Source organism: Tenacibaculum sp. SSH1-16 (genome assembly GCF_040104435.1).
GTDB lineage: Bacteria > Bacteroidota > Bacteroidia > Flavobacteriales > Flavobacteriaceae > Polaribacter > Polaribacter mesophilus.
The window spans coordinates 57,672-107,391 of the sequence record NZ_JBECOV010000012.1 but is presented as its reverse complement, the minus strand read 5'-3'; the positions used below and the strand labels follow the sequence as shown (position 1 = coordinate 107,391).

Genomic DNA, 49,720 nt, shown 5'->3' with positions numbered 1-49,720 from the left:
CACGGTAACCTTAGTAATCAATGGAAACAACTACACCGGTACCGTAGATGCCAGTGGAAACTACAGCATCAATGTACCAGGGTCAGACTTAGCCGCTGACACAGACACGACAGTAGAAGCAAGTGTAAGTTCAATTGATAGTGATGGGAATAGAGGATCTGCTTTGAATACTCATAAATACTATTTACAAGACACGGATAATGATGGCATATCAGATGTTGTAGATGTAGATGATGATAATGATGGGATTCCAGATGTTGAAGAGGGAGATGGTTTAGTAGATACTGATGGTGATGGAATTCCAGATTCATTAGATCTAGATTCTGATAATGATGGTATTAATGATGTAATAGAAGGAGGAAATGGAGATTTAGATACCAACGAAGACGGTGTTATAGACTCTGGCGATTCAGGGTATACAGATGCTAATGGAGATGGACAAGCTGATGATTCTGTAGATGATGATGAAGAGCCAGATACGGATGGCGACGGTACTCCAGATTATCAAGATTTAGATAGTGATAATGACGGTATTAATGATGTTATTGAGGGAGGAAATGAAAGTTCCGATACTAATGGTAATGGAGTTATAGATTCTAATGATATGGGAGGTTCAGATTCTGATGAAGATGGAATTTCTGATAGTGTTGATGGAGATATAAATAATTTTGGTGAGGGAGGTAATGGAGATGATACTCCAGTAGATACAGATGGAGATGGTGTTCCTAACTATCAAGATTTAGATAGCGATAATGATGGAGTAAATGATGTTGTGGAAGGAGGGAATTTAGATGAAGATGGAGATGGACAAGTGGAAAACCCTTTAGATGATTCAGACGGAGATGGAATTTCTGATAGTGTTGATGGTTTAGATGGTTTTGGAGATGCTAATAATCCAGATAATAACTCTAGCCCTACAGATCCAAACGATGGAGGTAACGGAGTGATAGATGGAGAAGATACAGATGGAGATGGAATACCTGACATTATAGATGGTTTTGATGGGTTTGGGGATGCAATCAATGATGACACTTGTGTGAAAGTAAACAACTTAATGAGTCCTAATGGAGATGAAGCAAACAGTTACTTACACATTGATTGTATTGAAAATTTCCCAAATAATACTCTTGAAATTTTTAATAGATGGGGTAATACAGTATATAAAACTGAAGGATATAACAATAGCAGTGTTGTGTTTAGAGGAATTTCCGAAGGAAGAGCTAATATAAATGTAGGCGATAAATTGCCAGTTGGAACATACTTCTATATTTTAGATCTTGGAAATGGAAGTAAAGTTAAAAAAGGCTGGATTTACATTAATAGATAATCTAGATTTATAAAAAAGACTGATGAATAAAAGTATTAATCAAATGAAATTATATTTAAGTTTAATCATAATATGTACAATGAGTATTTGTATAACCACAAATATTCATGCACAACAAGATCCTCAGTACACACAGTATATGTACAATACAATGAATGTAAACCCTGCTTATGCAGGGTCTAGAGGGCATACAGTAATTACTGCATTAGGCAGAATGCAGTGGGTAGGTTTTGAAGGAGCCCCTAATACTCAAAACTTATCATACGATACTCCTTTAGGATATTCTGGTTTAGGATTAGGAGTCAACTTAATGAATGACCAAATAGGTCCTTCCAGTGAAATATATTTAGACGCTAATGTGTCTTACAATATACAAACAGGTGCAGAAGGTAATTTAGCCTTTGGTTTACGTTTAGGAGGAAGGTTATTAAATATAGATTGGTCAAAAGGAACACAAACAGATCAAAATGACCCTTCATTTGCTCCAGTAAATAATAAATTCTTACCAACTGTTGGAGCAGGTATTTATTATCATCAACCACAATGGTATATTGGATTATCGGTACCTAATATTTTAAGAATGGAACATTACGATGCTGAAACTCCAGGAGAAGTAGCAGTAGAAAGAATGCACTTTTTCTTAATCGCAGGATATGTTTTCGATATAAATGAAGACTTAAAGTTTAAACCAGCAGCTTTGTTAAAAGGAGTTTCAGGGGCACCTCTATCATTAGATATTTCAGCTAATTTACTATTTAATGAGAAGTTTAGAGTTGGAGCTTCTTGGAGATGGGATGATTCTGTAAGTGCACTTTTAGGTTTTCAAGCTACAGACTCTTTACTTATAGGGTATTCATATGATTTAACAACATCGAACTATAATGTAACAAATTCTGGGACACACGAAATTATGCTACAGTATGAAATCTTTAAGGATATTAGATATAGGTCACCGAGATTCTTTTAAAAAGAGAGAAATGAAATTAAAAAAGATACTAACATTAACAATATTGTTAATGCTTACTGCAGTTGGATTTAGCCAAAGTAGAAAAGTAGCAGATCGTTATTTTGAAGAATTCTCTTATGTCCAATCGGCCAAATTATATAAAGATTTAGTATTAATTAAAGGAGATAGCTCTCAACATGTGTTAACTAGGTTAGCTGAGTCTTACTATAATAATTCAAATACAGAAGAAGCAGAAATATGGTATCAAAAACTTATTTCAAATTTTAATGAAAAAGTAGAAGAAAAACATTTGTTTAAATATGCTCAAGCTTTGAGGAGTAATGGAAAGTATAAAAAATCAGATTCTATATTTTTAAGATTAACTCAAGCTCAAAAAAGTAGTTTAAATAAGGAACTTAAAAAAGAAAACTATTTGTTAGACTACACTAATAAAGAGAAAAGAATAGGAGTAAGGAACTTAGCAATAAATACACCCTATTCAGAATTTGGAGGGTTTTTATTGAATGGAAAAGCATATTTCTCATCATCTGTAGCTAATGATTCAAAAAAACAAAAATTATATAAGTGGAATAATCAACCATTTTTAAATATTTATAAGGCAGAAGAAAGTATACAAACATTAGAAGGTAGTAAGCAAGACACTATCTTAGTTTTAGGAAACGTTCAAAAGCTAGGAGAGCCAATAGCTTCTGAATTACATGAGTCGACCCCTGTTTTTACAAAAGATGGAAAAACCATTTACTTTACAAGAAATAATTCTGAAGGAAAGAAAGTAAAGAGAAGTAAGAACAACATATCTAATTTAAAAATTTATAAAGCCAGTTATATTAATGGTTATTGGGTTAACGTTAAAGAGCTACCATTTAATAAAGATGAATATTCAACAGGTCATCCAGCTTTAAGTCCAGATGAAAAAACATTATACTTTGTTTCTAATATGCCAGGAGGATATGGGCAGTCTGACATTTATAAAGTAGAAATAAAAGGAAATGATGAGTATGGAGAACCAGTAAATTTAGGAAGTGACATAAATACATCAGAGAAAGAAGTCTTTCCGTATGTAGGAAATGATAATGTATTATATTTTTCATCTAACGGGCATTTAGGTTTAGGACTGCTTGATATTTTTCAAGCAAAGATTAAAGAGGATGGTACATTTTTATCACCTGAAAACTTAGGGTATCCATTCAATAGTAAAAAAGACGACTTTTCATTTTTTATAAGTGAAAATGGAAAAAGAGGTTTCTTTTCGTCAAATAGAGAAAAAGGAAAAGGAGATGATGATATTTATAGCTTCTTTATCTATACGGACTCACCAGTTTGTACACAAATTGTTAAAGGAGTAATAGAAAACAATAAAACAAATACTCCGGTAGATGCGGTTGTAGTAAAACTAATTAATAAAGAAAAAGAAGTTATAGCAGAAACAATTTCTGATAGTTCAGGTAACTATACTTTCAAAGATGTGCCATGTAATAATACCTATACAGTTACAGCAACTAAATTAGATCATAGATCAAATAGAAGTATAGTTCGAACTAATAATAAGAGAAATAAAGAAATTATAGCAAACTTAAAGTTAACACCATTAATAATAGGAAACCAAATAGTTATAAAACCTATTTATTTTGATTATGATAAGTATGATATTAGGGAGGATGCAGAGTATGAGTTAGAAAATATTGTAACAGTAATGACTAATCATCCTGAGTTAGTGATAAAAATAGAGTCACATACAGATAGTCGAGGTAGAAGAGATTACAATAGGTTTTTGTCAGATAAAAGAGCAAAATCTACGAGAGATTACATATTATCAAGAGGAATTGCAAGTAATAGAATTGAAAGCGCTATAGGTTATGGTGAAGACAACCCTTTAAATGATTGTGTAGACGGAAAAAAGTGTACTGAAGAAGAATATCAATTAAACAGACGTTCATATTTTTATATAGTAGAAGGGAGTGAATCTATAGAAATAAGACAGGAACAAGAAAAGAAAAGGATCAATAGAAGATTTACGACAAGAAAAAGTAATTTTTTAGAGTTTTTAAGCAAAAACTTTAAAAAAACTGATAGAAGCTTAAGACCAGAGGATAATAAATGTTTTAAAGAAAAAGATAGTGATTGTCAAAAGTTAAACAAAAACGTAAAATTAAACTATAAAAAATAAAATTTTATTTATACTGACATAATAATATATCGAAAATTAAGTTATAGAGTTACATTAACTTATTATCATTTATTATTAATTATGAAAAAATTATTTATTCCTTTAGCGGTATTGGCTTTAACAATGTCGTCTTGTGTATCAAAAAAGAAGTATGTAGAACTTGAACAAAAGTATAATGATACTAGAGGAAATTTACAAAAGACAACTCTAGAAAAAGAGCAATTAGAAGCTAAGTTTGCTAAAATAGAAAAGAGAGTTGATGATTACAATGAAAAAATTAACTCATTAAAGAGTGTAAACGAAACACTTCATGAAGAAAATAACATTAAGCTAGATATGGTTGGAAAATCAGCTGTAATCTCAAACTCTGTAAAAGAAAAAATGAGAGAAACGCTTAAAAATGTTGATCCAGCTGAGTTAGCTAATGTTAAAACGTTAAAAGACTCCATGAATGTAGCTATTGCTCATAACTTAAAAAAATCTATCAATACTTCAGAGTTAGAAAATGATGAAGATGTAAATATTGACATTGATCAAACAGTTGTGATGATTTCTGTTTCAGACAAAATGTTATTTAATACAGCTAGTTATAGAGTTAAAAAAAATGCACATAAATTAATAAAAAAATTAGCTGATGTGATTAACTCTGAACCAAGCATGGATGTTATGATAGAAGGTCATACAGACTCAAGACCTATTAGTAATGCAGTTGTACAAGATAACTGGGATTTAAGTGTTAAAAGAGCAACATCTATCGTTAGGCTTTTAGAGAAAAAATACAACGTTGATCCAAGTAGATTAATAGCTTCTGGTAGAGGTAGTTCTGTGCCACTTGTTGAAAATAACTCGGCTAGCAATAGAGCTAGAAATAGAAGAACTAGAATTGTAATTTTACCAAACTTAGATAAGTTTTTTGGTTTGTTAGCAACAGAAGAAAACATTAAGCTTTAATAAGAAAAAAAGACAAAAAAGTAAGCCAGCATTATTGCTGGCTTTTTTTATGCTCATTACTTTAATAACTTACCTAATTTAAGTTCTATTTTGATATTGTTTAGATAATCAGAGAAAGTATGAAAACCTTCATTTATGCTTTAAAACAGGTAAAAGAAAAAAGGTGTATATAAAGTAATTTTCTAATAAAGGATTAAAAGAGGAAAACTCTACCTTAATATGAGTAAAGGTATATAGGTGTTATAGTGAGATAAAAAATTAAAAGAGGAGAAGTATTCTAGTAAATTTAAAAATTTTAAAAGAAATAAAACTAAAAAAAGCTTCTAATTATATAATTAGAAGCTTTTTTAAACACTTTTAAGAGTTATTTTATACCTTATTCATGAAGTTTAAAGTTAACAGGAATGTAGTACTCAACATTAGCTGTTTTTCCATTATGTTCTCCAGGAACGAATTTAGGTAACTTAGAAACCATTCTCTTAGCTTCTTGTTCTAATAAGTGACCATCTTTAGGTCCTTTCATTTTTATGTTAGTTACCTCTCCTTTTTTATCTATGATAAAGCGAACCCATACTCTACCTTCAATATTTTGTTCTGCAGCTGCTGCAGGGTAGTTAAAGTTTCTTTGAATATGACTAACCATTCTTTCATTGAAACAGGTTAATTTTTGCATATCAGGAACTTTTGTACAAGCTTTGAATTGAGGAATACTTTGTACCTCTACAAATTTTACAAAATCAGTAATAGTTTTTTCTTTTACTACATTAGAACTTTTTTTAGCTACGACTTTACTTGTTGTACTAGATGAAGAATTATTTGATGCTCCTGGAGCCTTGAAAGTGATAGGAACTCCGTACTTTACTTTAACAGTCCTACCATTATGTTTACCAGGAATAAAGTTTGGAAGGTTATTAATTATTCTTTCAGCTTCTTTTTCTAAAGACTCTCCACCTTTTGGCCCACGTAGTAAGATATCTTCAACATTTCCTTGCTCATTGATTGTAAATTGAACTAAAACTCTTCCTTGTATACCAGCTTCAATGGCGTCTTGAGGGTAGTTGAAATTTTTAATAATATGTTTAGTCATGTTTGTTTCAAAACACTTTGCTTGCTTTATTAAAGGAACATTGTTACACTTACTAAACAATGGAATTTCTTCAACTAAATTAAAAGGTACTTTTTCAATAGTTGAAGAATTATCTTCTAACTCAAGTTTACCAATTAACAAAGACTTCTTTTTAATATCAGCTACTTTTTGTGAAGAATTAATACCTCCACCTATAGCAGAAACAGCCTCTTTGTTCTTACGAACAACACGTCTTCTGGTTGAGACTTCAATAGAAAGTTGTTTTTTTGCACCACTCTCGGTGTCTTCAATTGCACATTTTGTGATACTGTTTGGATCAGCGATTTGTTCATCTGGAGTAGTACATACTTCTTGTCCTACAGCCGCTAAAGAAAGTAGCATAGCAGCTACTACTAAGGGGAATTTTTTAATCATGTGTGCTCTATTTTTAAGTGTTTGGTTTAGTTATTAACACGTTAACTAACGCTGTAAATATAAGTAAAAAATAGAATATAGCAAATTATTTTATAATCTTGACCAAAACATAGTTCAGTTCCTTTAAAAAGAAAATATAAAGTTATGGAACTTTAAAAATTATAGGTAAAGCATATTTTACATTAACCGAGCTACCTTTATGACTTCCAGGAATAAATTTAGGGAGCAGTGAAATTAATCTTTCTGCTTCTTTTTTTAGAAGTGCACTGTTTTTAGGTCCTTTCTTTTTTATGTCAATTACTTTTCCTTGCTTATCAATAGTAAATTGAACTAAAATTTTACCTTCAATTTTTTTTCGCAAGGCCTCTTTTGGATAATCAAAATTTCTAACAATATGTTTAATCATTTCTTTTTCAAAACACTTAGATTGTTGTAGAATTGGAGTCTTTTTACACTCATTAAACAAAGGAATTTGTTCAACTAGATGAAAAGGAATTTTATCTAAAGAAGTTAAAATATCTTCTTTTAAGTTTAGTTTTTCTACAAGAGAATTTTTACTTTTTATTTCTTCTACTTTATTTGATTTTGCTGAAATAGTATTTGTTTTTCTAAGTTTACGATGTCTTTTTCTTGTCGAAATTTCTTTAGTTTTTTCAGTTTCTAGAGCTTCTTTTACATCTTCTATAGAGCACTTAGTAATACTAATGGTATTTAAATCTTGGATATTTTCATTTGGGGTTTCACATTTTTCTTGAGCATAAGAAAATGATATTGAAAATAAAAAAAAGGTAAAGATATGTTTCATTTGTGTGTGTTAAAGAGGAATTTTTAAGGAGCACGAAAATAAAATTATCTGAAAATCTAGATAAATGTTTTATATTAATTTAAGATTAAATTTATAGGAAAAGAGTATGTAACATCAACAGGAATTCCTTTTTCCTTACCTGATTCTAACTGAGGTAACTTGTTAATAATTCGGTTGATTTCGTTGGTAATAATATCACTTGGTTTAGAGCTTACTACTTGAATGTTTTTTGGTAATCCATATATATCTATTGTGAATTGAATCAAAATTCTGCCACGTATACCTTCTTCTGAAAAGACTTCAGGATAATAATTTTTAGAAAAATGTTTTTGCATATTGTCTTTAAAACATTTTTTTGCATTTTCGTTAGAACTATTTTTACACTTAGGAAATAAAGGAACTTGCTCAACAACAGAAAATAAAATTTCTTTAGTTTGAGATTTTAAAGAATTTTGTATTGATAAGTCATTGTTTGTAGTAATAATAGAAACTTTTGAAGAAGCATTTAAGCTTGATTGATTTTTTTGAGTAATCTTTCTTACTTTTTTTATTCTGTTTCTAGCAGTTAGTGTTTGAGTTGTTTTTTTTCTAGGAATTTGATTTTCTTTACCAATTTCACATTTATCCATACTAATAATATTTAAATCAATAGTATTATCTTCAGGCGTAGTACATACTTCTTGAGCTTCGAGTGTAATTGAGATGAAAAGAAAAAATGTTAAAAAAAGGAAAGTTGTTTTCATAAGGCTTAAGAGCTTGTTTGATGACGTAAAAATCATTCTTTTTTACTCTTTTGTTCTTAAGTAATTATGATATATCTATTAAGTAATATGTTCTTTAATGTTATGAATATTAAGTAAATATTAAGTGAAATGAGATAATAAAAAAGCCTTCATAAATTTATGAAGGCTTTACTTACTTGTATAATAAATTGTAAGCTATTACTTTACATTCATTAACTCAACATCAAAAATTAAAGTAGCGTTCGGAGGAATTACACCACCAGCACCTTGTGCACCATATGCTAAGTCAGATGGAATTACTAAACGAGCTTTGTCGCCCACTTTTAACAACTGAATACCTTCATCCCAACCAGGAATTACCTGACCAACACCAATAGCAAAATCGATAGGTTGTTTGCGCTTATATGATGAATCAAATACAGTTCCATCTAATAACTGACCTTTATAGTGTACAGAAACCATAGCTCCTTTAGTAGCTTGTTTTCCATCTCCGCTTTGTAAGATTTTATAACGTAAACCGCTTGGAGTTTCATCATATCCAGCTGCTACTTGATCTAATAACTCTTTTTGTTTAGCCTTTGCTTCAGCTTCACGTTTTTCACGAGCTCCTTCAAAAGTTCTAAAAGCTTCTACAGCATTAAAAGCTTCAGCATCACTACCAACACGAATAATTTCTACATCCATAGTATCGTCTTGAGCAATTGTATCAACAACGTCTTGTCCTTCAACAACACTACCAAAAACAGTGTGTTTACCGTCTAACCAAGGAGTAGCAACATGTGTAATAAAAAATTGAGAACCATTGGTTCCAGGACCTGCATTTGCCATAGATAATTTTCCTGGAGCATCGTGTTTTAATTCAGGGTGAATTTCGTCATCAAATTTATAACCAGGGTTTCCTGTTCCTGTTCCTTGAGGACATCCTCCTTGAATCATAAAATCAGCAATTACACGGTGGAATTTTAATCCGTTATAATAAGGAGTTCCTTGTGGTTTCGCTGAGTTTTCTAAATTTCCTTCTGCTAAAGCAACAAAGTTACCTACAGTTCCAGGAGTTTTTTCGTATTCTAAGTTTACTAAAATTTCACCTTTTGGAGTGGTGAACTTTGCATAAATTCCGTTATCCATTTTTCTCTAGTTTATTTATATATGTGTGATTCTAGTGTCCAAAATTTAAGGGAAAAAAGAATCTTTTTATTAAAATAGCTAAATCATTGTTTTTCTTAGCAATGACAAAGTTAATTTTTTACAGATAAAGTTGAAAGGTTAAAGCTTAAACCTATGTTAATATTGTTAGAGTTAACATTTCCAAAAGGAGAGTAATATCTACCTCCAGATGCAATTATAGAAACCTGATTTACGATATCATAACTCAATCCAAGAGTAGGACGAATAATGATTCCTTCGTCAGTATCTACACCAGCACCTCCACCAGCACCTGCCATAACTTCTATAAATCCACGCATTTTGTTGTTAAAAAAATATGGACTATATATACCACCACCGACTAATCCGTGAGCATAACCACCTGAACGACCGTCATATGCAAAACCAGCTTCTCCAGCAATATATAATGAATGATTTAAATCATAGTTAACTTTAAAGCCAATTAATTGTAAGTCAATTTCAGTAGCGTCGTAAATATCATCTGTTTTAGCAACATCAAAATAACTTTGATTTTGAACTTCAAAACGTAACCCTCTTGTAAGATAAGTACTGTTCTCTTCGGAAGATGTTCCGCCGTTTAATCCGAAGTATTTTAAACCAAACCCGAAAGTATAGGCTTCTAAATCACCTGCAATGGCACGATAATATCCACCATGGCCACTAATGGCAATGTTTTTAAATAGTTTTAAGTCAATTCCTGCAGAAGGGTAGATCATTAACCCACCTTCAGGAGCTACACGACCACCAGCAGCACCAATACCTAATTTTCCGAAGATATTAATGTATTTTGATTGATATGGATGATACCCCGCACCAATAAATAAATCCATAAAGCCAGCACGTAGCCCCTTGTAAATTGCATCGGTGTGAGCAAATAGAAAAGTATTTTCGTTCAAATATTTCTGATACTCAAATCCAAGTACATATAGTAATTCATTTAGGTCATCCCCATTATCTTTTTTCGAATTACCAATAGGTTTAAAGAAATCAAAACGAATTTGTTGTGCATTTTTAACCACTGGTTTACTCCAAAAACTATCAGGCGAAAGGTTTTTTGCAACAAATTTTTGATGCGCTTTGTCATAATCAGTAAAACGTAAAATACTAGGTATTTCTACAAAGAAAGAAACGGAATTACTTTTAATTTCTCCTGATAAAAAGTTAACATGACTGTATTGTATTCCGAATGAGTAATCGTTCTTTTTGTACTGTAATCCGATATTCGGATTGATAAAACCGCCATCGTTTACCAAGTAACGATATCCGCCACCGCCGCCAAAATGGAAGTTAGCATCAATATATAAGTTTTTGTATAGTTGTTTATTTATTCCTAATTCAGCACCTAAGGTAAATAATCCTCCTTGGTCTCCTGTTACTGCAAAATGAAATCCAGCACCTCCGTATAACCAGTTATTAATAGGGATTTGATAGTGCAAACCAGTTAGTCCCATTGTTGGTTTTAAGTTTGGAAATTTATCAGTAGGCATCTCAACAGGAATAAAATTCAAACGAACTTTATTGTGTAACTCTTTTCCTTGTAAATTAGACAAATTCTCTTGACCGTATGCTAGAAAAGAGACAAAAGAGAATAAAAAAGAGGCGATATAGTTTTTTTTAGAACTCACTAGTGAAATGTAATTTTACCGTAGGATATTTACTTTGTGTCATCTGAATTGTAAATGGAGAGTCGGCTAAAAATACTAGCTGACCTTGTTTGTCTTTAGCTAAATAACGTTGTTTTACGCGCTTAAATTCTTTGAATTCTTCATTTTTAGGATCTTCAGGTTCTACCCAACAAGCTTTATGTACAGCAATATTTTCATACGAACATTTAGCTCCATATTCATGCTCTAAACGGTATTGAATTACTTCGTATTGAAGTGCTCCTACAGTTCCTACAATTTTGCGTCCGTTCATATCTAAGGTAAATAACTGAGCAACTCCTTCATCCATTAACTGGTCTAAACCTTTATAAAGTTGTTTAGCCTTCATTGGGTCAGCATTATTTACATAACGGAAATGTTCTGGAGAGAAACTAGGAATTCCTTTAAAATTTAATTGTTCTCCTTCTGTTAATGTATCTCCAATTTTAAAGTTTCCAGTATCGTGTAAACCAACAATGTCACCTGGGAAAGATTCTTCAACAATTTCTTTTTTCTCAGCAAAAAAGGCATTCGGACTAGAAAATTTTACTTTTTTACCGTTACGAACATGTAAGTAGGGTGTGTTTCTTTTAAAAGTTCCTGATACAATCTTTACAAAAGCTAAACGATCACGATGTTTAGGATCCATGTTTGCATGAATCTTAAAAACAAACCCTGTCAATTTTTCTTCTTTAGAATCAACCAAACGTTCCTCAGCTTTTTTTGGCTGTGGATTTGGAGCAATATCAATAAAGCAATCTAATAACTCTTTTACTCCAAAATTATTTAAAGCAGAACCAAAGAAAACAGGCTGTAAATCTCCATTAACATAAGCTTCTTGGTCAAAGTCTGGATATACTTCATTTACTAACTCCAATTCTTCACGAAGTGTATTTGCAGAATTTTCTCCTACAATTTTATCTAGCTCAGGGTTATCTATATCATCAAATTCAACACCTTCAGAAATAGTTTGTTTGTTGTCTCCGGAAAAGATATTTAATTTCTTTTCCCAAATATTATAAATTCCTTTAAAGTCATATCCCATTCCGATAGGGAAGCTTAACGGAGTTACTTTTAAACCTAGTTTTTGCTCAACTTCATCTAATAAATCAAAAGCATCTTTACCTTCACGGTCTAATTTATTGATAAAAACAATCATTGGGATTTTACGCATACGACAAACCTCTACTAATTTTTCGGTTTGTTCCTCAACCCCTTTTGCGACATCAATAACTACAATAACACTATCTACCGCAGTTAAGGTTCTAAAGGTGTCCTCAGCAAAATCTTTGTGACCAGGGGTATCAAGAATATTGATTTTTTTGTCTTTATAAATAAAAGCTAATACAGAGGTAGCAACAGAGATACCACGTTGGCGCTCAATCTCCATAAAATCAGAAGTAGCTCCTTTTTTAATTTTATTATTTTTAACCGCACCAGCTTCTTGAATCGCTCCACCAAAAAGTAATAATTTTTCAGTTAAGGTGGTTTTACCTGCATCTGGGTGTGATATAATTCCGAATGTACGTCTCTTCTGTATTTCTTCTAAAAAACTCATCTATAAATTTTAAGGTTGCAAAGATACATTTTAAAGCGAACTGTTCAAAAGGTTTTAATTGTTGAACTGGTCGCAATTTTGTAAGTTTGCTTTTCGTAAATTTTCTAGATGAAAGAACAAGTAATTTTAGTTGATCAGCAAGATAATCCGATAGGATTAATGGAAAAAATTGAAGCACATGAAAAAGCTTTACTACACAGGGCATTTTCGGTATTTGTTTTTAATGATAAAAATGAATTGATGTTACAACAACGTGCTGCTGAAAAATATCACTCCCCTTTGTTATGGACAAATACTTGTTGTTCACACCAAAGAGATGGAGAATCGAACATTGAAGCTGGGAAACGTAGATTACAGGAAGAAATGGGATTTTCATGTGAGTTAGAAGAAGTATTCTCTTTTATTTATAAAGCTCCATTTGATAATGGCCTAACAGAGCATGAATACGATCATGTAATGATTGGTACATTTAACGACGAACCTATTGTAAACCCTGAAGAAGTGGCGTCATATAAATGGATGCCTTTAGAGGAGGTGAAAAATGATATAGAAAATCATCCAGAAAAGTATACAGCTTGGTTTAAAATAATTTTTAAAGAATCGTACGATAAAATATCTAAGTATATTTAATTATGCCTAAAGTAACAGTTCATAGAAAAGCACATTTTAATGCAGCACATAGGTTATTTAATCCTAAATGGTCTGATGAGAAAAATTACGAAGTTTTTGGTAAGTGTAGCAACCCTAATTACCATGGTCATAATTATGAACTAATTGTTTCATTAACTGGTGAAATAGACCAAGAAACAGGTTATGTATATGATTTAGGTAAGCTGAAAGATTTAATTAAGCTGAAAGTAGAAGACACTTTAGATCATAAAAACTTAAATATTGAAGTAGAGGAGTTTAAGAATGTTAATCCTACAGTAGAAAATATATCAGTAGTAATTTATAATAAGTTACGTGTAAGTATTCCAGAAAAATTAGACTTAGCAATTACATTATATGAAACTTCAAGAAACTACGTAACTTATAGAGGTACATAATTTATGATAAACCAATTACTAAGATTTACTCCAATTTTAAAGCAAAAGGTTTGGGGAGGAAAAAAACTAAACCTACTACTTCATAAAAACTCAGACGGATCCAATATTGGAGAGAGTTGGGAAATTTCAGATGTTGATGGAGATGAATCGGTTGTTAGTAATGGTAACCTTAAAGGAAGAACATTAAGAAGTCTTTTAAAAGAGTATAAGCACGATTTAGTAGGTGAATATGTATATGAAACTTTTGGAGAGCAGTTTCCATTATTAATAAAATTTATTGATGCAAAAGAGGTTTTAAGTATTCAAGTACATCCTGATGATAAATTAGCAGAACTTCAAGAGTCTTTTGGGAAGACAGAGATGTGGTATGTAATGCAAGCCGATAATGAAGCTAATATTATTATAGGTTTTAAAGAAAACTCTAATAAAGAAGAATACGTATATCACCTAAATAACAAGACGCTCTTAAGTATTTTAAATGTAGATAAAGTGTCCAAAGGAGATGTTTATTTTGTGCCACCAGGAAGAGTACACGCTATTGGTGCTGGTTTACTGATTGCTGAAATTCAACAAACCTCAGACATAACTTACCGTATTTACGATTGGGATAGAAAAGATATAGACGGTAATTACCGAGAACTCCATACTGAAAAAGCATTAGAAGCTATTGATTTCTCAGCTAAAAGTTCCTATAAAACAACTTATAAGAAACAAAAAAATATAGCGAATAAAGTTGTTTCATGCCCTTATTTTACAACAAATATATTACCAGTGGAGGGAAAAAAAGAAATAGATTTATCTAAAAAAGATTGCTTCGTAATTTATATGTGCGTAGAAGGGGAGGTAACATTCTTTTATGAAAGTCAACAAGAAGTTGTAAGAAAAGGAGAAACAATCTTGGTACCAGCATGTATTGATAAAGTGGAAATTTTATCAGAAAATCCTTCAGAACTATTAGAAACGTATATAAAATAAGCTTAAGAGAAAAAAATCTCCTAAGCTTATAAACAAACCAAACTAACTTAACGATTGCTTAATTGATTGTAAAATCAATTTTTAGGAATAATTAAGACGCTTTTTTAATTGTATAGCCAAAAGTAGCTGTACATATAATATTTTGTTTCTTTTCTTCTTTTTTAGATACTGTTATATTGAAAATAATCTCAGTATCACTCAATTTTTTAATATTGTTTTTGATAACAAGTTTATCATTAAGGTATGCGTTGCCTAACAGATCAAACTCGATACTGTTAAAACTAAAATTAGAAGAGTCTGGATAAAAGCCTAAAGAAGTATTCGCGCTAGATTCAATTTTATCGTATAAAACTGAAGTTTTTAACACTTTGTTTTTGCTAACCTGCTTTTTGTTAACTATAAATTGATTTGGCTGACTGTTTGATGTGATATTTAATGTTTTCATGATAATTTTAAGGATTAAGTATTAGTAATTCCGGATCTCTGTAAAATGGATTTTGTACTGAGTACATTACAGTTGAGGCTACATGTTTTCTAATTGAGTTTCGATACTTAAAAGTGTTCATAATGTTTAAAATTTAAAATATTAGTAAATAAAAAAGGTGCTTTTTTAAAAAAGCACCTTTGGTTAAATTTATATTAAAATTGATTGTTTAAAATCGATGTTTAAATCTGTTTCTTTGGGTGCTTTTAGTTACATATACATATTGTTTATGCATGCGGGCAGTACACATAATCGAATTGATTGTGTTAAAAATAAACGTGTATGTACCTAAAAGCGTCTTCATAATGACTCAAAAGTAGTAAAAGTTTTTAATAATTGAACAAAACTAAAAAGTATTTAATGTTAAAGTTTTATAAAAGTGAGTATTATCAGTTTTTATGATGGCAGTTTAAATATGTATCTTTGATACGTAAACACTTATGATTATTTATGAAGATAATAGCAATGATACCTGCACGTTATAGTGCATCACGTTTTCCAGGGAAATTGATGAAAGATTTAGGAGGAAAACCTGTAATTGTAAGAACCTATGAAGCAGCTGTAAAAGCAAATCTTTTTGATGAGGTATATGTGGTAACCGATTCCGAAGTAATTTATAACTCTATAGAAAAAGTAGGAGGTAAGGTTTTAATGAGTAAAAAGGAACATGAATGTGGTTCTGATAGAATAGCAGAAGCAGTTGAAAATTTAGATGTAGATATTGTGGTAAACGTACAAGGAGATGAACCCTTTATTGATACAGTTTCGTTATCAAAACTAATTAGTGTTTTTAAATCTGATATTCAAAAAGAAATAGATTTAGCATCACTAAAAGTAAAAATGACGAATAAAGAAGATATTCAAAATCCAAATAACGTTAAGGTAATTACTGATACAAATGATTTTGCTATTTATTTTTCAAGAAGTATAATTCCATATCATCGAGATAAAGAAGTTCCTGTAAACTATTATAAGCACAAAGGAGTTTATGCGTTCAGAAAAGAAGCGTTAATTGATTTTTATCATACCCCTATGACACCAATAGAGGCTGCTGAAAAAATTGAATGTATTCGTTATTTAGAAGTAGGAAAAAAAATAAAGATGATAGAAACTTCAGTGGAGAGTATTGGTATTGATACTCCTGAAGATTTAGAGAAAGCTATAAAACAACTAGAAAATGAATAATATTAAAATAATATCTTTTGATGCAGATGATACACTTTGGGTAAACGAGACTTACTTTCGTGATGCTGAAGATGATTTTGCTCGATTATTGTCCGATTATGAAACAGAGAATAAAATCCATCAAGAGTTATTTAAAAAAGAAATAGAAAATCTTAAAATATACGGGTACGGAGTAAAAGGTTTTATGCTGTCAATGGTTGAATGTGCGCTAGAAATTTCTAACTATAAAATTAGTCCTAAAAAAATGGAAGAAATTCTTGAAATAGGAAAAGATATGTTAGAAAAACCAATAGAACTCCTAGATGGGGTAGAAGAGGTGTTGCAAGAATTACATGGAAAATATAAGTTAATTGTAGCAACCAAAGGAGATTTGTTAGATCAAGAACGTAAGTTGGCAAAATCAGGAATTTTAAAATATTTTCATCATACTGAAGTGATGAGTGAGAAGAAAAAAACTGATTATAAAAAATTAGTAAAACGCTTAGATATTAATCCTTCAGAGTTTTTAATGATAGGAAACTCATTAAAATCAGATGTGTTACCGTTAATTGAAATAGGAGCAACAGCGATTCATGTTCCGTTTCATACAACATGGGCACACGAAGAGGTTAAAGAAGAGCAAAAATCAGATGCTTACAAAACAGTATCTAGTATTACAGATGTATTAAAATTTTTATAAATGAAATACCTAGATATTGAAAGTTGGAATAGGAAAGAGCTTTTTAAACATTTTAGAACTTTAGAAGATCCAACTTTTGGATTAGTTGCAGATGTAGATGTGTCTATAATCTATCAATTAGCAAAAGAAAAGAATCAGTCCTTTTTTGTCCGATACTTACATGCTTGCATGAAAGCTATAAATGCAGTTGAGAATTTAAAATATAGATTAGAAGGTGATAAAATAGCTGTTTACGAAGTAATCAACGCTTCAGCAACTATTGCAAGACCTGATAACACTTTTGGGTTTTCATATATAGCTTATTCTGAAAACTTTGAAGAATTCCAACTTAATTTTCAAAAGGAAAAAGAACGGATTTTAAATTCTAATGATTTGTTTCCGTCTAAGTACTCTTTAGGATGTATACATTGTTCGGCCATTCCTTGGGTAAGCTTTACAGGGCATAAAGAACCTTTTTCAGGAAATAAAAATGATAGCGTGCCTCAATTAGCTTTTGGTAAAATAAAGGAGCAAAATAAAAAAATGTTAATGCCTGTGGCTGTTAATGTAAATCATGCTTTGGTAGATGGATATCATGTAGGGCAGTTTTTTGAGAAATTTCAAGAAGAATTGAATAAAATCGATTAATTTTGCATCAAAATTTATAATTATGGCAAGCATAAAAAATTTAAAGAAAGATATTAACTATACGTTAGGAGACATTATTAGTATTTGTCAAATAACAAAAGAGTTAAACCCTGAAGCAGATAAAGCAAAGGCAGATGCTATTGTAGATGAGGTTATTGTAACTTTTGATGATTTAGTAGCTAAAGTTAACGCAAAAAACGTTGAAAATAAGAAAGCTCACTATAAATCAATTAATACAGAGTTAGAGACTAGAGCAAATGCTTTAATAGAAAAAGTGAATAGTTTATAGTATTATAAATTATACGACTAAAAATGCGAGACTTGAATAAGTCTCGCATTTTTTTTGGATAAACTTTAACACTCTACTTGGAATAAAAATTTGTAAATTACGTTCAGTATTTAATAACAGATAACCCCAATAAAAATGGCAAGAGCTATGTATGAGTACACGAAAACTGTGCTTCAAAAGGTTAGTTTTAACGCTGATTTATTTTGTAAAGAGCTTGAAAAAGCTTTAGGTAGATTACTACCTTATGAAATAGATGAACTAACTATTTGGCTAAAACAATTTACGGCTAATAAACCAGATTTATATGTTTGTTTAGCCTTAGTCGATAAGTAAAAAAAGGAAGCTTTTAAAGCTTCCTTTTTTTACTTATCGATGTTTCTTTTTTTCACCCTTTAGCTTTTTTATGAGCTTTCGGTGAAATTCATGTTCAGCCACCTCCAAGGTGAGGATTTTTTTATCTGATAAAAAGGTAGAAAGTTTATCATAAAAATTAGTTTTAGTTTCATATTGTTCTTTTGAAACGGACTTAATTTTATTAACAATTTCTTTTGATTCTTTATCAGTTAAGCTATCAATTCCTCCACAACTAAGTATTTTCTTTTTAATACTGTAGCGTTCTGCTTTATGAAGTTCAATCATTTTTTTGTCATATACATTATATAGTGGCCAAAACTTATTGGCTTCTTCTTCTGTTAAGTTTAACTTTTCAGAAAGAAAAGCAACCTTAAAAGCTTTAACCTTTTCATAATTTCCTTTTCTTGTTTGCGCTTGAACAGAAAAAAAGGAAGTGAAAATTACGAATAATATAAATAATTTTTTTTTCATTATTGTTCTATTTCATTTATGAGTGTTGTTGTATCAACAGAATTTAAGTAGTCTTCTAGTGTTTCATCACTAATAGAGGCTAATATATCTTCATCTAGTTCAGACGTGTTTAATGTTGCTGCAAGCTCATTATTGTCAATATCACCGTATCCATTTTCATACCAAGATTCAATATCGGTAATAGTTATATCTTCGAAAGTAATTTTTTGAGTATTAAAATAATTAAAACCGATGAAAAGTAAAACTGAAGCTGCAGCAGCTAAAGGGATGTACTGTAAAATTCTTTTACGTAATGAAATTACTTTCGTTTCTGTAGTTTCTTCTGTAACTAATTTTGATAGAATTTGAGTTTCGATTGTGTCAAAATAATCATCAGGAGTATTGAACGTTTTCTTTTTTGGTAAACTATCTATAAAAATGGAAGTATTAATTTTTTCTTCAATTTCTTCAAAGTAGTTTTGAGGAATTGAAAAACCACAATTCTTACCAGCTTTTAGGCTTGAGAAATTTATAGTATGTTTATTTTTTTTATTCATTATACTTTAGTAAGACTATTCTTATAGTAAAAGGTTTAATCATAGTTCTTTATAAAATGTTCTATTTTTTTTGTTGCTATGTGATAAGAAGCTTTTAAAGCTCCAATAGATGTGTTAAGAATTTCAGAGATTTCCTCATATTTCATTTCATCGAAATACTTCATATTAAAAACTAATTGTTGTTTTTGAGGTAATGTAGCAATTGCTTTTTGTAAAATAAGTTGAATTTCATCACCTGAAAACCAATAATCGCTATCTAGAGTGGAAGTAATTTGTAGTTGATAATCAGAAATATGAATATTTTTCTCTTTAGCTTTTTTATTGATGAAGGTAATAGCTTCATTGGTTGCTATTCGGTACATCCAAGAAAATAGTTTGCTATCTCTTTTAAATTGATTAATATTTTTGTAAACCTTTATAAAGGTGTTTTGTAAAACATCGTCAGCATCTTCATGAGAAATTACAATCTTTCGTATATGCCAATACAATCGCTCTTTATATTGCGATACTAGGTTTTTAAAAGCAACCTGTTTTGTGGTAGGCTGCTGCAATTGATCTATAAGTGTAATTTCGTCAATCAACTAAAAACTATTTAGCTGTTAGACTATAAAGATAGTTAAAGGTTTAAAAAGAGTAATAAAAAAATACTATTTAATTCTTTTTGTGCAACCAAATAAACGTTTTTCTTTGATAGTTTCAGAAACTCCTTTAGGAAGCATTTCTTCCCATCCATCTTCTCCGTTTTTAATCATTTTTAAAACTTTTCTAGAGAAAATATGTAAAATATCGGGATTAAAGTCTTTAATATCAATTAATCTACCGTTATTTTTGAAGAACTTATAAAGTTCTTTCATTCTAGGGTGCACTTTAAGGTTTTCACTAGTAATATATTCACCAGTTTCTTCATTTTTATAAGGATACATATAAACTTTTAAATCTCTGTAAAAAAGTTTTCCAAATGCTTCTAAAATACCTCCACTTAAATCACGGTAATATTTCTCGTTAAAAATTTGAATAAGATTATAAACCCCCATTGCAAGCCCCATACGTTCCTTAGTATATTCACTAAAATACTCTACAAGCTTAAAGTACTCTTGGTAGTTGGTGATCATAACATTCAAACCAAGAGAGCATAATAGTTCTGCTCTGTCTAAAAAGTCACGTTCATTAATTTCTCCTTCAGCACGAAGATTACTTAACGTAATTTCAAAAATAATTTTAGTTTTTTTAGGGTCTACCTTATTCTCGTCAAAAAACAATTGCTTAGCACTTTCAAACATGTCCATATTAACCTTTGTTACAGGTCTATAACTTCCTCTAAGGGCTAATATATTTTTTTTATAAAGTACTTGTGCAGGCAATAAGTTGTTTCCATCAGGACCAAACATTACAGCATTTGTCATTCCGTTTTTAACAAGTTGTAAGCTCATTAAACGGTTGTCAACATACATAAAACGAGGTCCAGAGAAATTAATCATATCAATTTCTAAACGATCTTTGTCAATATTATCGTAAAAAGATTTTAATAAATCTTTCGGATTATCATTTAAATAATAAGCACCATAAATTAAGTTTACACCTAAAACGCCTAATGTTTCTTGTTGTTGACGTGCATCTGTTTCTTTAAAACGTAGGTGTAAAACAATTTCGTTATAATCTTCTAGTGGATCTAATTGAAAACGAATTCCAACCCATCCATGACCTTTAAACTTTTTAGTAAAGTTAATAGTTGCCACTGTATTAGCATAGCTAAAGAACAATTTATCAGGATGCTTTTGACGATCAAGTCGCTCTTCAATTAAATCCATTTCGTGCTTTAGCATCTTTTTTAATCGAGGCTCTGTAACATAACGATTGTCTTTTTCAATTCCATAAATGGCATCAGAGAAGTCTTTATCATAAGCACTCATAGCTTTCGCTATTGTACCAGAGGCCCCACCAGCCCTAAAAAAATTACGAACAGTTTCTTGACCAGCTCCAATCTCTGCAAAAGTTCCATATATGTGTGCGTTTAAGTTAATCTTTAACGCTTTCATTTTGGTAGTTGGTACAGTGTTTATTTTTTGATCTCCTTTTAACGTAATTGCCATTTTGTTATTTTTTGTTACGTAGTACAAATGTACTGAAATTACAAACGAACAGACAATTTTTGTTGTATTTTTGTGATGAAAATGAAGAAAAAAAATCAAGTAAAAATAACTTTTTTAGGAACGGGAACTTCTACTGGAGTTCCAATGATTACCAGTAAACATCCTGTGGCATTATCTAAAAATCCGAAAGACAAAAGATTACGATCTTCGGTGTTAGTTTCATGGGGTGATATTAACTATGTGATTGATTGTGGTCCAGATTTTCGTCAGCAAATGATGCGTGAAGAGGTGGCTTCGATTAAAGGGATTTTATTTACCCATGAACATGCAGATCATATAGCTGGTTTAGATGAAATTCGTCCGTACTGCTTTCAAATAGGACCAGTACCTATATATTTAACAAAAAGAGTGCTAGGAGTTTTACAAAAGCGATATGATTATATATTTGCAACAGAAAATCGATACCCAAGTGCACCAAGTGTAGCTCCAACGATTATTTCACATAAAGAAAGTTTTGAGTTAGAGGGAGTAGAGGTTACTCCAATTGAAGTAATGCACGGTAATTTACCGATTCTCGGATATCGTTTTAATAACGTAGCATATATAACCGATATTAAAACTATTTCAGAAGGAGAGAAAGAAAAACTAAAAAACCTTGATGTTTTGATTGTGACAGGTTTACGAAGAGAACCTCATAAAACACATTTTAACTTAGAAGAATCGTTAAGTTTTATAGAGGAAATTAAACCTAAAAAAGCATATTTAACACATATTAGTGAGCTTTTGGGATTACATGATGAGGTTGAAAAAGAATTACCAGAGAATGTGTTTTTAGCTTATGACGGATTACAAGTTTAGTATTAAAAAAATTAATACTACAATCAATTTAAATTACCTGAAGTAATTGATGATTTTAAAATAGCTTCTTATTTTTACTTTAAATTTTATAGCATGAAAATTATAATATCACCAGCAAAATCGTTAGACTTTGAAAGCAAAGCTACTACTGATGTATATACGCAACCTAGGTTTTTAGAGCAATCTGAAAAACTGAATAAGAAGTTAAGAACATTGTCAAGAAAAAAATTAAGCGAGTTAATGAAGATTTCTGATGATTTAGCAAGTTTAAATTATGATAGAAATCAAGATTGGCAACCTCCTTTTTCTTTAGATAATGCAAAACAAGCAGTATTTGCATTTACAGGTGAAGTGTATAGAGGTATTGATGCCAGTTCTATATCAGAAGATAAGATTCCTATTTTACAAGAGAAATTAAGAATTTTATCAGGGTTATACGGTTTGTTAAAACCGTTGGATTTAATTCAACCTTATCGTTTAGAAATGGGAACTAAGTTAAAAGTAGGTAGAAGAGAAAACTTATATAAGTTTTGGGATACTACATTGGCTGAGTCGCTAAATGAAGAATTAGGAGATGGAGAGTTGTTAATTAATTTAGCAAGTACAGAATATTTTAAGGCGCTTCCTAAAAAAGCATTAAAAGTACCTATGATAACTCCTGTTTTTAAAGATTTTAAAAATGGAGAGTATAAAACTATTATGACGTTTGCTAAAAAAGCACGTGGATTAATGGTACGTTATATTATAGATAATAATGTGGAAACTTTAGAAGATTTAAAAGGTTTTGATGTTGAGGGATATGGTTTTTCTGAAGAAATGTCTACCGAAACTGAATTAGTATTTACAAGATAGATGAAACGAAAAAAAGTTGCTATTATTTTTCTTTTAGGTTGTTTACTAGTTGTTACTTCTATTTATGTTTCAAACAAAGTAATAATTAATAACGCAGAAGGAAAATTATTTAATTCTACAGAAAATATATCTAAAAATAAAGTAGGGCTGTTATTAGGTACGGTAAAGTATTTGTCTGATGGGAGAATAAATCTGTATTATCAATTTCGTTTGAATGCTGCTGTGGAGTTATACAAAGCTGAAAAAATTGATTTTATTTTAGTAAGTGGCGATAATGGCTCCCAAGGATATGATGAACCAACAGACTTTAAAAATGATTTGATTGAAGCAGGAATTCTTGAGAGTAAAATTTATTTAGATTATGCTGGTTTTAGAACCTTAGATTCGATGGTAAGGGTTAAAGAGATTTTTGGTCAAACCTCAGTAACAATAATATCTCAACAATTTCATAATGAAAGAGCATTGTATTTGGCAAACCATTTTGATATTGAAGCAATAGGGTATAACGCCAGAGGAGTTTCAGGAAAAAAAGCTATGAAAGTTCAATTAAGAGAATATTTAGCAAGGGTAAAAGTATTTGTAGATATTCTCTTAAATGTTAATCCCAAGTTTTTAGGAGAACCTGTTGAAATAAAATAACTCTTAACAATCAGCTAAACGAACAGTAACAGCTAAACCACCTTCTGAAGTCTCTTTGTAGTTTCTATTCATGTCTTTAGCCGTTTCCCACATAGTATCTACTACTTTGTCTAAAGGAACTTTAGATTCTTTTGGATTGGTCTCTAAGGCTAATTCAGCAGCATTAATAGCTTTAATTGCCCCCATAGCGTTACGTTCAATACAAGGTACTTGTACCAATCCGCCAATAGGATCACAAGTAAGTCCTAAATGATGTTCCATGGCAATTTCAGCAGCAACTAAGCATTGTGACGGAGTTCCGCCTAACAATTCTGTTAATGCAGCAGCGGCCATGGCAGAGGATACACCAATTTCAGCTTGACAACCACCCATAGCAGCAGAAATTGTTGCATTTTTCTTAAAAATACTTCCTATTTCTCCAGCAACTAGCAAGAATTTTTTAACATGTTCAAAAGTAGCATCGTGGTTTTCTATTACTAAATAATACATTATTACAGCAGGAATAACTCCAGCACTTCCGTTGGTTGGAGCAGTAACAACTCTACCCAAAGAAGCATTCACTTCGTTAACAGATAAAGCTAAGCAGCTTACCCATTTTAAAATTTCACGGAATTTTACTTCTGTACTTCTAATAGCAGTAATCCATTCTTGTTGGTTCGTATATTCAGCTTCTTTAATAAGTCTTTGGTGTGTTTCAAATGCACGTCGTTTTACATTTAATCCGCCAGGTAAAATTCCTTGAGTGTGACAACCTATGTACATACATTCTAACATAGTGTTCCATATGCGATGCAATTCTTTGTCGATGTCTTCAGCAGAATTAATTACAAGTTCATTTTGGTAAACAATGTCAGAAATATTTAACCCTTCCTTTTCGCAATAGGCTTCAAGCTCAGTAGCTCTGTTGATAGGGAACGGAAAGTTTTGCTTATTTATCTCAATATCTTCAGCAAGATTATCGTCTTCTTGTACAATGAACCCTCCACCAATAGAATAGTATGTTTCTGTAGAAATTTCTACACCGTTAGCATATCCTCTAAAAGTCATTCCATTAGCATGAAAAGGTAAAAACTCTTTATTGAATGTTACTGAGCCGTTGGCAAAAGCAATATTTCTTTCATTATTAAAAAATAAAAGTTCTTTAGTTTTAATATCATTGATAATAACATCAATTGTTTCAATTGGAATATATTCAGGATCAGCTCCACTTAAACCTAATAAAACAGCTAAATCTGTTGCGTGCCCTTTGCCTGTTAATGAAAGAGAACCATATAAGTCCACTTTTATTTCTTCAATTAAAAGAAATTCATTTGTATCTTTTAATTTTTGAATCCATTGTTGAGCCGCTCTCCAAGGGCCTAGAGTATGAGAACTAGAAGGTCCCACCCCAATTTTAAGCATGTCAAAAACACTAATAAATTGCGACATAAATATAAGTTGTTTGTTGGCGGCTAAAATAAAAAAATCCTGTATTTAAAACTTAAATACAGGATTTATATTTTTTAGAAAGAGAGGTTATTACATTCCGTAAACAGACTCTTTATCAAATTTCTTAACCAACATGTAGTATACAACCGCACGATACTTATTTCTTTCCGACTTTCCAATTCTTTCCATTACTTCTCCAATAGCTTTATCTAATTCAGGTCCATCAGCTAAACCTAATTTTTTCATTAAGAAGTTTTTCTTAACAGTTTCTAGTTCTTTAGGGTCACTTCCAGATACGGTTTCAGCATCTTTTTTATAAATAGAAGGGCCTAGTCCTTTTGTTACAGCAGTTAATAAATCAGTGTTAGAACGAATATCTCTATCGTCCATAAACTTTTTATAAAGCGCCACTTTTTCGTCAAATTTACTCATGATTTTTTGTTTAAAATTAGATATTAATTTTTATGTTCTTTCAAAGATAGAAAAATAATTAACTCTTTCAAATAACTTATTTTTAATAAAAACGAATGTTTTATATTGTTAATTAAATTGTTGAAAAGAAATAAACATACCAGTAAATAGGTATTATTCTTGCAGTAACTTTATATAAATTCAAATCTGTAGCCCATGTCAATATCAAAATTTGAATCTATGTTGAAAACCAACGAGGTATATTTTTTCGATGCTGTAGAGTTTGAGACAATTATAGAGCATTATTTAAATATAGGTAAGCAGTCGTTGGCAAAAAAAGCCGTACAGTTAGGTTTAGAGCAGCATCCGTCTTCAATTCAATTAAAATTAATGAAAGTAGAAATTTTAATTTTTGAAGATGAATTGCATGAAGCAATTAAGATGTTGTCTAATATCGAAGCTGTAGAACCTCATAATGATGAAGTATTTATCCAAAAAGCAATTATATTATCTAAAAAGAAACAGCACACAGAAGCAATTGCTATTTTAAAAGAATCTTTACAGTATATAGAAGATCCATCTGATGTTTGGTCTATGATAGGTATGGAGTACTTGTATCTTGATGATTTTGAAAATGCACGTTTGAATTTTGCAAAGTGTATTGAGGTAGATTATGAAGATTATTCATCGTTGTACAATATAGTTTATTGTTTTGATATGGAGGGTAGTCATGAAGACGCAATAAAATTTTTAAATTCGTATTTAGATAAAAATCCATATTGTGAAGTCGCATGGCATCAATTAGGAAGACAATATTTTGAACTAGGAATGTTTAAAGAAGCATTAACAGCTTTTGATTATGCAGTATTGATTGATGACAGTTTTATAGGGGGGTATTTAGAAAAGGCAAAATCCTTAGAAGAATTAAAGCGCTATGAAGAAGCAATAGATAATTATTTGGTTACACTAGAATTAGATGACCCAACGGCTTATGCTTATATAAGGATTGGGGAGTGTTATGATAAACTTGAAAACACACAAACAGCAATACACTTTTATAAAAAGGCAGTACATGAAGACCCTCTTTTAGATAGAGGCTGGGTTTTACTAACAAATGCTTGTTATAATCAAGGAAATTATGAAAAAGCATTGTACTATATAAATAAAGCAATTCATATAGATGAATCAAATGTTTTATATTGGAGGCGTTATGGAGATATTAATTTAAAACTTAATTTTTACGAAGAATCAGTTAAAGCTTTTAAAACCTGCTTATCTTTAGGAGATAAAGAGATTGAAATTTACATTGCTTTAGTAGATATTTTATTGTTTTTAGGAGAATTTAATCAAGCACTTAAGATATTAATCCAGGCAAAAAAAACGTATAAAGAATTTGCAGAAATTGAGTATAGACTTTGCGGATTGTTTATGATTCTAGGAAAAGAAGAGTATGGAGTGGCTCATTTGAATAATGCTTTAGCCATCGATTTTGAATATCATACAATTGTTAAGGATTTATTTCCTTCTGTTTTTGAAAATAAAAGAATAAAAAAAATTATATCTAATTACGATAAAGCTGTTCAATAAAGGCTTTCATGTTTAACACTAGTAAGTATTAATTGTGTTAAGAAACAAACTTCCATATTTTTCTTAAAATTAAAATACAAATTAAGGAGATTGTTGAAAGTGTTGCAGCTAGAGTTGTTTCACCATAAATCCAATTTCCAGAGGCGAATAAGAAGCTGTAAATACCTATAGTTCCAGTTATAAACCCTAAAATTTTATATCCAACATTTTTAAATTTATTTTCGTTCTCAAAAATAAGACTATCAAATTTTTCTAAGGTTTTAGTATTGGTGGGGTTTGTTAAAAGAGTTACAATAACCCAACCTACAGTAGTAACCAAAACGCCAATGATTAATTGCCAATATCCCGCAATTTGAGTAAATGGAATCTCCATTTTTCCATTGATAAAAAAGAAAACAGCAATTATAAAAGATATGGCCATTGCAGCAATTTCACTATATGGATTAATTCTACTCCAAAACCAACGTAAAATAAATAACAGTCCAGTTCCTGCACCAATTTGTAGCAGCAAATCGAAAACTCCTTTAGCTGATTGTAAATAGAAAGAAAAAAGAGCAGCACACAACATTAAAACTATAGTTGATATTCTTCCAACTACTACCTTTTGCTTTTCAGAAGCATTTTTATTGATAAATCTACTGTAAAAATCATTTACGATGTATGAACTTCCCCAATTTAATTGAGTAGAAATTGTACTCATAAAAGCAGCTATTAAAGAGGTTAATACGATTCCTAATAATCCAGCAGGTAAGTAGGTCATCATTGCAGCATAAGCCACATCGTGTCCTTGCATTTCAGTTGTTAAACTAGGAAATGCTTGATTCATACTATCCAAACTTGGAAAAATAATTAATGAAGCAAGTCCAACAATAATCCATGGCCAAGGTCGTAATGCATAATGGGCAAAATTGAAAAATAAAGTAGCCCAAGTAGCATTTTTTTCATCTTTAGCAGCTAACATACGTTGCGCAATATAACCACCACCACCAGGTTCAGCTCCAGGATACCAAGTACTCCACCATTGTACAGCAAAAGGAATTATAAATAAAGTAATTAATGCTTCTTTATCTGAGAAATCAGGAAACATTGCTAGTTTGTCACTTACGTTAGGATGTGTCAATAAATTTGAAAATCCGTCAATTTCTGGTAAACCAACAATATATATAGTAGCCCAAATAGAACCAACCATAGCAATTAAAAACTGGACAAAATCAGTAAGTAAAACACCTTTTAATCCACCTAAAGAAGAGTAAATAACAATAACTATTGAAGAATAAAAAAGTGTTTCTTCTTGTGATATGCCTAATAAAATATTAGCAATTTTAGCTCCGGCTAAACAAACCCCTGCCATTGTAATTACGTTAAAAATTACACCTAAATAAATAGCTCTAAAGCCTCTTAAAAAGCTAGCCATCTTACCAGAGTAACGTAGCTCATAGAACTCTAAATCGGTAGTTATTCCTGATTTTCTCCATAGTTTAGCATAAAAAAATACGGTAAGCATTCCTGTAAGAAGCATTGCCCACCAAACCCAGTTACCAGAAACACCGTTTTCTCTAACTAATTCAGTAACCAATCCAGGAGTATCAGCAGCAAATGTAGTTGCAACCATAGAAACCCCTAACAACCACCATGGCATATTTCTTCCTGATAAAAAGAATTCGGAACTGTTCTTTCCTGCTGATTTTGAACTCCAAAGACCAATAAGCAATGAAAGAATAAAAAAACCGAAAATAATAATATAATCAAGAGAGGTTAATAACATAGTTTGTTTTATTTGTTGGCTAAAAGTAACCAAATAATATTAAACGTTAAACTTCAATTAAAAAGCAAAATGAATTTATTGTTTTTTATTAAAAAATGACTAAAATTGAGTAAATTTGATATTCGTTTTATGAGAAAAATTAAAAAAATAGCAGTGATGACTTCTGGAGGGGATGCTCCAGGAATGAATGCCGCGATACGATCTGTTGTAAGGACTTGTGCTTATTACAGAACGGATTGTATGGGAATTTATAGAGGATATCAAGGGTTGATTGAAGGAGATTTAATTCCGTTGACCGCTAGAAGTGTTAATAATATTATTCACAAGGGAGGTACCATTTTAAAATCGGCTCGTTCAAAAGATTTTAGAACTAAAGAAGGACGTCAAAAAGCCTATGAAAGTCTAAAAAAGAACAATGTAGATGCCTTAGTGGTGATTGGGGGAGATGGTTCTTTCACAGGAGGAGTTATTTTTAATCAAGAGTTCAATTTTCCTATAATAGGAATTCCTGGAACCATAGATAATGATATTTCAGGAACAAGTCATACACTTGGTTACGATACAGCTTTGAATACAGCTGTAGAAGCAATTGATAAAATTAGAGATACTGCATCTTCTCATAATCGACTTTTCTTTGTTGAGGTTATGGGGCGTGATGCAGGATTTATAGCATTAAACGCTGGTGTTGGAGCAGGAGCAGAAGAGATTTTAATTCCTGAAGAAGACTTAGGGTTAGAAAGAATGTTGGAATCTTTGAAGAAGAGTAGAAGGTCAGGGAAATCGTCAAGTATCGTAGTAGTTTCGGAAGGAGATAAAACTGGTAAAAATGTATTTGAATTAGCTGATTATGTGGAAGAAAACTTACCTGAATATGAAGTAAGGGTTTCTGTGTTAGGACATATGCAGCGAGGAGGTTCTCCATCATGTTTTGATAGAGTTTTAGCAAGTAGATTAGGAGTAAGTGCTGTAGAACTTTTACTTGATGGAAAGACAAACTTGATGGTAGGGTTAAAAGATAATAAAGTAATTTCTACCGATTTAGAAAAAGCAATCAAAGGTCAACATAATATTGATACCGAATTATTACGCGTATCAGATATTATGACCACTTAAACAAGAATATAAAATTTTAAATAATGATAAAAATAGGAATTAACGGATTTGGAAGAATTGGTCGATTAGCATTCCGTTCTGCAATAAAAAGAGACAACATTCAAGTTGTGGCTATTAACGATTTGTTAGATGTAGATTATTTAGCCTATTTGTTGAAGTATGATTCTGTTCATGGACGATTTGAAGGAGATGTTGAAGTGAAAGATGGAAATTTAGTTGTAAATGGACAAACAATAAGAATCACTGCTGAAAGAAACCCTGAGAACCTTAAATGGAATGAAGCAGGAGCAGAATATGTAATCGAATCTACAGGTTTTTTTACTGATAAAGATAAAGCAGCAATGCATATTACAGGTGGAGCGAAGAAAGTAATTATTTCAGCACCTTCAAAAGATGCTAATATGTATGTAATGGGAGTAAATCATAAAGAGTTAACAGCTGATGAAACTATTTTTTCAAATGCTTCATGTACTACAAACTGTTTAGGACCATTAACAAAAGTTATCCACGATAATTTTGGATTGAAAGAGGGATTAATGACTACAGTTCATGCAGCAACATCAACACAAAACACCGTTGACGGACCTAATAAGAAATGGAGAAGAGGACGTTCGGTAGTAAATAATATTATTCCTACGTCAACAGGGGCTGCAAAAGCAGTAACGAAAGTTATTCCAGAGTTAGAAGGTAAATTAACGGGTATGGCAGTTAGAGTTCCTGTGGCAGATGTTTCTTTAGTAGATTTAACGTTTAGAACAGATAAAGCGACTTCGTTAAAAGAAATTTTAGCAACATTAAAAGAGGCTTCAGAAGGAGAGTTTAAAGGGATTATTGGATATACTGAAGATGAGGTGGTGTCACAAGACTTTGTTTCAGAAACAAGAACATCTGTAATTGATGCTGATGCTTGTTTAGAGTTAAACGAGAACTTTTTCAAGGTAATTTCTTGGTATGATAATGAGTATGGATATGCTACTAAAATTGTAGATTTATTAGAGTATTCGGCTTCTTTATAAAAGCATAAAATATTTTGTAATATTGTATTCCCGCTTTTGGCGGGAATACTTTTTTAAACACTATTTATGGAAATAGCAATTATAGCACATGATGGAATGAAAGCTGAAATGGTTCAGTTTTTAAATGAACACAAAGAAGTTTTACGTCAAAAAAGTGTTCGGTTAATAGCTACAGGTACAACAGGAGAAAAAGCAGAAAAAGCAGGTTTTGAAGTAACAAAATTTTTATCAGGACCTATTGGAGGTGATGCGCAAATTGCTGGTAGAGTAGCAGAAGGGAAATGCCAAATGGTATTGTTTTTTAGAGACCCTTTAGCAAAGCATCCACACGAACCAGATATTTCTATGTTAATGCGTTTGTGTGATGTACATGATGTTCCGTTAGCAACAAATCCATCAACGGCAGAATTATTAATAAAAGCGATATAATAAAAAATCCACTTTCAAAAGTGGATTTTTTATTTATTCATGTTTTGGGATTGTCTTACTTAACAGCAATCATACTAATTTCTACATTTACAAACTTAGGGAGGTTAGCAACTTCTACTGTTTCACGAGCAGGAGCTGTAGCGTCATTAAAATACTCACCGTAAACAGCATTAATTTTTGAAAAGTTATGCATGTCTGAAATAAAAATAGAAGTTTTAATAACGTTTTCAAAAGTCATACCAGCAGCAGCTAATACTTCTTTCATGTTTTGCATTACTTGTTTGGTTTCTGCTTCAATAGAATCTAAAACTAATTCGCCAGTTTCAGGGTTAATAGCTATTTGTCCAGAAGTGTATAAAGTATTTCCACTAAGTACAGCTTGGTTATATGGACCAATTGGAGCTGGAGCTTTGTCTGTTGTGATTATTTTTTTCATTTTAGTTTGAGTTTATAAAGTTGTTTGCTTTGTTAAAAGGGAAAAGTTAGATTTTTCTAACTTCTAAAATAAAACTCTATCTGGTGGTTTATTTTTATCCCACTTTAAATCGCTCAATACTGAAGATTTCACTCCAATAAAGAAATTGTATGAAGAATTAACACCAAAAGGAGTCCAGTTAAAGTTGAATCGCCAACTATCTAAATCTCTAGAAAAGTTTAATCTAGTGTAGGTGAAAGCGTTGTCTTTAATATCGTAACCAGAAGAAAAACCAACTTTCCATTTAGGCGAAAGTTCAACATCGCCGCTAAACATTAATGTATTATTACCTATTTGACTTGTTAACCCGTTATTTGTATAACTCATACTGTAAGCTAAATTAAGAGTCCAAGGTATTTTGGCTTTGTATAGTTCTGTTTCTTTTGTTTCGCTTTCTTCATTTTTGTTATTAGTGTTGTTAGGAAATCCATTAGTAGGTCCTATACCTTCCCCAAAAACATCAGGAGTGTCTTGTGCTCCATTACCGTTTTTATCATCATCACTATCTCCACCATCTTTGTTTTTTTCAAAATCTTTACTAGAAATAGAGTAATTAGCTGTTACTCCCAAGTTAGTCATTCTAAAGATATTGCCATTAATTTTATTTATTCTTTGGCCTTTACTGTTTACTTGATATGGGTCGAAGGTAGCATTCATATTTAAAGCTAGTTTATCTTTAAAAAGACGTGTACCAGCGTTGGCTCTTACAGGAGACCAACGTACACTGTCTAAGGCTAAATTATAGCTTGTGCTAAAATTTAAGTTGTTAAGAATGGTGATTTTTTTGTCTTCTTCATCACTATCGGGGTCTTTTGGGGCTACTTTAGCTTCTAAAACATTGTTTACAGAAATACCAATAGAGTTTGAAACTCCACTTCCAGGTGTTCCATAAATACCGCCTTCAAAGGGAGAGTAGGTTAGTAAGTCACTTGGATCAGAACTTTGGCGTACTGTTAAATCGTAATCATCAGCAAAATTTGGACGATATCCGTATGAAATAGAGGGTCTAATTGTATGTCGAATAGCCTTTAAACGTCCTTTTTTAAAGTTAAATGTACCATAAATATTGGTAGATAAAGAAACACCAAAATTATATTCATTATAACGTGTAAAACCACTAATAGTGTCGTTAACTGCCGCTCCTAAATTACCGTCTTTGTTTACTGCGGTAGGATCATATCTCTTTTTAATTTGGTCAAAATACCAAACATCTTTATAATTTACACTAGGTGATAGTGTAAAATATTTAAAAGCTTTTAAACTGGTGTTGGTGCTTAAATTATGTTGAATCCCTTTTTTTGCCGTTTGAAACATTTTAGCAGTGAAAAATTCGTCATCTGTGGTGTTAATTTGATATTGCCCCTGCATACTATAATTCAATCCCATTTTTTGAATAGGATTCTTTTTAATTCCTCCTTTACCTGCAAATGGATAAATACGATCCATATTAAGTTGTAAAGAAGGAAGCGTCATAGTAATTGATTCTGTATTGGTGTTTTGTGAATGAGTAGCAGTTACGCTAAGGTTAAAAGGAGTGCCTACAAAATTTTTATAATAAGAAATAGACGAATTTAATGTGTTGTTTAAGAACTGAGAACTATTAAATTCATTTAAAGATTGACGGTAGTACTTACTGCTACCTAAGTTAACAGAGGCAGAAAAACGAGAGTTTGGACTCGCCTTAGAATCTTGACTATGAGTCCATCTAAGGTTAAAATTGGTGGATTTTTGATAATCGCTGAGACCACGTATTCCTTGAATAATGTTTTCAAAACGAGCACTAAAACTTCCACTAAATTTATAGCGCACATAATAGTTAGAGGAAGCATTTAACCCCCAACTGCCATTGGTGTATAAGTCTCCTAATACAGTTAAATCAAAGTAATCACTTAGTGCAAAGTAATAACCTCCATTTTGCATAAAAAAACCTTGGTTATTACTTTCCCCCCAAGAAGGAATAATAAAACCAGAAGTTCTTTTGTCTGTTAAAGGAAAATAAGCAAAGGGTAAATATACAGGAGTAGGAACATCTGCTAATACTAAATTACTACCACCAACTATAATTTTCTTACCAGGTACTAGTTTTGCTTTATTTGTTTGAATATAATAATCTGGTATTTTCTTTTTTGAAGTGGTAAATCGTAACCTTCTCATGTATATAGTGGAGTCATTTACTCGTTTTGTTTTTTCACCATAAGTAATTATTCCACCTTGATTTGTTTTAACACCGTAAACTAAAGCTTTTTTAGTTTTAAAGTTAAATAAAATAGAATCTTGTTCCGATTCTTGTCCACCTTGTTTAAACTGAGGTCTTTGATGGTATCCTGTACTATCTTTTATACCTTTAGCATATACCATATTATTCTTATAGTCTAAAATAATAATTCCAGCTTTTAAATCAATATCGGTGTATGTTACATGAGCTTTGTTGTATAAAGTAATTGTTTTATTTTTAGTACTTTGTATGGTGTAATCTTCAGCATCGTGGGTAATAATACCATCAATAACTTCTTTAGGTTTAATAGAGTCATTAACAATTGTGTCTCTTTTCTTATAAACAAGGTCGTTATTTTTTAACCCTATTAAAGTATCTTTAGCAGTATTATATGTAGAATCTTTATTAGTTTTTTGAATATTTATAGCCTCCTTAATAGGTTCTTGGGCAATACTTAATTGAAAACAAAAAAGAGATAGGGCTAAAAGTATGTAAGTTGGATTTGCTCGCAATATTATTAATACTATTTTTGTGTTATATTTAAAAACTTTGGCGTGTTATTTGAATGCCTATATTTTAAAAACCAAAAATAGTTAAATTTTATTGATGCAATTCTTAAATTTCCGTAAATATAATATATCAAAATCATGCTTAATTATTCTTACTTTTTTAACAGTTTTGTTAGGGAGTATAGCGTCGGTTTCAGCTCAAAAAAAGTATACTGTTGTTTTAGATGCTGGTCATGGAGGTAAAGATCCTGGAAACTTAGGGAATGGTTACAGAGAAAAAAACATAGCTTTAAGAGTAGCATTAGATGTAGGAAAAGAGCTATCAACATCAAAAGATATACAAGTAGTTTATACTCGAAAAAAAGATGTTTTTGTAGAATTACATAATCGAGCTAAAATTGCAAATGATAAAAAAGCAGATTTATTTGTATCTATACATTGTGATGCTTTTAGAAGATCTGATCCGCATGGAGCAAGTACGTTTGTTTTAGGATTGAGTGGAAACAAAGAAAACTTAGAGATTGCTAAAAAAGAGAACTCGGTAATATTATTAGAAGACAATTATAAACAAAATTACGATTATGATCCGAATTCACCAGAATCAGTTATTGGATTATCTGTACTTCAAGAAGAAAATTTAGAGAATAGTTTAGGTATTGCAGGTTTGGTACAAAATAACTTTGTAGCAATAAAAAGAAATAATCGAAAAGTAAAGCAAGCAAATTTTTTAGTTTTAAGAGAAACAGTAATGCCCAGTGTTTTAATAGAACTAGGTTTTTTAACAAATAAAAATGAAGGAAAGTTTTTAAACTCTAGAAAAGGGCAGCTAAAGATGGCAAAATCAATAGCGCAGGCAATTAGAAAATACTTTGAACGGTTAAAATTAAATACAATTAGTGAAACTATAACGGTAAACGCACCGCTAGTTGAAAATGAAGTAGTAAATAAGGTTGCAGAAAAAGATATACAAGTTGTAAAAAAAGATAACATTTTAGAAAAAAAAGCATCTCTATCAAAACCTATATCTGCTAAAGTGATGTTTAGAATACAAGTAGCCGCATCAAGAAAAAAACTTTCAACAAGTAGTTTTAAAGGATTAGAAAATGTAGAGTATTTATTTATAGATAATTATTATAAATATTATTATGGAAACTTACCAAGTTTGTCAGAAATAAAAAAAGTTTTACCCAAAGTAAGAAGTAAAGGTTATAAAGATGCTTGGATTGTAGCTTTTAAAAACGGAAAACGAATTTCAATAAAAGAAGCATTGAAAAACCGTTAATTTAGAGGTATTCTATATATATACTCGCAAAATTATTATTATTTTCGCTCGTATAAATATATTCTATGTCTAAAGAACTAAAAACAGGAATTGTTGCTGTCGTTGTTATTGCACTATTTATTTGGGGTTATAATTTCTTAAAAGGACAAGATTTGTTCAGTGCAAACACAAGGCACTTTTTTGTAGAGTACAATAATATCAATGGTCTAAATGAAGCAAGTTCAGTTACTATTAATGGATTGAAAGTTGGAAAAGTTGATGAAATTCGTTTCAATCAAAACCCAGATAAAAAAGGAAATTTAATAGTGAAAATTTCATTAGACACTGACTTTAATTTTTCTAAAAACAGTATCGCTAAAATATATTCGGCAAGCTTAATGGGAGGGCAAAACTTAGCAATTGTGCCTAAGTATGACGGAGAAGTAGCAAAATCAGGAGATTACTTAAACGGAGAAGTTGAATCGGACATATTCTCATCTGTTGGAGAGAAATTAAACCCCATTCAAGCTAAATTAGAAAACGTATTAGTAGGAGCAGACTCCTTACTTATTGGGTTTAATCAAGTATTAGATGAAAAATCAAGAAAAAGCTTAAATAGAAGTATATTAGGCTTAGAAGGTACCATATATGATGTACGTAAAACTTTAGCTTCGGTTAATACATTACTGGCAAATAATAAAGAAAATTTAAATAAAACCTTTGAGAATACTAAAAAAATTACAGATAACTTTTCAAAAGTATCTGATGATTTGGCGAAAGCTAATTTAGGAGAATCGGTAAAAAAGCTTGAAGCAACTCTTGCAAATGTTAATGGCTTGTTAGCCAACATGAAATCAGGAAAAGGAACTTTAGGAAAGTTAATGACTGATGATAAAATGTATACTAATTTAACAAATGCCTCAAAAGAATTAGAAGAACTATTAAGAGAAATGAAATTAAACCCAAAACGTTTTGTACATTTCTCATTATTCGGAAAAAAGCCAAAACCATATAACGAAGAAAACAATCAAAGCAATACAAGTAACAACTAAATAAAACAACAACTAAAAATATTCTATAACCTCTTAAAAACTGAAGAAGTAAATAGTTATAAATAGAGTAAAAAAATTAATTAAAGACAATGGAGAATTACTTGCCAAACCTCTTTTTTGCAATTATTTTAATTGCAGCTATAGGGTATTTTGTAATGAATGTTCGTAAGCTAATACGAAACATTAAATTAGGAAAAGATGTAGATAGAACTGATAGAAAGCCAGAACGATGGAAAAATATGGCTAAAATAGCTTTAGGACAATATAAAATGGTACGTCGTCCTGTTTCAGGTATTTTACATGTTGTTGTATATGTTGGGTTTATTCTGATTAATATCGAAATGTTAGAGATTGTTATTGATGGATTATTAGGAACACATCGTGTTTTTCAACCAATAATAGGTAATACATTATACGGTTTCTTAATAGGTAACTTTGAAGTATTGTCAGTACTTGTTTTAATATCTGTAACGATTTTTTGGTTCCGAAGAAATATAGAAAAAGTGAAACGTTTTTGGAATAAAGAAATGGAAGGTTGGCCTAAGAATGATGGAAATATTATTCTATATTTTGAAATGGTGTTAATGAGTTTATTCTTAGTAATGAATGCTACAGATGTTACTTTTCAAGAGGCTGGAGTAGGAAATGTAGTTTCTCAATTTATAGCTCCTTGGTTTGATGGTTTTTCTAATGAATCTTTACATACTATTGAGAAAACAGCTTGGTGGCTACACATTATAGGAATTTTAATATTCTTAAATTATTTATATTATTCTAAGCATTTACATATATTATTAGCTTTCCCAAATACATTCTATGCAAATTTAAAACCCAAAGGACAGTTTAATAATTTAGAAGCTGTAACAAAAGAGGTAAAGATGATGATGGATCCAGATGCTGATCCGTATGCTATGCCTGAAGATGGAGAAGAAGAAGGAGAACCTGAGAAATTTGGTGCTTCTGATGTGACCGATCTAAATTGGGTACAGTTAATGAATGCTTACACATGTACTGAATGTGGACGTTGTACTTCATCTTGTCCAGCAAACTTAACAGGAAAAGAATTATCACCACGTGCAATTATGATGAAAACACGTGACCGTTTAGAAGAAGTAGGAAAAAATATTGATGCAAATGGAGGTACATTTAAAGACGATGGAAAACAATTATTAAATGATTATATAACACCAGAAGAATTATGGGCTTGTACAAGTTGTAATGCCTGTGTACAAGAGTGTCCTATTGGTATTGATCCATTATCTATTATTATGGATATGCGTCGTTATTTAGTAATGGAAGAATCTGCAGCTCCGCAAGAGTTAAATATGATGATGACCAATATTGAAAATAACGGAGCACCATGGCAGTATAGTCAAATGGATAGATTAAACTGGAAAGACGAAGAATAATTTTTTAATAATTAATTATGAATTACGAGTAAGATGTAAAGCGTAAGTCATAATTTAAAAACTCACAATTTATGGTAGTACCAACAATGGCAGAAATGATGGCTCAAGGAAAACAACCTGAAGTGTTATTTTGGGTAGGAGCCGCAGGAAGTTACGATGATAGAGCAAAAAAAATAACAAGAGCCTTCGTAAAAATATTACAACAAGCAAGAGTTGACTTTGCGGTATTAGGTATCGAAGAAAGCTCAACAGGAGATGCAGCAAAACGAGCAGGGAATGAGTTTTTATTTCAAATGCAAGCTGTTACAAATATTGAAATTTTAAACGCTTACGAAATAAAAACAATTGTAACTTGCGATCCGCATTCATTTAATACATTAAAAAATGAATATCCTGAATTAGGAGGAAAGTATAAAGTATATCATCATACTCAATATATTAGCAAGTTAATCAAAGAAGGACGTTTAACTATTGAAGATGAAAATTTAAACGGTAAGCGTTTAACGTATCACGATCCATGTTATTTAGGACGTGCAAATGATGTATATGAAAGTCCACGTGAATTAATTCGTCGTTTAGGAGTAAAAATGACTGAGATGAAACGTCATAAGTCAACAGCATTATGTTGTGGAGCTGGAGGGGCACAAATGTTTAAAGAACCTGAAAGAGGAGATAAAGATATTAACGTGTTAAGAACAGAAGATGCTTTAGAAACAAATCCACAAATTATTGCTACCGGTTGTCCTTACTGTAATACCATGATGACTGACGGTGTAAAATTCAAAGAAAAAGAATCGCAAATACAAGTAAAAGACATCGCAGAGTTAATTGCAGAAGCAAATAACCTTTAGTAAAGAAATATAAAGTTTTCTTAAAAGTGTGTTACGAGAGTAGCACACTTTTTTCTTTGTAGTAAGTTTGTTGAAAAATAATTCAAAAACAAAAAAGAATGAGATACCTTTTTACCTTTTTATGCTTAGTGTTATTAATATCGTGTGATGATACCGATTTATCTCTTGATGGAAATGGAAACTTGGCAACAATAACATTTAATATTACGAGTACAAGTAATGACAACAATGGAAGAATTAAAACTGTTTTTCTAGAATCAGGTTTTTTTAAGTACGATAATACTACTACAACTAATGTTTTTCCTTATAAGAAATCGTATACAGATGAAATTAATTTTGCAGCTAATTTAGCTTTTGAATATGAAGATAAAGCCACAGATAATTTTAGTGTTTATACAATAACAATGGAAATTCTTAGAGATAATGTTTTGGTAGACAAAAGAGAATATTTTATAGATAAACCAGGAACAAAAGTAGGTTTTGATGCTGTAGTAAATAAATAAACGATTCATATAGTTGAAGATAAAAGGAAAGCTTAGCTTTCCTTTTTTTATGTCTAAAAAACTTATCTTTGAAAATCATACTATCTCAATGAAAAACTATATAAAAGCAGCACGTTTACGTACTTTACCATTATCTGTTTCAGGAATTATTGTTGGAGCCTTTTTAGGATTAAATGAATCTTTTTTGAAAGTATCTTCAACTCTTCTTGATACAACGATTTATGTTGGAAGAAAAAATATATTAGAATCTTCTATCTTTTGGTTAGCAATTCTAACGACAATTGGTTTTCAAGTGTTATCTAATTTTGCTAATGATTATGGAGATGGGGTAAAAGGGACGGATAATGAAAGAGAAGGAGAAGCACGTATGGTAGCTTCAGGAGTGATTACTCCAAAGCAAATGAAAAATGCAATGATTGTTACAGGAGTTATTACAACTATTATTGCACTACTACTAATTTATGTTTCCTTTGGAAAAGACAACTTTTTGTATTCAATAATTTTTTTCGGGTTAGGAATAGCTTCGATAGTAGCAGCCATAAAATATACCGTTGGGAAATCAGCTTATGGTTATAGCGGATTTGGAGATGTTTTTGTTTTTATCTTTTTCGGATTGTTAGCAGTCGTTGGAACCTATTTTTTATATACAAAACAATTGAACTTTATCATTTTTTTACCAGCAATTACAGTTGGATTGTTGAGTACAGCGGTATTGAACTTAAACAATATGCGAGATAGAGAGAATGATGCGGTATCAGGAAAAAATACGCTTGTGGTAAAAATGGGAGCAGAATCTGCAAAAATGTATCATTACTTTTTAATTGTAGCGTCTTTTATAGTTGCATTACTGTACACGCTAATTACGTTTAAGTCACCATATCAATTCTTATTTATTATAGCTTATATTCCTCTACTAAAACATTTAGTTTTTGTCTATAAAAACAAAGAAGAAGCGTTGTTAGATGGAGAGTTAAAAAAAGTAGCTCTTAGTACCTTTTTGTTTTCAATTTTATTCGGATTAGGTCAAATTTTGTAACTTCCCAAGAAAATTTAACACTATGAGAACTATTTTAGTTTTTTTCGGAACGTTTCTATTATTTATTAGCTGTAATAGTAAAGGAGCGAATCCAACCTCTTATGGAGAGCTTAAAACTTCAGGAAATTTTGACATTACCAAAGAAATTGTAGAAGCATCAGAAGTTGCATCAGAGAATAAAGAAGTAACAATTGAAAGAAAACTTATTAAAACAGGAGATATTTCTTTTGAAACAGATAATTTATTAGAAACAAGAAATTATATAGAGCAAGCAGTAAAAAAATATAACGGATACATTTCTGCTGATAACGAGTACAAATCTTCTCAAAATATTACTTCAAATTTAACGGTTCGAATTCCTTCAGAAAGTTTTGATACTTTTTTAAATGAGATTTCATCAAAAGTAGCAAGGTTTGATAATAAGAATATCTCTGTTAACGATGTAACAGAGCAATTTTTGGATGTACAAGCACGTTTGAAGGTAAAAAAAGAATTAGAACAACGATATAGCGAAATACTAAAAAAGGCTAGTTCAGTAAAAGAAATTTTAGAAGTTGAGCGAGAATTAACAAATGTAAGGTCTGAAATAGAATCGATGGAAGGACGTTTGAAATACTTACAAAATCAAGTGTCTTTCTCAACCCTAACAATTCGATTTTATAAAGAAGAAGTAAGTAAAGCTTATTCAAAAACTTTTGGAAGACGTATAGCAGATGCTTTTGCCAACGGAATAGACAATATAAAATGGTTTTTTATCGGTTTGGTAAACATTTGGCCATTTATACTTTTAATAGTTTTATTAATAATACTCATAAAGAAACGAATTAAACGAAAAGAATAAATACATGAAAATTACTTTTTACGGTCACGCATGTTTTGGTATTGAAATTAACGGAACACATGTGTTAGTTGACCCTTTTATAACAGGAAACCCTCTAGCATCAAATATAGATGTAGATAAAGTAAAAGCAGATTATATTTTACTTACACATGCGCATCAAGATCATGTATTAGATGTAGAACGCATAGCAGAAAGAACAGGAGCTACAATAATTTCTAATTACGAAATAGTAATGTATTATGAAACGAAAAAACTCAAAGGACATCCAGTAAATCATGGAGGTACATATAAAAATGATGTGTTTTCTGCAAAGTATGTAAATGCTATTCACACTTCTTCATTTGCAGATGGAAGTTATGGAGGGCAACCAGGAGGGTTTGTAGTAACAGCAGGAGAAAAATCCTTGTATATTTCTGGTGATACAGCAGTAACTATGGATATGAAGCTAATACCGATGTCAACAAACTTAACAGCTTCAATATTTCCGATTGGTGATAATTTTACCATGGGAGTTGACGATGCTATCATAGCCAGCGACTTAGTAATTTGTGATAAAGTAATAGGGTGTCATTTCAACACCTTTCCTCCTATAAAAATAGATATAGAAGAAGCTAAAGAAAAGTTTTCACAAGCAAAAAAAGAATTAGTGATTTTAGAAATTGGACAAACAATAACTATTTAGGTAGCCTTTTTGGAGAGGTATTATATATATGAAAATAATCAAAATAATTTTAGGAGTAATAACAGTCTTAATTCTAGCATTTTTCTTAACAGGATTAGTAGTACAAGAAGTTGTTTATACCAATAAAATAACAATTAACAAGCCAGTAAATGAAGTTTTTTCGGATTTTCAGGATGAAGAATTGATGAAAAAATGGATGCCAGAGGTGAAATCAATTGAAACTCTAGAAGAACAACCTAATAAAACAGGTAGTAAATATAAAGTGGTTGTTGAAAATCAAGGTAAATTGGTAACTATGACAGAAGAAGTATTAGCGTATAAAGAAAATGAAAAACTTACTCTTCACTTTGATGCAGAAAATATGCTAAAAACAGATGATTATACATTTATTTCAGAAGGAAACTCAACTAAGATATTACAAACTACTACCTGTATTAGTGAATCGTATATAATGAGTTGTTTATTCCCGTACTTTAAAGGAACTCTTAAAAAAATGAGTCAACAATATTTAGAGAACTTTAAAAAAGCATCTGAAGCTCATAATTAAAACACTTACAATTGATAAAAGCTACCTACCATAAATACTTACTGAATTTTAAACAAGCAAGTGGTACTTCTCGTGGAATTTTAAGAACTAAAGAAACTTGGTTTATAATTTTAGAAAAAGAAGGAAAGAAAGGTTTTGGAGAATGCGGTTTGTTCAGAGGTTTAAGTGCTGATGATAAACCTAATTATGAAGAGAAATTACAGTGGGTGTGTAACAATATTAATTCTGGCTTAGAGAAATTATTATTTGAACTCATAGAGTTCCCATCGATACAGTTTGGATTAGAACAAGCATTTTTATCCTTAGAAAGCAAAACACCGTTTGAATTATTTCCTTCTGACTTTACTAAAGGACAACAACAAATTTCTATAAACGGATTAATTTGGATGGGAGATAAAGCCTTTATGCAGCAACAAATAAAAGATAAGTTGCAACAAGGTTTTACTACCATAAAAATGAAAATAGGAGCGATTGATTTCGATACAGAGATAGCTTTGTTACAATCAATACGAAAAGAATTTTCAGCCAAGGAAATAGAACTTCGTGTAGATGCCAATGGAGCATTTTTACCACAAAGTGCCTTAGAAAAGTTACAAAGACTATCTGAGTTAGAATTACACTCTATAGAGCAACCAATAAAACAAGGACAATGGCAAGAAATGGCAAGTTTATGTGAAAAAACTCCATTACCAATTGCGCTTGATGAAGAATTAATAGGTGTATTTTCTTTAAAAGAGAAAGAAAAATGTATAGCTACAATTCAACCTCAATACATTATTTTAAAACCTAGTTTGGTAGGAGGGTTTAAAGGAAGTAACGAATGGATTCAAATAGCATCCAACCATAACGCAGGTAATTGGATAACCAGTGCTTTGGAAAGCAATATAGGATTAAATGCAATAGCACAATGGACACATACGTTAAATAATCCGTTACCACAAGGTTTAGGAACAGGTAGTTTGTTTACAAACAATTTTGAAAGTCCGTTGGAAGTTTCAAATGGAAGTTTGGGATACAATACGAATAAAAACTGGCTCTTTAATATATAACAATGAATTTTATACAACAAGCATATAAAGGAGAAAACCAGTGGTACTTATACTTACTAGTTATTTTTATAGTTTTATTTGGGTGGCAGTTTATAGGTGTAATTCCTTTAGCTGTAACTGCAATTTTACATTCTGAAAGTACAAGTGAGTTTTTAAGAGCAGCAGATGATAGCTTTATGAGCTTAGGAATAAATAAAAACTTGTTTTTATTTATGATGGTGGTGATGTTTGCCGTTGGGTTAGTTTCATTGTTTTTAGGAGTAAAATACATTCATAAAAGAGCTATAAAAACAGTTATAACAAGTAGAAATAAAATAGATTGGAATCGCTTTTGGTTTGGTTTCTTTGTATGGGGAATACTATCTGTACTAGTAGTATCTTCTGAGATTCTTTTAGCTTCTGAAAATTATACATGGAATTTTAAACCTCTGCCTTTTTTTACTTTAATGATAGTATCGTTTTTGTTTTTACCCATTCAAACGAGTTTTGAAGAATTACTTTTTAGAGGGTATTTTATGCAAGGACTTGGTACTTGGTTTAAAAACAGATGGGTTCCATTAATAGTAACTTCTGTAGCGTTTGGTTTACTCCACGGAGCAAACCCAGAAGTAGAGAAGCTAGGGTATATTTCAATGGTTTTTTATATAGGAACAGGTTTCTTTTTCGGAATTACCACACTAATGGATGAAGGAACAGAATTAGCATTAGGTTTACATGCTATTAATAATATTGTAGCTGCATTCTTGGTAACTACAGATTGGACCGTTTTTCAAACGGATGCTTTATTTGTAGATACTTCAGATCCTTCGGTAGGGATAGAGATGTTTTTACCAGTATTTGTTTTATATCCTTTAATGTTGCTACTGTTCTCAAAAAAATATGGCTGGAAAAATTGGAAAGAAAAACTATTTGGTAACATAGAGAAACCAGTAATAACAACAAAGTAGTACTCCAAATAAAGTGGACAATCTAAACTTTCATAATAGTTTTCAGTTAAACGGAAAGTCTTTTTCTAATGAAGATGACTTATTGACTTTTTCGAAGACTATAAACGATTCCGTATATCAATTTTTATCAGATTGGTTTAATGCAGAAGATTTTGTAGTAGTGCAAACATCAGGTTCTACGGGAAAACCTAAACCAATTCGATTGAAAAAAGAGTTTATGATAAACTCAGCAAAAGCCACTGGAACTTTTTTCAGATTAAAAGAAAATACTACAGCTTTATTGTGCTTATCAACCGACTATATTGCTGGGAAAATGATGCTAGTTCGTGCATTAACCTTAGGGTGGAGTATGGATGTGGTTGCTCCAACATCTGAAGTTGAAATTCTAAAAGAGTATGATTTTTCCGCGATGGTACCTTTGCAGTTAAGAAGCTCTTTGTCTAGTATTCATAAAATAAAGAAACTTATTGTAGGAGGAGGTGTTGTAGCAAATGATTTAATTGAAGCTATTCAAAATAAATCAACTGAAATTTATGCCACTTACGGAATGACAGAAACAATTACACATATTGCTGTTAAAAAGTTAAACAATATCATTTCGAACGATAGTGAGAAATCTCACTATAAGGTACTCCCTAACGTACAACTTTCTCAAGACAATCGAGATTGCTTAGTGATTGATGCGCCAAAAGTAGCCGAAGAAAAAATTATAACAAACGATGTAATTCGTTTGATTTCTGATACCGAATTTGAATGGTTGGGACGTTATGACAACGTGATTAATTCAGGAGGAGTAAAGCTACATCCAGAGAAAATAGAAGAAAAACTCTCTAAAATTATTTCAAACCGCTTTTTTGTTACAGGTATCAACGATAAAAAACTAGGAGAGAAGCTAGTTTTGATAGTAGAAGGAGAGAAAAATGACGCTATTTCAAACGAAGTTAGAAATCTATTGGGGCTTACTAAGTATGAAATTCCGAAAGCAGTTTATTTTGTGGATAAATTCATAGAAACTGAAACAAAAAAAATCCAACGTAAAAAAACACTTGCTAAAATTTTACCTCACTAAAAAGTATCGTTTACTTTTCTAATAAGCTTGTTTACTCATTTAAGGTTTTATAAAAATATAGCGTTAACTAGTTTTATGTAAACTTTAAAACGAAAAGCTATGTTTAAAAAACTATTTTATGTAATGCTATTGTTGAGTTCAATAGCACTTACAGCGCAACAAAGAACAATTACAGGTATAGTTTCAGATGAATCAGGTCCGTTACCAGGAGTTACTATTGTGGTAAAAGGAACTACTATTGGAACTGAAACTGATTTTGATGGTAAATACTCTATTTCAGCTACACAAGGAGATGTTTTAGCATTTTCTTTTGTAGGAATGAAAACAGAGATGAAAACAGTAGGAAAAAGTCCGGTAATAAATGTTGTAATGAAGGGAGACAATGTATTAGATGAAGTTGTAGTGACAAGTTACGGTACTTTAAAAGGTAAAAAGGCTTTTTCTACTGGAGCTATTAGCATTAGAGGACATAATCAAATTGAAAATAGAGATTCGTATGCAGGAAGAAGTGAAAATATTTTCAAAAGCCCTGTAAACTCTCCCTTGTCTACATTTTCTATTGATGTTGATAAAGCTTCTTACAGTAATATAAGAAGAATGATTAATAGCGGTCAAAAAATACCAAAGGAAGCAGTTAAGATTGAAGAAATGATTAATTACTTTGATTATAACTATCCACAACCTAAAGGAGAACATCCTTTTTCAATCACTACAGAAATTGTTACGACTCCATGGAATAAAGATACTCAGCTGGTAAGAATTGGGTTAAAAGGAAAAGAGTATAAACAAGAAAATTTACCAGCATCAAACTTAACTTTTTTGATAGATGTTTCAGGCTCTATGTCAGATTATAATAAATTACCTTTATTAAAATCTGCTTTTAAATTATTGGTAAATCAGTTAAGAGAAAAAGATAAAGTAGCAATTGTTGTATATGCAGGAGCAGCAGGGGTAGTTTTAAAACCTACCTCAGGAAATGAAAAAGAAACAATATTAGAGGCTTTGAATCAATTAGAAGCAGGAGGTTCAACAGCAGGAGGCGAAGGAATTGAGTTAGCTTACAAACTAGCAAAGGAAAATTATATAAAAGATGGAAATAACCGAGTTATTTTAGCTACAGACGGTGATTTTAATGTAGGAGCTTCAAGCAATGCTGAAATGGAAGAGTTAATAGAGGAAAAAAGAAAATCAGGAGTTTTTCTATCAGTGTTAGGTTTTGGTTATGGAAACTACCAAGATGATAAATTAGAAATTTTAGCAGATAAGGGAAATGGAAACCATGCGTATATCGACACGATGCAAGAAGCGCAAAAGGTATTTGGTAAAGAATTTGGGGGTACTTTATATACAATTGCAAAGGATGTGAAAATTCAGGTAGAATTTAATCCAGAAAAAGTGCAAGCGTATCGTTTAATAGGATATGAAAATAGATTGTTGAATGATGAAGATTTTGTAGATGATACAAAAGATGCTGGTGAGTTAGGTAGTGGTCATACAGTAACAGCATTGTATGAAGTAATTCCTGTAGGAGTAAAAAGTAAATTTTTGAAGAAACTACCCAAATTGAAGTATACTCAAAATAAACAATTAGATAGTTTTAATAATGAATTATTAACGGTGAAGTTTAGGTATAAATTACCAAAAGGGACTAAAAGTATAGAGTTGGTAAAAACGGTTAAAAATGAACTATTGGCACCAACGAATGATATGAATTTTATTTCAGCAGTAGCTTTATTTGGAATGCAATTAAGTAAATCAAAATTTAAAAATAATTCAAAAATTGAAGATGTACTTAGTTTGATAGAAGGAGAAATAGGGGAGGATAAGGATGGTTATAAAGCAGAGTTTGTTAGATTGGTGAAAACGTATAATTAAGAATAAAAAAACAGGGCATTTAGCCCTGTTTTTTATCTATCAACATCTAAAAAATCTTTAGCGTCAAAAGCTTTTTTATAATCAATTAAACTCATTCCGAATCGTTCAGCATTATAGTTTTCTTCTTTATCTATTTTGTAAAGTTTACTTCTTCTGCTTATTTCCATAGAGTTGGCTATAAAGAAAATGGAATCGGTGGTAACGTTTGTTACTTTCACGGTAGAGTAGGCTTTGTCGGATGATTTGTATTCAACAATATCGTTAACTTGAGGGGAATTAATATAGGTAACAACATTTTTGTCATGCTGTTGTGCTGAGTAGATTCCAAAGAGAATTATAGCTCCCATTAATAAAGAACCTATCCAATGTGTAAAAGGTGTTTTAGCATTTCGTTTTACGTTGTCGTGAGCTAGTTTTAACTGTTCGCTCATATTTTTACGTTCGTACGTAGCTTTACAATGATTACATTCAGAGACTCCTTTTTTACCTATAGGAAAAATAGGGATCCAATAAATGTAAAAGTATTTACCAAAAATACTAATGGTGTGAGCGTTTTGCTGTTCGCAGTGATTACATTTTACACCGCTAACTTTTTCGCTGTGTAAATGCGCACCTTTGGTTCCGTAGAAAATCATGATTATGAGAGGTTTGGTTGGAGTAAATATATAAAAAAAATCCAACGATTATTTTCGTTGGATTTATATGTTTTGAATAAGAAGATGTTTGTTATTCTTCCATTGAATGATAAACGTTGTTTACGTCATCATCCTCTTCCAACCTTTCTAAAAGTTTGTTTACTTCTTCCTTTTGCTCATCAGAAATGGCAGTAGTGGTCGTAGGTATACGTTCAAATTCAGAAGAAAGAATTTCAATATTATTTTCTTCTAAATATTTTTGAATAGCGCCAAATTGTTCAAAAGGAGCATAAAGCATTACCGAACTATCTTCTTCGTCGGCAAAAACCTCTTCAACTTCAAAGTCGATCATTTCCATTTCAAACTCTTCTAAATCCATTCCTAAGGAATCTTCTTTTACTTTAAAGTTAACTACGTGGTCAAACATAAAAGCAACTGATCCAGAAGTTCCTAAATTTCCGTTACACTTGTTAAAAGCAGCACGTACATTAGCTACTGTACGGTTATTATTATCAGTAGCAGTTTCTACTAAAACAGCAATTCCATGAGGAGCATATCCTTCAAATAATACTTCTTTATAGTTTTCAGTACTTTTATCAGATGCTTTTTTAATAGCGCGCTCAACATTATCTTTAGGCATGTTGGCAGCCTTTGCATTTTGAATTACAACACGTAAACGAGAGTTGGTTTCGGGGTTTGGACCACCTTCTTTAACTGCCATAACGATATCTTTACCAATACGAGTAAAGGTTTTAGCCATAGCTGACCAACGTTTCATCTTTCTTGCTTTCCTAAATTCGAATGCTCTTCCCATGTGTATTCTGTTTTAATTTTGCTTGGCAAATGTAACTAATGCTATAAAATATTGCAATTAAAAATGTTTTTTGAAAATTACATCCCCTGTTTGTTTATCATAAGCTTTCCAAGTTCCACTTTTCTTATCATTTTTATAATGCCCTTTAACTTTTACGTTTCCGTTTTCATAATAGGACTTATAAGAACCATCTTTTAAGCCATCTTCTAAATCAACTTCAAATTTTAGTTTTCCGTTTTTATAAAACTCTTTGTATGATTTAGCGCTTAGGTCAGAAGGATGTATTG

51 protein-coding genes (1 of these 51 running past the window's edge) are annotated in these 49,720 nt (G+C 31.0%); 32 read left to right on the top strand and 19 right to left on the bottom strand.

The features are described 5' to 3' along the window. From ABMY20_RS13545 to ABMY20_RS13530, 4 genes are all read left to right on the top strand, one after another. A partial coding sequence (locus ABMY20_RS13545) for a gliding motility-associated C-terminal domain-containing protein (RefSeq protein WP_349265554.1) occupies window positions 1-1,327 on the top strand: 1,327 nt, incomplete at its 5' end. Window positions 1,328-1,349: 22 nt separating this feature from the next. After that, on the top strand, window positions 1,350-2,294 hold the full coding sequence (locus tag ABMY20_RS13540) for a type IX secretion system membrane protein PorP/SprF (protein WP_349265553.1): 945 nt from the start codon (window positions 1,350-1,352) through the stop codon (window positions 2,292-2,294). A 10-nt stretch (window positions 2,295-2,304) separates the two neighbouring features. Beyond that, complete coding sequence (locus ABMY20_RS13535) at window positions 2,305-4,461, top strand: OmpA family protein (RefSeq protein ID WP_349265552.1); 2,157 nt, start codon at window positions 2,305-2,307, stop codon at window positions 4,459-4,461. A gap of 81 nt (window positions 4,462-4,542) precedes the next feature. Next, the gene (locus ABMY20_RS13530) at window positions 4,543-5,412 is read left to right on the top strand and encodes an OmpA family protein (RefSeq protein WP_047789147.1); all 870 of its coding nucleotides are present in this window, start codon (window positions 4,543-4,545) and stop codon (window positions 5,410-5,412) included. Between the two features lie 376 nt (window positions 5,413-5,788). Here the strand turns inward: ABMY20_RS13530 and ABMY20_RS13525 are convergent, their stop codons facing one another. The 6 genes from ABMY20_RS13525 to ABMY20_RS13500 form a co-directional block, all read right to left on the bottom strand. Beyond that, a complete protein-coding gene (locus tag ABMY20_RS13525; RefSeq protein WP_053056675.1) occupies window positions 5,789-6,913 on the bottom strand; it encodes an energy transducer TonB in 1,125 nt (374 codons plus the stop codon). 142 nt (window positions 6,914-7,055) lie between these two features. Continuing rightward, window positions 7,056-7,718: an energy transducer TonB gene (locus ABMY20_RS13520; RefSeq protein ID WP_047789146.1), complete on the bottom strand. Its 663-nt coding sequence runs from the start codon at window positions 7,716-7,718 to the stop codon at window positions 7,056-7,058. 74 nt (window positions 7,719-7,792) lie between these two features. Then, window positions 7,793-8,461 carry an energy transducer TonB gene (locus ABMY20_RS13515; protein ID WP_159614739.1) on the bottom strand — a complete coding sequence of 223 codons (669 nt, stop codon included), beginning with the start codon at window positions 8,459-8,461 and terminating at the stop codon, window positions 7,793-7,795. 198 nt (window positions 8,462-8,659) lie between these two features. Further along, on the bottom strand, window positions 8,660-9,589 hold the full coding sequence (locus ABMY20_RS13510) for a peptidylprolyl isomerase (protein WP_253679935.1): 930 nt from the start codon (window positions 9,587-9,589) through the stop codon (window positions 8,660-8,662). A gap of 110 nt (window positions 9,590-9,699) precedes the next feature. Beyond that, window positions 9,700-11,253 (bottom strand): hypothetical protein, encoded by a 1,554-nt coding sequence (locus ABMY20_RS13505; protein WP_349265551.1) that lies wholly within the window; start codon window positions 11,251-11,253, stop codon window positions 9,700-9,702. Next, window positions 11,243-12,829 carry a peptide chain release factor 3 gene (locus ABMY20_RS13500; RefSeq protein WP_349265550.1) on the bottom strand — a complete coding sequence of 529 codons (1,587 nt, stop codon included), beginning with the start codon at window positions 12,827-12,829 and terminating at the stop codon, window positions 11,243-11,245. Before ABMY20_RS13500 ends, ABMY20_RS13505 begins: the two co-directional genes overlap by 11 nt. Before the next feature lie 108 nt (window positions 12,830-12,937). On the opposite strand from ABMY20_RS13500, the gene idi reads away from it, so the two are divergent. Genes idi through ABMY20_RS13485 form a run of 3 tightly spaced genes read left to right on the top strand, consistent with a single transcriptional unit; the run spans window position 12,938 to window position 14,850 of the window. Beyond that, entirely contained in the window at window positions 12,938-13,459 is a 522-nt protein-coding gene (gene idi / locus ABMY20_RS13495) for an isopentenyl-diphosphate Delta-isomerase (RefSeq protein WP_047789143.1), read from the top strand. A 2-nt stretch (window positions 13,460-13,461) separates the two neighbouring features. Next, the gene (locus ABMY20_RS13490; protein ID WP_349265549.1) at window positions 13,462-13,875 is read left to right on the top strand and encodes a 6-carboxytetrahydropterin synthase; all 414 of its coding nucleotides are present in this window, start codon (window positions 13,462-13,464) and stop codon (window positions 13,873-13,875) included. Window positions 13,876-13,878: 3 nt separating this feature from the next. Further along, a complete protein-coding gene (locus ABMY20_RS13485; protein ID WP_159491521.1) occupies window positions 13,879-14,850 on the top strand; it encodes a type I phosphomannose isomerase catalytic subunit in 972 nt (323 codons plus the stop codon). Window positions 14,851-14,941: 91 nt separating this feature from the next. On the opposite strand, the gene ABMY20_RS13480 is transcribed toward ABMY20_RS13485, so the two are convergent. Further along, a complete protein-coding gene (locus ABMY20_RS13480; RefSeq protein WP_159614749.1) occupies window positions 14,942-15,295 on the bottom strand; it encodes a hypothetical protein in 354 nt (117 codons plus the stop codon). A 489-nt stretch (window positions 15,296-15,784) separates the two neighbouring features. Here ABMY20_RS13480 and kdsB point away from each other — a divergent pair, with 489 nt between their 5' ends. From kdsB to ABMY20_RS13455, 5 genes are all read left to right on the top strand, one after another. After that, entirely contained in the window at window positions 15,785-16,519 is a 735-nt protein-coding gene (gene kdsB, locus ABMY20_RS13475) for a 3-deoxy-manno-octulosonate cytidylyltransferase (protein ID WP_047789139.1), read from the top strand. After that, window positions 16,512-17,198: an HAD family hydrolase gene (locus ABMY20_RS13470; RefSeq protein ID WP_047789138.1), complete on the top strand. Its 687-nt coding sequence runs from the start codon at window positions 16,512-16,514 to the stop codon at window positions 17,196-17,198. Before kdsB ends, ABMY20_RS13470 begins: the two co-directional genes overlap by 8 nt. Beyond that, window positions 17,199-17,825: a chloramphenicol acetyltransferase gene (locus tag ABMY20_RS13465; protein ID WP_349265548.1), complete on the top strand. Its 627-nt coding sequence runs from the start codon at window positions 17,199-17,201 to the stop codon at window positions 17,823-17,825. It abuts the gene before it with no gap. Window positions 17,826-17,847: 22 nt separating this feature from the next. After that, window positions 17,848-18,114 carry a hypothetical protein gene (locus ABMY20_RS13460; RefSeq protein ID WP_047789136.1) on the top strand — a complete coding sequence of 89 codons (267 nt, stop codon included), beginning with the start codon at window positions 17,848-17,850 and terminating at the stop codon, window positions 18,112-18,114. Window positions 18,115-18,249: 135 nt separating this feature from the next. Further along, complete coding sequence (locus tag ABMY20_RS13455; protein ID WP_047789135.1) at window positions 18,250-18,447, top strand: hypothetical protein; 198 nt, start codon at window positions 18,250-18,252, stop codon at window positions 18,445-18,447. Window positions 18,448-18,480: 33 nt separating this feature from the next. Here ABMY20_RS13455 and ABMY20_RS13450 read toward each other — a convergent pair whose 3' ends face one another. The 4 genes from ABMY20_RS13450 to ABMY20_RS13435 all read right to left on the bottom strand — a co-directional run bounded on the left by ABMY20_RS13450 (window position 18,481) and on the right by ABMY20_RS13435 (window position 21,565). Further along, the gene (locus tag ABMY20_RS13450) at window positions 18,481-18,939 is read right to left on the bottom strand and encodes a hypothetical protein (RefSeq protein ID WP_047789134.1); all 459 of its coding nucleotides are present in this window, start codon (window positions 18,937-18,939) and stop codon (window positions 18,481-18,483) included. Next, complete coding sequence (locus ABMY20_RS13445) at window positions 18,939-19,475, bottom strand: hypothetical protein (RefSeq protein ID WP_159491517.1); 537 nt, start codon at window positions 19,473-19,475, stop codon at window positions 18,939-18,941. Before ABMY20_RS13445 ends, ABMY20_RS13450 begins: the two co-directional genes overlap by 1 nt. A gap of 35 nt (window positions 19,476-19,510) precedes the next feature. Further along, a complete protein-coding gene (locus ABMY20_RS13440; protein ID WP_281979933.1) occupies window positions 19,511-20,056 on the bottom strand; it encodes an RNA polymerase sigma factor in 546 nt (181 codons plus the stop codon). A 66-nt stretch (window positions 20,057-20,122) separates the two neighbouring features. Further along, window positions 20,123-21,565 carry a hypothetical protein gene (locus ABMY20_RS13435; protein WP_047789131.1) on the bottom strand — a complete coding sequence of 481 codons (1,443 nt, stop codon included), beginning with the start codon at window positions 21,563-21,565 and terminating at the stop codon, window positions 20,123-20,125. A gap of 75 nt (window positions 21,566-21,640) precedes the next feature. On the opposite strand from ABMY20_RS13435, the gene ABMY20_RS13430 reads away from it, so the two are divergent. From ABMY20_RS13430 to ABMY20_RS13420, 3 genes are all read left to right on the top strand, one after another. After that, window positions 21,641-22,423 (top strand): MBL fold metallo-hydrolase, encoded by a 783-nt coding sequence (locus tag ABMY20_RS13430; RefSeq protein ID WP_073183804.1) that lies wholly within the window; start codon window positions 21,641-21,643, stop codon window positions 22,421-22,423. Window positions 22,424-22,516: 93 nt separating this feature from the next. After that, a complete protein-coding gene (gene yaaA / locus ABMY20_RS13425; RefSeq protein WP_349265547.1) occupies window positions 22,517-23,275 on the top strand; it encodes a peroxide stress protein YaaA in 759 nt (252 codons plus the stop codon). Next, window positions 23,276-23,914 (top strand): ElyC/SanA/YdcF family protein, encoded by a 639-nt coding sequence (locus ABMY20_RS13420; protein ID WP_349265546.1) that lies wholly within the window; start codon window positions 23,276-23,278, stop codon window positions 23,912-23,914. It abuts the gene before it with no gap. Window positions 23,915-23,917: 3 nt separating this feature from the next. Here ABMY20_RS13420 and ABMY20_RS13415 read toward each other — a convergent pair whose 3' ends face one another. Together ABMY20_RS13415 and ABMY20_RS13410 are read right to left on the bottom strand one after the other, a co-directional pair. Further along, the gene (locus ABMY20_RS13415; RefSeq protein ID WP_349265545.1) at window positions 23,918-25,342 is read right to left on the bottom strand and encodes an L-serine ammonia-lyase; all 1,425 of its coding nucleotides are present in this window, start codon (window positions 25,340-25,342) and stop codon (window positions 23,918-23,920) included. Between the two features lie 90 nt (window positions 25,343-25,432). Further along, window positions 25,433-25,774, bottom strand: a complete 342-nt coding sequence (locus tag ABMY20_RS13410) for a DUF2853 family protein (protein WP_047789126.1) — start codon at window positions 25,772-25,774, stop codon at window positions 25,433-25,435. 195 nt (window positions 25,775-25,969) lie between these two features. Between ABMY20_RS13410 and ABMY20_RS13405 the strand changes: the two genes are divergently transcribed. Beyond that, entirely contained in the window at window positions 25,970-27,340 is a 1,371-nt protein-coding gene (locus tag ABMY20_RS13405; RefSeq protein ID WP_159614760.1) for a tetratricopeptide repeat protein, read from the top strand. Between the two features lie 37 nt (window positions 27,341-27,377). Here ABMY20_RS13405 and ABMY20_RS13400 read toward each other — a convergent pair whose 3' ends face one another. After that, window positions 27,378-29,105 (bottom strand): sodium:solute symporter family protein, encoded by a 1,728-nt coding sequence (locus ABMY20_RS13400; RefSeq protein ID WP_349265544.1) that lies wholly within the window; start codon window positions 29,103-29,105, stop codon window positions 27,378-27,380. Window positions 29,106-29,234: 129 nt separating this feature from the next. On the opposite strand from ABMY20_RS13400, the gene pfkA reads away from it, so the two are divergent. From pfkA to ABMY20_RS13385, 3 genes are all read left to right on the top strand, one after another. Then, the gene (pfkA, locus tag ABMY20_RS13395) at window positions 29,235-30,218 is read left to right on the top strand and encodes a 6-phosphofructokinase (RefSeq protein WP_047789124.1); all 984 of its coding nucleotides are present in this window, start codon (window positions 29,235-29,237) and stop codon (window positions 30,216-30,218) included. Between the two features lie 23 nt (window positions 30,219-30,241). After that, a complete protein-coding gene (gene gap / locus ABMY20_RS13390; RefSeq protein ID WP_047789123.1) occupies window positions 30,242-31,234 on the top strand; it encodes a type I glyceraldehyde-3-phosphate dehydrogenase in 993 nt (330 codons plus the stop codon). Between the two features lie 66 nt (window positions 31,235-31,300). Next, window positions 31,301-31,663 (top strand): methylglyoxal synthase, encoded by a 363-nt coding sequence (locus ABMY20_RS13385; RefSeq protein WP_047789122.1) that lies wholly within the window; start codon window positions 31,301-31,303, stop codon window positions 31,661-31,663. Between the two features lie 55 nt (window positions 31,664-31,718). On the opposite strand, the gene ABMY20_RS13380 is transcribed toward ABMY20_RS13385, so the two are convergent. Together ABMY20_RS13380 and ABMY20_RS13375 are read right to left on the bottom strand one after the other, a co-directional pair. Next, window positions 31,719-32,099, bottom strand: coding sequence for a RidA family protein (locus tag ABMY20_RS13380; protein WP_159491503.1), 381 nt, complete (start codon window positions 32,097-32,099; stop codon window positions 31,719-31,721). A 63-nt stretch (window positions 32,100-32,162) separates the two neighbouring features. Continuing rightward, window positions 32,163-34,865, bottom strand: coding sequence for a putative LPS assembly protein LptD (locus ABMY20_RS13375; RefSeq protein WP_349265543.1), 2,703 nt, complete (start codon window positions 34,863-34,865; stop codon window positions 32,163-32,165). Window positions 34,866-34,959: 94 nt separating this feature from the next. On the opposite strand from ABMY20_RS13375, the gene ABMY20_RS13370 reads away from it, so the two are divergent. The 13 genes from ABMY20_RS13370 (at window position 34,960) to ABMY20_RS13310 (ending at window position 47,984) form a co-directional block, all read left to right on the top strand. Next, complete coding sequence (locus ABMY20_RS13370; protein ID WP_349265542.1) at window positions 34,960-36,144, top strand: N-acetylmuramoyl-L-alanine amidase; 1,185 nt, start codon at window positions 34,960-34,962, stop codon at window positions 36,142-36,144. A 65-nt stretch (window positions 36,145-36,209) separates the two neighbouring features. After that, on the top strand, window positions 36,210-37,175 hold the full coding sequence (locus ABMY20_RS13365; RefSeq protein ID WP_047789120.1) for an MlaD family protein: 966 nt from the start codon (window positions 36,210-36,212) through the stop codon (window positions 37,173-37,175). Window positions 37,176-37,264: 89 nt separating this feature from the next. Then, window positions 37,265-38,584: a 4Fe-4S dicluster domain-containing protein gene (locus tag ABMY20_RS13360; RefSeq protein ID WP_047789119.1), complete on the top strand. Its 1,320-nt coding sequence runs from the start codon at window positions 37,265-37,267 to the stop codon at window positions 38,582-38,584. Between the two features lie 71 nt (window positions 38,585-38,655). After that, window positions 38,656-39,435 carry a (Fe-S)-binding protein gene (locus ABMY20_RS13355; RefSeq protein WP_349265541.1) on the top strand — a complete coding sequence of 260 codons (780 nt, stop codon included), beginning with the start codon at window positions 38,656-38,658 and terminating at the stop codon, window positions 39,433-39,435. Window positions 39,436-39,533: 98 nt separating this feature from the next. Further along, on the top strand, window positions 39,534-39,938 hold the full coding sequence (locus ABMY20_RS13350) for a hypothetical protein (protein ID WP_167713582.1): 405 nt from the start codon (window positions 39,534-39,536) through the stop codon (window positions 39,936-39,938). A gap of 82 nt (window positions 39,939-40,020) precedes the next feature. Continuing rightward, entirely contained in the window at window positions 40,021-40,974 is a 954-nt protein-coding gene (gene menA / locus ABMY20_RS13345) for a 1,4-dihydroxy-2-naphthoate octaprenyltransferase (RefSeq protein WP_349265555.1), read from the top strand. A gap of 22 nt (window positions 40,975-40,996) precedes the next feature. Further along, window positions 40,997-41,815, top strand: coding sequence for a DUF4349 domain-containing protein (locus ABMY20_RS13340; RefSeq protein ID WP_167713583.1), 819 nt, complete (start codon window positions 40,997-40,999; stop codon window positions 41,813-41,815). A gap of 4 nt (window positions 41,816-41,819) precedes the next feature. After that, window positions 41,820-42,497: a metal-dependent hydrolase gene (locus tag ABMY20_RS13335; RefSeq protein ID WP_047789115.1), complete on the top strand. Its 678-nt coding sequence runs from the start codon at window positions 41,820-41,822 to the stop codon at window positions 42,495-42,497. A gap of 28 nt (window positions 42,498-42,525) precedes the next feature. After that, a complete protein-coding gene (locus tag ABMY20_RS13330; protein ID WP_167713584.1) occupies window positions 42,526-43,044 on the top strand; it encodes an SRPBCC family protein in 519 nt (172 codons plus the stop codon). Window positions 43,045-43,055: 11 nt separating this feature from the next. Then, complete coding sequence (locus tag ABMY20_RS13325) at window positions 43,056-44,093, top strand: o-succinylbenzoate synthase (RefSeq protein ID WP_349265540.1); 1,038 nt, start codon at window positions 43,056-43,058, stop codon at window positions 44,091-44,093. A gap of 2 nt (window positions 44,094-44,095) precedes the next feature. Continuing rightward, window positions 44,096-45,040, top strand: a complete 945-nt coding sequence (locus tag ABMY20_RS13320) for a CPBP family intramembrane glutamic endopeptidase (RefSeq protein WP_349265539.1) — start codon at window positions 44,096-44,098, stop codon at window positions 45,038-45,040. Window positions 45,041-45,053: 13 nt separating this feature from the next. Then, the gene (locus ABMY20_RS13315; protein WP_349265538.1) at window positions 45,054-46,109 is read left to right on the top strand and encodes an AMP-binding protein; all 1,056 of its coding nucleotides are present in this window, start codon (window positions 45,054-45,056) and stop codon (window positions 46,107-46,109) included. Window positions 46,110-46,208: 99 nt separating this feature from the next. After that, on the top strand, window positions 46,209-47,984 hold the full coding sequence (locus tag ABMY20_RS13310; RefSeq protein ID WP_349265537.1) for a von Willebrand factor type A domain-containing protein: 1,776 nt from the start codon (window positions 46,209-46,211) through the stop codon (window positions 47,982-47,984). A 32-nt stretch (window positions 47,985-48,016) separates the two neighbouring features. Here ABMY20_RS13310 and ABMY20_RS13305 read toward each other — a convergent pair whose 3' ends face one another. From ABMY20_RS13305 to ABMY20_RS13295, 3 genes are all read right to left on the bottom strand, one after another. After that, window positions 48,017-48,619, bottom strand: a complete 603-nt coding sequence (locus ABMY20_RS13305) for a hypothetical protein (protein ID WP_349265536.1) — start codon at window positions 48,617-48,619, stop codon at window positions 48,017-48,019. Between the two features lie 91 nt (window positions 48,620-48,710). Beyond that, window positions 48,711-49,433: a YebC/PmpR family DNA-binding transcriptional regulator gene (locus ABMY20_RS13300; RefSeq protein ID WP_099216239.1), complete on the bottom strand. Its 723-nt coding sequence runs from the start codon at window positions 49,431-49,433 to the stop codon at window positions 48,711-48,713. A 57-nt stretch (window positions 49,434-49,490) separates the two neighbouring features. Continuing rightward, window positions 49,491-49,720: the 3' end of a DUF3352 domain-containing protein gene (locus ABMY20_RS13295; RefSeq protein WP_349265535.1), read on the bottom strand. The gene runs 1,762 nt beyond the window's last position; 230 of the gene's 1,992 nt are visible here — the last part of the coding sequence; the start codon falls outside the window, past its right edge; it ends in the stop codon at window positions 49,491-49,493.

Bases quoted from the DNA above. Each gene is read 5' to 3' on its own strand.
- ABMY20_RS13370 (WP_349265542.1), top strand. From the start codon at position 34,960: ATGCAATTCTTAAATTTCCGTAAATATAATATATCAAAATCATGCTTA.
- ABMY20_RS13525 (WP_053056675.1), bottom strand. From the start codon at position 6,913: ATGATTAAAAAATTCCCCTTAGTAGTAGCTGCTATGCTACTTTCTTTA.
- ABMY20_RS13450 (WP_047789134.1), bottom strand. From the start codon at position 18,939: ATGAAAAAAAAATTATTTATATTATTCGTAATTTTCACTTCCTTTTTT.
- ABMY20_RS13380 (WP_159491503.1), bottom strand. From the start codon at position 32,099: ATGAAAAAAATAATCACAACAGACAAAGCTCCAGCTCCAATTGGTCCA.
- ABMY20_RS13445 (WP_159491517.1), bottom strand. From the start codon at position 19,475: ATGAATAAAAAAAATAAACATACTATAAATTTCTCAAGCCTAAAAGCT.
- ABMY20_RS13350 (WP_167713582.1), top strand. From the start codon at position 39,534: ATGAGATACCTTTTTACCTTTTTATGCTTAGTGTTATTAATATCGTGT.
- idi (WP_047789143.1), top strand. From the start codon at position 12,938: ATGAAAGAACAAGTAATTTTAGTTGATCAGCAAGATAATCCGATAGGA.
- ABMY20_RS13320 (WP_349265539.1), top strand. From the start codon at position 44,096: ATGAATTTTATACAACAAGCATATAAAGGAGAAAACCAGTGGTACTTA.
- ABMY20_RS13340 (WP_167713583.1), top strand. From the start codon at position 40,997: ATGAGAACTATTTTAGTTTTTTTCGGAACGTTTCTATTATTTATTAGC.
- ABMY20_RS13520 (WP_047789146.1), bottom strand. From the start codon at position 7,718: ATGAAACATATCTTTACCTTTTTTTTATTTTCAATATCATTTTCTTAT.
- ABMY20_RS13530 (WP_047789147.1), top strand. From the start codon at position 4,543: ATGAAAAAATTATTTATTCCTTTAGCGGTATTGGCTTTAACAATGTCG.
- ABMY20_RS13420 (WP_349265546.1), top strand. From the start codon at position 23,276: ATGAAACGAAAAAAAGTTGCTATTATTTTTCTTTTAGGTTGTTTACTA.
- pfkA (WP_047789124.1), top strand. From the start codon at position 29,235: ATGAGAAAAATTAAAAAAATAGCAGTGATGACTTCTGGAGGGGATGCT.
- ABMY20_RS13535 (WP_349265552.1), top strand. From the start codon at position 2,305: ATGAAATTAAAAAAGATACTAACATTAACAATATTGTTAATGCTTACT.
- ABMY20_RS13490 (WP_349265549.1), top strand. From the start codon at position 13,462: ATGCCTAAAGTAACAGTTCATAGAAAAGCACATTTTAATGCAGCACAT.
- ABMY20_RS13540 (WP_349265553.1), top strand. From the start codon at position 1,350: ATGAATAAAAGTATTAATCAAATGAAATTATATTTAAGTTTAATCATA.
- ABMY20_RS13310 (WP_349265537.1), top strand. From the start codon at position 46,209: ATGTTTAAAAAACTATTTTATGTAATGCTATTGTTGAGTTCAATAGCA.
- ABMY20_RS13460 (WP_047789136.1), top strand. From the start codon at position 17,848: ATGGCAAGCATAAAAAATTTAAAGAAAGATATTAACTATACGTTAGGA.
- ABMY20_RS13435 (WP_047789131.1), bottom strand. From the start codon at position 21,565: ATGGCAATTACGTTAAAAGGAGATCAAAAAATAAACACTGTACCAACT.
- ABMY20_RS13515 (WP_159614739.1), bottom strand. From the start codon at position 8,461: ATGAAAACAACTTTCCTTTTTTTAACATTTTTTCTTTTCATCTCAATT.
- ABMY20_RS13485 (WP_159491521.1), top strand. From the start codon at position 13,879: ATGATAAACCAATTACTAAGATTTACTCCAATTTTAAAGCAAAAGGTT.
- ABMY20_RS13355 (WP_349265541.1), top strand. From the start codon at position 38,656: ATGGTAGTACCAACAATGGCAGAAATGATGGCTCAAGGAAAACAACCT.
- ABMY20_RS13500 (WP_349265550.1), bottom strand. From the start codon at position 12,829: ATGAGTTTTTTAGAAGAAATACAGAAGAGACGTACATTCGGAATTATA.
- ABMY20_RS13400 (WP_349265544.1), bottom strand. From the start codon at position 29,105: ATGTTATTAACCTCTCTTGATTATATTATTATTTTCGGTTTTTTTATT.
- ABMY20_RS13510 (WP_253679935.1), bottom strand. From the start codon at position 9,589: ATGGATAACGGAATTTATGCAAAGTTCACCACTCCAAAAGGTGAAATT.
- ABMY20_RS13430 (WP_073183804.1), top strand. From the start codon at position 21,641: ATGAAAATGAAGAAAAAAAATCAAGTAAAAATAACTTTTTTAGGAACG.
- ABMY20_RS13365 (WP_047789120.1), top strand. From the start codon at position 36,210: ATGTCTAAAGAACTAAAAACAGGAATTGTTGCTGTCGTTGTTATTGCA.
- ABMY20_RS13360 (WP_047789119.1), top strand. From the start codon at position 37,265: ATGGAGAATTACTTGCCAAACCTCTTTTTTGCAATTATTTTAATTGCA.
- ABMY20_RS13415 (WP_349265545.1), bottom strand. From the start codon at position 25,342: ATGTCGCAATTTATTAGTGTTTTTGACATGCTTAAAATTGGGGTGGGA.
- ABMY20_RS13480 (WP_159614749.1), bottom strand. From the start codon at position 15,295: ATGAAAACATTAAATATCACATCAAACAGTCAGCCAAATCAATTTATA.
- ABMY20_RS13330 (WP_167713584.1), top strand. From the start codon at position 42,526: ATGAAAATAATCAAAATAATTTTAGGAGTAATAACAGTCTTAATTCTA.
- kdsB (WP_047789139.1), top strand. From the start codon at position 15,785: ATGAAGATAATAGCAATGATACCTGCACGTTATAGTGCATCACGTTTT.
- ABMY20_RS13465 (WP_349265548.1), top strand. From the start codon at position 17,199: ATGAAATACCTAGATATTGAAAGTTGGAATAGGAAAGAGCTTTTTAAA.
- ABMY20_RS13470 (WP_047789138.1), top strand. From the start codon at position 16,512: ATGAATAATATTAAAATAATATCTTTTGATGCAGATGATACACTTTGG.
- ABMY20_RS13305 (WP_349265536.1), bottom strand. From the start codon at position 48,619: ATGATTTTCTACGGAACCAAAGGTGCGCATTTACACAGCGAAAAAGTT.
- yaaA (WP_349265547.1), top strand. From the start codon at position 22,517: ATGAAAATTATAATATCACCAGCAAAATCGTTAGACTTTGAAAGCAAA.
- ABMY20_RS13385 (WP_047789122.1), top strand. From the start codon at position 31,301: ATGGAAATAGCAATTATAGCACATGATGGAATGAAAGCTGAAATGGTT.
- ABMY20_RS13455 (WP_047789135.1), top strand. From the start codon at position 18,250: ATGGCAAGAGCTATGTATGAGTACACGAAAACTGTGCTTCAAAAGGTT.
- ABMY20_RS13410 (WP_047789126.1), bottom strand. From the start codon at position 25,774: ATGAGTAAATTTGACGAAAAAGTGGCGCTTTATAAAAAGTTTATGGAC.
- ABMY20_RS13335 (WP_047789115.1), top strand. From the start codon at position 41,820: ATGAAAATTACTTTTTACGGTCACGCATGTTTTGGTATTGAAATTAAC.
- ABMY20_RS13405 (WP_159614760.1), top strand. From the start codon at position 25,970: ATGTCAATATCAAAATTTGAATCTATGTTGAAAACCAACGAGGTATAT.
- ABMY20_RS13300 (WP_099216239.1), bottom strand. From the start codon at position 49,433: ATGGGAAGAGCATTCGAATTTAGGAAAGCAAGAAAGATGAAACGTTGG.
- gap (WP_047789123.1), top strand. From the start codon at position 30,242: ATGATAAAAATAGGAATTAACGGATTTGGAAGAATTGGTCGATTAGCA.